Raw genomic sequence first — 47,171 nt, 5'->3', positions numbered from 1 at the left:
GTCAGTCTGTAGAGCGACCATAAGACCAGAACAGAGTAAATCTGTTAAGGCAGGTGCGGAACCCCGCAAGGGAAAGAAGCAGAAACCTAAATCGTGAGGTTTGGGAATCGCCGTCCGTTTTACGGCGGCGAGGATGTCAATTTACAGCAAATTCAGTATAGGGTCGAATATGTTCGGGTTTAAAGGCAAGGACAATTTGCTCTTTAGGAATACCGGCGGCTAATAAATCAGTGGCAATACCGTCTTCGGTTCCGTCTCGTTGTATCCAGATTTTACCATTAATAATTTGTAAATGCAGTAAACAGCCATGTACTCTTTCTCGGTTATCCCAACCTTCTAAGAGAATTAGATAGTTATCAGAGTCTTTGTCAATAATGAGGAGGCGGTTTACCTCTCCAGTAGCATAGCGCAAGTTTGCATAATAACGGAGAGATTCAATAATAATTTTTCTCATATTTTCTAACCTATCCATCTTAAAATAACCTCCTCAATTTCGTCAAAAATTAATAATTTTAATCGTTTGTTGTCTAATAAAACTTGACCAATAGGATCTTCAAAAATATCGGCAAAAGCTTGTTGATGAATTGCTAAATATAAAGTTCTTTCAGATTTTAGTTTTGTCAATAAATCATAGTATAAAATATATTGTCCTAATGCTTTTTCTAAGTCATCGATAGATGATTTGCCAACAAAACTTTTAATTTCAATGGCAATTTTTTGATTGTCTTTTTCGGCGGCAATAATTTTTTCTGCTCCTAAGTCAATATATAAATCTCTTTTTCCCCAGCGAATAATTAGGGGGTCATGGGTAATTGTCCAGCCATCTTTGTCTAAGGCAGTTCTCACGGTATCATGATAAATATCTTTTGCTGGCATTTTTATTATAACTGATGATTATTAGAGATGCAGCGATTTTGGGAATTTTGAAGAATCGGTGATTCGTCTTTTTCATCTCGTTCCCAGGTTCTACCTGAAGCATACATTAAGGCAGAACCTTGATACAAGCAAGTTAAATTGATTTTATTTATCCATTTTTGCCTTGAGAAATTCTTCTAATTTCTTCATGTCTTCTTGACTAGGAGTAAGGGTAAATCTAGTTACACCTGATTCAGTTCGCATTCTATCCATATAAATTCTTAAGGCTTCATCATCTTCTCGATGGGAGAGGACATATTTTCTTAATTCTGGGCGAGACATTTGGTAAAAATCAGGTTGATGATTCATCTTCAAACTCCACATTTCCGTTAGTTAATATGATAAAGCTAAGAGTTTCACCTGCTAGTATATAAATCTCCTTTCTTTTTTCATCATACCGAAATAGATGAATATCGGTATAGAAGTTAGACAGGGTTTGACACATTCTAATGCAAGTAAGCATCTGTTCGGGAGTGGGTATCATTATTGATGGCTTTTTCCTCCAATTTACGAGTTTATACCTGTAATAAGTATAGCATAATACTGGATTGAAACAGCTAATTTAGTGCCTTAGATTTAAGGGAATGCGAGCATCCTGCTCGCTAATTATTCAGGTAGTCTGCTCGCTAGATGTTATATACTAAGCCAGAGCATTGGCACAAGCAATAACTGTTAACTGTTCACTGAATAAACCGTCCTCGACGACGCAACTACCCGCAGCCCGTCGAAGTCGCTGAGGTAATCGCAGTCGCCGCGATACGCAGAACGACAACTCCTGGGACCGTCGCCCCAAGAGCCGCCACGTACTACATATTTCCTTTTTAACAACACATCAGGACACAATTCTTCTTCTCCCTTATCCCATGCCCGACCATCATTGGGCGCGTCTTTATAGTTATCGTGCCAAGGATCTAGACACCATTCCCAAACGTTCCCGTGCATATCATAAAGTCCAAAGGCATTCACGATTTGAAACCTGCCTACGGCCGTCGTCCTTGCACGAGCGGTTTGACCGTAATTTGCCAAAGCCGGGTCAATGTTGCACCCAAAATGATAGGGCGGATAAATCGGATTTTGAATTGATTCTTCACTGATAACTGATGACTGATAACTGATAACTGCACGACAGGCGTATTCCCACTCTGCCTCACTGGGTAAACGGTATTGATAGCCTTTTCCTTTTTCCCGTGACCAGAGTGATAGTCTCTTACAGAATTCCACTGCCTCGTACCAACTAATACATTCCACTGGTCGGCGATTATCCCCTTTATAGGTTGAGGGGTCTGGGTTAAGATCCCGTTCAATTTTAGGCAAAGAAGCTACTGCTCGCCACTGCGCCTGCGTTATCGGATATTTGCCCATCAGAAAGGGAGAAATCGTGACCCTGTGTGGCGGGCGCTCATCTGGATATGATCCGTCTTCTCGCTCCGGCGAACCCATCCAAAACTCACCACCAGAAATTTTCACCATTTCTAGGTTTATTCCACTTTCTAACTCTTCGATTACTGTGGCTGGTAGATCGTTTTCTGCGATAATTGAGAGTTCAATATTTCCTTGTTTATCAACCTTTGCTGTCCAGATAGGAACCTCCTCTCCCCACTGCTTCAGTAACCAGGAAGCTGACAGCCTTATCTGTGCTTTTTCCTTCTCATTTTCGAGTAAATTTCTCAACTTTTCTCGGCTTAAAAATGATTTGTTAGTTGCTTCTTTTTCTAATGTCTCTCGCTCTAAATTATCAATGTCTGAACTGCGGAGGTAATTATATAATTCTTGCTGGCTACTAGCTTCGAGAAAATCTTTAGCCAATTGCGTAGTCTCCACCGTGTCTTGATATTCTTGCAGAATTTTCTCTGCATCTGCTAACTTGTCACCCGACCACAAATAATACTGAGATCTGTTATTTTTTTGCCAGTCTTTGGCATCTTTATCCACCTGTTTGGCTAATTCTCTACCCTTGCGAGTTTCGGTTCGCCACAGATTCAGGTTGTCCCACTTTTCAATTAAAGCTTCATGTGCCAAATCTACCCAAGCTTCTTCTTCTCGTTCAGTTTTTCCCGTCACTAAAAGACGACCTTTTACTAATCCTTGTTTACCTTCAATCAGTTCTTTTAAAACTTTTTGTCCTTCTTGATTATCTCCAGCTAGAGACAAGATAAAGGCTTTCGGTTGACGCAATCTGGTATCTTTTTCCCCATCTCCTATTTGCAGAAGATTCAAGAAAATTCGCTTGATTAAAGCTTTTTCTGTTTCTGTTCGCTCCTGCTGCGGTGAGTCTTTTTCATAATCCTTGTATTGATAGACTTTATCAGCTTGACAATTTAACGCTCCGACTATACCACCTATCGCCTCATAAGCATCTAAAGTCAGCCGATGGTTTGCTTCATCTCGCCTCTGCCAAAGCTGGGTTAAAGCAAACTCTAATAAAGGCAAAAATCCTGGTTCTTGTTTAATATCTTCAAGGATTTTATTGAGTAAATCATTAGTAACTTCATAGCCTTGCAGTTTGGCTGGTTCCGTGATAGCTTCTAGCAAATCTAATCCCCTTAGATCTGGCAGGTATTCGGCGTTATTTTGAATCAGTTGTCGCAGCCCATCGTAACGCAAACAGGGTTCAATGAAATCCGCCCTCATGGTAGCAACAACTGCTAGGGGAGAGTCTGGAATTGTGGCAACTTGAGTAATCAATTCAATAAAGCGATCGCGCTGTTCCGCTAGAGCAAAAGTGAATAATTCCTCAAACTGATCCACCACCAGCAAGAATTTGTGTTTGCGGGGAAAAAGCTCTAATAGCGGTTTTAAGCCTTCGCTGGCTGGATTATTGATACATTCATCCAGCAATTTTTCGCAATCTGGAAAATAGGATAACAGTAGGCTTTCTAACTTTGTCAACGGCTTAAATCCAGGCTTGATCGGTTCGAGAATTTGCCATCCTAATTCTTCCAACCAGGGTATCAATCCCGCCAGAACTACCGAAGATTTACCACTTCCAGAAGCACCAATCAGAGGGACAAAATTTAGCCGATCTAGCTTAGATTTGATGTCTTCCACTACTCGCTTGCGTCCGAAGAAAAATGGGCGTTCTTTCTTAGTAAACGCCAGCAATCCTTGATAGGGACAGCGCAATTCTCCCTTCTCATCTAGTAACGGTTTCACCTCTTTAACTTGAGGTTGCGCCCCATATTTGACCAGAATTAGCGATCGCCCAACTCCCATGCGAATCGGTTCTTGACCCTCCCCGCGCAATTCCCGCGAAACAAAATCAAACAGGCGATCGGCACTAATTTCTCCCGTTTCTGGGTCCGCCTCTTTTTGGGACAATCCCTTCAGTAAAGCGGCGGTGAACAAACTGTATTCCTCATCTTCCCAAGCCACCTGTTGTGACCGACAGGCGGCGATTAGGTAGTAATCTTGCTTCTCCTTAAATGCTGAGAGGCTGCGATTTAATTCCGGATTTTCGGGCAATAACGCCCCCGCATGGCAACAGTCTAGCATTACCACCAGATTACTCAAACTAGAACGCCGTAATAAAGGATTGAGTTCTCGGTCTAAAGAAATGGCATTTTTGCCGTCGGGTTGGCTATCGGAGGTGGCGAGATAGGCTTCCCCGTCACCGATGCGATTGATCAGGCGAAACCCGTGTCCTGAAAAGTAGATCAAGACTTCTTGATTTTTGGTCTGCTCTTCCGATAAGATTTTCTTTAAGGCTTGCAAGACTTCATTCCCCGTTACCTTTCCTGAAACAACTTCGAAGCGTTTTTCTGCGGCAATCCAGCGATTGGGTAGGCGTTCTACATTCTCAAATGTCTTGGTATTCTCCAAGAATTGAGCAACAGCTTCCGCATCTTGCGCCGGTTTGCTCAAAGATGGCAGGAAATCGTAATCGTTAATGCCGATGATGAGGGCGTAGCGAGCCATAGACAGTCAGCAAGGGATAGAAATGTTTTTTATGTTAGGTTATTTTTTGGTAAACTGCAAGGAAAGCATAGGCCCTCCCTTAGATGACCTTTTCTTATCATCACAAGTACGGGAGAGCCAAGAAATAGTTAAGAAAAAAGTTAATTTTCAATTTCTGCATTATTTATGACTCGACTAACTCCAATCCAAATTGACGAAAACACTCTGATTTATATAGAGTCCACCGATGACCTAGAAATTCCTGCCGAGACGGTAAGAACCGAGGGAAGAGTTGCTAAAGGGGTAATTAATGTACCAGATAAACAGCAAATTTTACAGAATTTTCAGACAATTGAAGATACAATTCGTACTTACACTACTTACACTTTAAACGCTTTTCGCAATTTAGCCATTGCCAACATTGAGGAAGTCACTTTACAATTTGGTGTGGAAATCGGCGGTGAGGTAGGAATCCCTTATATTACTAAAGGAACCGCTAAAAGTAATTTAAATATTACGGTTAAGTGTACCTTTCCTAAGCCGCCGAACTCGTCTGATTGATGGTTCAATATTTAACGTTTTCTGGTTCTTCCGTATATTACCAAAATAAGAGAGCCAAATAATCTTGATTAAAGTCTCTGGTCTTGATTTTGGGGATAACTGGGGAATAGATCTCTGGGGAAATCCTCGGCACTTAAACAGGTTTGTAAAGCTTGGGAGGGGTTATTTTTGTCCACACCACGACTGACAGCGATAACGCACTCGGAAAAGCGACCGGGTAATAAACTTTGACGACAGGAATCTAAAACCTGTTTAGAAATCCCTAATTTATCGGGTTCCTTGGCTGTTTCTGTTTCCGTTTGTTTGAGGGAATTAGCGGCAAATAAGGGGGCAGCGCGATGGATATCGACCACACAGTGACCTAGGTCGATGGGACGACGCACTTGAAAACAAGCTTGCAGAGCCAGATTACCATCGATCGGGGTTTTGGATTTAATCATTACCACACAGCGGGATAATTCTTTAGGAATTAATGCTTCTGAACAAGCGGTGGCGGCATCTTGGGGACTGACTCCCGTGCGGACAATCTGACTGATACAGGCACTAAATTGATTATTATTGCCAAATGCGATCGCTGTTCGGTTCATTTCTACTAAGCCAAGGGAAATAGTAGCGATTGCGCTCCAACTAGCAATTTTTTTAATATGGTTTTTCATCGTTCGCTCACACCGAGGATTTTAAGGCTAACTGGCCTTGATCTTAACAGATTCAGAGAGAACAGGAAACACAGAGAAGGGGAGATGGGGGGATGGGGAATGGGGTAGGGTTGATTCATGAATCAACCCTACCTTGAATCAACCCTAGGGAGATGGGGGGATAGGGAATGGGGAAATTCAACTAATACCCCAAAACCCTAACACCCCAAAACCCCAAAACCCCAGGGCCAAAATTAGTATTCTGGTACAGTGGAATCGACTTCGCGACTCCAGGCGCTGATACCACCTTTGACGTTAATTCCTTCGATACCTGCCTCTTTGAGGATAGCGAGGGCTTTAGCGGAACGTCCCCCCATCTTACAATGGGCGATGAGACGATAACCGTTGACTAATTCCTTAATTTTGGGAATTGCCGCACCATTTTCGATATCGGGTAGGGGAATTAACACCGAGTTGGGGATATTAGCGATTTGGTACTCGTTGGGATTACGCACATCGATGAGAATGTAATCATTGGCATTGCTGTCAATTAGTGCTTTTAACTCTACTACGGTCATTTCTGTCATTTTTTGCTGTGCTGCCGCTTCTTGTGCTTTCGCTTGCGGGATACCGCAGAATTGTTCGTAATCAATTAATTTTTCAATGACGGGACGGATGGGATTCGGGCGCAATTTTAACTCACGGAATTTCATTTCCCAAGCATTGTAAAGCAGTAAACGACCACTGAGGGTATCCGGTGCGCCGAGGATAATTTTAATGGCTTCTGTGGCTTGAATTGTGCCGATTACTCCGGGTAAAACCCCTAAAACACCGCCTTCCGCACAGGAGGGAACCATACCCGGTGGTGGCGGTTCGGGATAGAGATCGCGGTAGTTGGGACCGCCTTGGTAGTTAAAAACGGTTGCCTGTCCTTCAAAGCGGAAAATTGAGCCATAAACGTTGGGTTTGTCGAGAAGAACACAAGCATCATTAGTCAGATAACGGGTGGGGAAATTATCCGTCCCGTCGATGACTACATCATAGGGGGCTAAAATGTCAAGGGCATTTTCGGAACTTATGCGGGTTTCGTACAAATCCACCTGACAGTAGGGGTTAATTTCTAGAATTCTGTCCTTAGCGGAAACAATTTTCGGTTTACCTACCCAAGAAGTGCCGTGAATAATTTGACGTTGCAGATTGGAACTATCGACGATATCGAAGTCAACAATACCGATTCTACCGATGCCAGCCGCCGCTAGATAGAGTAAAAGCGGGGAACCGAGTCCCCCGGTGCCGATGCAGAGAACACTGGCGGCTTTTAGTTTTTTTTGACCTTCTAAGCCCACTTCGGGCAGAATAATGTGTCGAGAGTAGCGTTGAACCTCCTCTTTGGAAAGTTCGATCGCCGCGAGATTAGGATTTAGCATAGATTAGGTAAATAGTGAAACCTCACTCGATTCGGGCTAGAATTTCGTCTCAGCACGGTTTAGAGACAAAAATCAGGAAGACTCGATCGCTTCCTGGATTTTTAATTCTTTCTATGCTTATGATAGTGTGAGGGTCTGGCTCCGTGTTGTTAATATTAGTTAACTTTCCCCTGCTACTTGGGTGCGGTATTCACTAGCGGAGAGGGTATCAGCCAAGGCAGTATCGGGATTTTCTACCCGCACTTTTAATAACCAACCCTCCCCGTGGGGATCATCGGCAATTAATTCGGGGGAGTCAATCATCGCTTGATTGCGATCAACTACGGTTCCCGAGACGGGAGGATAAAGATCTTCTACCGCTTTTACCGATTCGATCGTGCCGAAACTACTACCCACTTTCAGTGCCTCTCCCAATTCGGGCAATTCTAGAAACACGATATCACCCAATTGATCGACGGCAAAAGCACTAATTCCCAAGGTAGCGATTTCACCTTCGAGTCTGACGTATTCGTGGGTTTCTAGGTATCTCAAATCCTCGGGATATTCCAGTTCCATCGTCTGTCTCTAAATATTTACAGCATCAGTTAGTTTACTAGATCTCTTGGGGAAAATGTTCATCGGCTAGGGCTGTTTTATTGCCGATCGCTGCCTAGGGTTTGGTGAAAAAGTTTTTCCTGGTGGCAGGGTGTGGGGTGTGGGGTGTGGGGTGTAGGGTTTTACCGATTTTGAGGAGGTCAATTACCTAATTTTCAGGGAAAAAGTCCCTAAAATTTTCCCCCCATCACTCCAATGGTCGGCACTTTTTGAGGGAAAAAAAGTCTGAAAACCTTATCCAACCAAGTTTTTAGATTTATTCAGCCAACCCTACCTAGACAAAATTAATTACACCGATCGAACCCTGATTAAACAGCTAAAATTGGTTTAGATCGATCGGGGAACATCGGAACACTGGAACAGTAGGGGTTAGCTGCTTTTTTAGCTCACTTAACAATACCCAGTTTAAATGCCTCCTAGCTTACTTATGTTAAATCCCATCTTAGATCCTCGCGGTGGCGAACATCAAACCATAAGAGCCTTTTTTGAGCCAAAAACCATCGCTGTGGTGGGATTTAATCGCCAAAATCCCCAACTCGATCGCACTCTTTTAAATAATCTCCATCATAATCCCGGTCAGCACCGTCTTTATCTAGTTAATCCTCACCCCGAAAACCGGCTCGATCTTCCCAGCTATAGCAGTTTACCAGCTATCCAGGCGGCGATCGATCTGGTAATTATCACCGCCCCCGCTCCCGAAATTCCCGCTATTATCGCCCAATCTGTCGAAAAACAGGTTAAATGCGCCCTGATTCTCTCCACGGGTTTTCGGGAAACCGGCCAGATGGGGGAAAATTTACTCAGGGAAATTAAAGCGATCGCTGGTCAAAAATTACGCATCATCGGTCCCCATAGCTCAGGAATCAGCAATCTCAGCCAAAATCTTAACGCCACCTTTTCCCCCATCCTGCCGAAAAACGGTTCAATTGCCCTGATTAGTCAAAGTGGGGCGATCGCTGCTGCCGTGCTTGATTGGAGTTTAAGCGAAAATGTCGGTTTTAGTCACTTTATCTCCCTCGGAGTTCTTTTAGATGTGGATTGGGGCGAATTACTCTATTATTTGGGGGACGATCCCCACACCAAAAGCATTGTTATCTACCTGGAATCCCTGAATAATGCCCGCTCTTTTCTGTCCTCGGCCCGAGAAGTTGCCCTAAATAAACCAATTATCGCCATTAGTCGCCACAGTACCGACTTTGACCCCACTTCTCTTTCCCATGCTGGCAAATTGACCAGCGATCAGCTAACTCTCTCCGCTGCCTTTGCTCGTTGTGGCATCGTGGAAGTACAAAGACTGGCCGATCTCTTGAATATCACGCAAGTTTTAGCGAAAATTCCCCGATTTCCCCGGGGAAAACGCTTGACAATCATCAGCAATGGTTTTGCTCCCGCTCTTTTAGCGGCCTCGGCTTTACTGGCGGAAGATGGACAACTGGCAACCCTTACCCCCGCAACGCTCGAAAAACTAGCTCCTCTTGTTCCCGCGGATATTGTCCCCCAAAATCCCATCGATCTGCGTCGCGGCAGCGATCCCGATAGCTACGCTCGCGCCCTAGAGATCGCTTTAGCGGATGCACATACCGATGCGGTGTTGATGATTCTCTCGCCTCGCTTTAACACCGATCTGCGAGAAATTGCCCATAGAATCGCTTCAATTGCTCAAAATAGCACAAAACCCATTTTAGCAAGTTTGATGGGGGGAGAGGGCATTGCAGAGGGAGTAGCGTTATTAAATCAGCAGGGTATCCCCACCTATCGCTATCCCGATTCGGCGGCCCGGGTGTTTAATTTGCTCTGGAAATATGAAGAGAATCTGCGCGGTCTTTATCAAACGCCAATTTTAACCAATTCTCAGGAAAATGGCTCCGATCGAGTTTTAGTGAGCCAGATTATCGAGCAAGCAGGGGATAGAACAATTCTCAGTGAGCCAGAGTCTTTGGATATACTGAAAGCTTATGGAATCCCTGTTATTGTCACTAAAATTGCTGAAAGTGCCGCAGAAGCAGTTAATCTCGCTGAATCTCTCGGTTATCCCGTGGTGATGAAACTGCATTCGAGGACGATTATCCATAAAAGCGCGGTGGGTGGGGTACAATTGCCGCTTTTTTCCTCTATGGCAGTGGTGCAAGCGTATCAAGCGATCGAAGCTAATGTTAGCGCACAAGTGGGTCGGGAGCATTTTCTCGGGGTGAGTATTCAACCGATGTTAGAGATCGATCGAGGATATGAGTTAATTATCGGCTCTAATTACGATGATCAGTGCGGACCGGTGATAATTTTTGGTACTGGTGGCCGTTTAGTCGATATTTTTCAAGATTACGCCACCGCTCTACCTCCTTTAAATACTAATCTCGCTCGCCGACTTTTAGAAAAAACCAAGATTTATCGGGCTTTTCACGGGACAAATGGGCTTAAATCGCTTAATTTAGCGAATTTGGAGCAAATAATCGTTAGATTTAGTCACCTAGTCAGTGAACAACCTCGCATTAAAACTATCGATATTAATCCCTTTTTTGCCGATTCAGAGCAATTAATCGCCCTTTCCGCTTCTATCCTTCTTCATACTCGAACTACACCCCCAGAAAAGTTATCTCATCCGGCGATTCGTCCCTATCCTGAACATTATATAGGTCCTTGGACGACGAAAAGAGGCTTAAAGGTGCTAATTCGTCCGATTCGGGCAGCGGATGAGCCTTTAGTGCGACAATTTCACCATTATCTCTCGGAAGAAACTATTTATTATCGTTATTTTCACCTTGTCAATCTCGATCGCCAAACCGCTTATGATCGTCTTACGCGCATTTGTTTTATCGACTACGATCGAGTAATGAGCTTAGTGGTAGAGATTAATAACGATCAGACGGAAGAACCAGAAATTATCGCTATAGGACGCTTAAATAAACTGCATGGCGTTAATGTGGCGGAATTTGACCTATTAGTTAGGGATGACTATCAAGGTCAAGGTATTGGTACAGAATTACTACAGCGTTTAGTCACTATTGGCAAAAAGGAAGGATTAGAGGGAATTGAAGGGGAAATTTTAAGGGATAACCGCGCTATGCAGATGATAGCCGCTAAAGTGGGGTTTTCTCTTCATAAAACTGCCGATTTTGTCAAAGTGGAACTTGAATTATGAAGCCTTTTTTGATAAGCTGATCACTAATTTTCTGGCTGAATTGTTTGGGCTAATCCTTGCTCTAAAGTAAAGGGAGGTTGCCAATTCAGGGTTTTTTGAATATAGCTAGAGTCAACGGCAAGAGAACCAAGCAAGCGATCGATATTATAGGTGTTAAAAGGGAGATTTTTCCCTGTTATGGATTCTAGGCTATCACCCAGATAACCTAAGAATCTAAGTAAGGTAGTGGGGACGGGTAGCAATTGACAGGGTTGTTGAATTTGTTGAGCAATGAGTCGAATTAATTGGGGAGTAGAAACAGCTTGGTTATCGCTAATTAAAAAGATTTGATTAGCGGCATTAGGATGGTCTAAACAGGTAATAATGGCAGCAACCAAATTACCCACAAAGACAAAACTACGACGATTTTTTATTGCACCAAAAGGTAAGGGTAATCCCCGTTTAATTAGTTTCATCAAGCGGTCCATATTACCCGGATTACCAGGACCGTAAACTAGAGTAGGACGAATAATTGTCCAAGTCATGTTACTATCTTTGGCAAGGTTAATTAAAGCTTGTTCCGCTTGTAGTTTACTACGACCATAGGGACTATCAGGGTGACAGGGAGAATTTTCGTTAAGAATATTATCACTTTCGGCAGCCATAGCATGAATAGAACTGACAAAAATAAAGTGCTTAACTCCCGCTTTTAGCGACTGCTTAACTAGGTTAATAGTCCCCTTAGTGTTAACTTTTATAAATGCTGCTTCTGGATTGGATATAGTCTCATGAAGGATATGAGCGCGTCCTGCTAGATGAATAACGGTATCAATGCCTAGCAATGCTTCTTGCCAATCGCTCATATCATCAATTTCACCCACCTGAATAGCCTTAATTGACAGGGATGCAGGAAACTCAAATTTCTGGCGAATTGCAGCTGTTATTTGGTAGTTATGTTGGTGTAAAGTTGGCAGTAAGTGGCTGGCAATAAAGCCGGTAGAACCTGTAACTAAAACGTTTTTCATTATTGATTATTCAATTAAGTTTAGTAAAGTTTCCAACCATGTTTATTGAAAAAATACACGGCAGATTGAGCAAAGACTATTGCCAGTTTAGTAGAGTTGTGCGCTCCTCTTGCCCAATGATGATAAATATTCACATGGGGATAAAGTATGGTTTTATATTTTTTAGACATTCTAAGGGTCAAATCATAATCTTCAAAATACATAAACATATTTTTATCAAAGTAGCCAATATCATCTAAATATTTTCTGTTAAATAGCATAAAACAACCACTAATAATCGGTACTTCTATTATCTGGTTATAGCTGATATCTCGCATTTCATACCAGTCCAATCTCTTTTTGAAAAGAAACTGCATTTTTTTTGGTATAAAACGTCTAATAAATAAGGTTAAAACTGTGGGTTGACGCTTACAAAGGTATTGGATGTCCCCATTAGGGTAAGATATTTTTGGAGTAATCAATCCCACCTCTTGATGCTTATCGAGGTAGTGAATAAGTTCGGTGATCACATTATTATCAAAATAAACATCTGGATTGATAACTAAATGATAATCATAATTTTTAGCCCTAGTAATAGCTAGGTTATGTCCTTGACCAAAACCAACGTTATTACCATTATTGAAGTAATAATCTATATCGTATTCCTGAAAATTATCGAATATTTTTTTGAATTCATCGGTGGGAGAATTATCTACTACGGATAAATTAATTTCTATAGGTGTGCCGAACAGAGATTTAATTGCTTGAATAACTATCTCTGGGTCATTTTTGTAAAGAACAAGGGAGGCCGTAAGTTGCATAATTCTGGAGTAATAAAGTGATTTTACCGAACTTACCATGGGAGAAATTGCTGGAAGTCTTTCTATGACTAGATCATAGCAAAAGTTGCTCAAATGATCCTTTAGATGTCTCTTAGATGTCTCAATCCTTGCCCAGCAAACACTTCAGGGATTTTATTGTTTACATCTTTCCCCGCAAGTTCGGAAGAACCAATAAAGTTAAACATTAGGGATAATATATTTACTTCTTGTACCTGTGCCAAGGTTTAACAATCCCTTGAGGAAAAACCTTACGGAGCTTATTACGAATAGCTATATCAGCTTGTAGCCACAAGTCTCGAAGTTTTTGTTCGGGTCGCCCTCGAAAAGAGGTGACATGAAAATAGTCTTCACTTTCGGGTGATACGGGAGAGAAATAATAGTTGGATACACAACATCTCGAACCATTATATATAACCGGATTAACAGAATGATATGAACTTTTGTCCGTCTTCATAATTACTAGCCTGTTAAATTTGCTCCAAATTGTTCTCTGAGGAGATTTTAATCCATTGTCCCACAGTTCTAAATTGCCTCCATAACCCTCTTGCCAATCTGGTGTTACATAATACAGTAAATTGAGAACTCTGTAATTCTTTCTGTCTTTATCATGGGAATTATCTATGTGAGGATTAAGGAAGCACCCTCGATCCATCAAGCTAATTCCACCAGCATACAAATATTCATCAGGTAATAATTGAGGGATTCCAGTAATTTCACTCAACAGAGATAAAATTTTAGTATCTTGAAAAGCATAAATAATTTCTTCAAGCAGAGGATTATATAGATTCATTTGAGCCGCCACATACTTAAGCTCTCTGATACTATTTCTTTGACTCATTTCTTCTTTTTGAGGAAAGGCTTCATAAATGAATTGAACTATTTGCTCATCTAATAAATTGTCAATAACACAGCTACTTATCTGGTCAGACATTGCAAATTCTTTTGCCAAAGATTCCCGATTGTCTTCTAGCTTTTGAATAATTAGTTGGGCTAATTGTTTTCTATTCATAAACATTAGTTTGCTCCTCTGGAATAAAAAAATACTTGCTTAACAATACTCAACTCTTCAGTTGCTTAAGTATGGATTAACCAACGTTACTTTACTTCTTGAAGACTTAACATCTTGCCGTATGGTATGATCAAGAACATGCAAAATGTAAATATGATCTAGCCAAGAGGCATTTTTAAAAATCCTTTTTGTTTTCAAAAATTTATAGGGCGATATTTTTCTGGTTTCATTTTCACTATTAAACTCTTGAATTGCCAGGAGTTCTCCGCACCAATCATTATGATAGTCTTCATGTATATCATCAAAATATAAGAAGGTGATAGGAAGATAGTTGCTGGAGTCATAACTCAAGGAGATTAATGCTTCTTTGGCAGAAGAATAGTAATCAACATCAATCACGACATATCCGACTGGAGATTCGGGATTAAGCTTTTTCATAAAACTAGGTATAGTTTCACTTAATTACCCGATGATAAGTTCTGCATTTTTTGGCAAAAGTTTAACAAGTTGATCCCTATTCATCGGAAAATCGCCTTGCTGATATAGTTCAGGATGATCTTTATAATCTTGGGGAGGTGGCATTCCCAGTCCTGTATCGAAACCATAAATATTAAAATCGATGCCTGTAATCGATGAAACTTTTTCAGCTATTTTGCACATATTTATTAGCCCTGCACCCGCCGCTACACCAAACTCGATGAGCGTCACAGATTGTAAACCAAGTTTCCTAGCTTCATCCGCCGCTCTTAAAATTCCGTAGGCATTGTGCTGTCGCAATATTAAATCAAAATCAATTTTTGCTCTGTATGAACCAAACAGAGACACCAAGATTGAGAATAGATTCAAGTGAATCGGCTCTGTCACTCTTTCATACAGTATTCTTTTCCATACATAGGAGTGTTTTAACTTAGTCCAAAACATAATTTCTGTTCCTGTTTTTTTGCTCTGTATTACAACTTACTTTACCATGTCAAAACTTCAAATGTCAAATAGAGGGGACAGAGGTGATTAATAAATTATTTAGAATTACTATATCTGGGTTTCAGTGATTTTGGGCTTCTCGAAGTAAATCCCAAGCAGGGATTGGGATTTAGGTTTTTATCGATTTGCTCGATTTGTTTTTTGTCTAAGTCACACTATTCATCAACATTAGTTGTCTCCTGTAAATACAAGGCTCTTCTAGGTTCTGTGTGATCGGTTTAACTTACATAGGATCGATCTTTGTGTCCTCTGTGTCTCTGTGGTTCGTTCCACTCCCTCGCTAGGAGAAATGTATCTTAGAATACATTTTACCCACCAAACCTGGGAGAGCCAATACAATTAGTTAGGATACTATTAATTAAACAAAAAAAGCTCTAACTTCTGTTTAAAAAACAAGTGTAATTTCGGAAACAAAATTGACAAAACCGCTTTGAGAGAAGTATATTGAACATAAAAAATCATTGTTGATAAATCAATTTTCTTGTTTAGCCATAAATACCAATAATTCTTGATGCCTCCAATTCTCATTGCCAATTTATTACTACTAAGTCCGCTAGAATATTTTACGATATGAGTCGTACAAACATTTAGTCTATACATACTAGACTCGCTCTGGTTGTCAAGGTAAATTTCCATCCACAAAAAATGATCTTCTGCATACTTTATTTGAGGTGCAAATCTGTTACTCATATTTCGTTTTAACATAACAGAGGATGTGTCAAATGGATTGAAAGTTAAAACTTCTTGCTTACCAATTAAATCAAACCTTAGTTGTGTTAATTTATCTAGGTGATTATATTGAGGTAAGACTAAGTAACTACCATGTCCAGATAAACAAACTTGAGGATTAGCAATCATCCAAGAGTATTGAATAGCAATTTTTTCAGGATGCCATGATTCATCTGCATCTAAAAAAGCAATAAAATCCTGAGATGCTAAATTCCAACCAGTATTACGTGCAATAGACGGACCAGAGTTAGACTCTAAAGCAACAACCTTAATCCACTCTTTACCATACTGCTGCTGTAGTTCTTTCAACTTCTCCAATGTACCATCACCGCTGCCATCTTCAACCAGAATAACCTCGGCGGGACGGAGGGTTTGTTTGGCTACAGAATCGACTGCTCTCTCAATTGTATTTGAGCAACGATAGCAGGGAATAATTACACTAACGGATGCTTCCATGTCTCTTAGCCTCAATTAAATACCATAGTCCTAAATGTTCTAAAGCTTTATGCCCTGTAATTGTACAGAACGAACGCAAAGTTAGTAAGAAGGAGTAAAACTTAGGCAATAACTGATGGCGCAAGCGAACTCTAGTAAACTCTAGGTTAGCTAAGTAATAATCTCCAGAAACCCCTCTAGGACTGGCAACAGATAAAATCTCATCAATTGTAACAAAGGTAATACCCCTACTGTAGCAACGCCCCAAAAAATCGTAGTCACCAGCTATTTTAAAAGAAGTATCAAACATTCCCTGTCTCTCATATACTGATAAAGGAACAAACACAGAACTATGGGGAATCATTCTGTAAGGAAGCATCTCAAATCTTCCAGATGCAATTATCCACTTCGATGGCTCGCTAAGGATAGCTTTGCAATTACCCGTGAGAATACTTGATGGATGATTTAAATGAACCTTAATAATGGAAGAAATAGCACCATCAATATAACCATCTCCAGAATTAATCAGTCCGACAATTTGTCCTCTACTCAAGACTATACCTTTGTTCATCGCATCGTAAATGCCTCCATCAGGCTCACTCACCCAATAATCAATCTGGTTTTCATACTTACGAATAATATCAACTGTCCCATCCGTAGAACCACCATCTATAACAATATACTCAACATTATCATAAGCCTGATTAATCACACTCTGAATTGTCTGCTCTAAATACTTCTCGCTATTAAAAACTACAGTTATAATAGTAACTAGAGGAACCAGTAAATTGCCAGACAAATCACTCTCTTCATCATAAGACTTTTTGAAATATCCCTTAGTTCTCAATCCACCTTCTCCTCTTCGTTCTGGATTAGGAGGTAGAAATAGGACGGACTGGACTTTTGACGAGGGATCGTTAGTTATGACTGGTTTCTCCTGCGTCACCAGGCGAGTAGTAGAAAAATTGGGGTCTAGCGTAATTGCGTCTTTGTCTTGATTGACTGGGGGAAGCGTCATAATTGTGATTTAGCAGCAGCTTTCGGGGATTGTGGTTCTTCTCGACTTTGTGTGATAATTTTTACTTATGGAATCGTGAAGTGCTTATTGGGCAAGACTTTTAGGACTATTTTGCCGAAAAAACTCTCAGTATAGACCTCGTTTCCACACAGAAACCAGAAGAGCCGGATTGTAACTCACTCCAACACCTCTGTCAAGGATGGTAGAAAGAGGTGATCGACAAACTCATCAATAAACTCGTCAATTGAATTGGCAGCCAGCGCCACAGCCATTGCTTCTTAGTAATTGTTCTACAAACAGAATATCATTGGCTTGCAGGGATTCAAAAACGGACAAATCTACGGATTCTACTTTCTGGGTAAGCAAACTAAATTCTAGAAAATCTTTACTAACATTAGCAAAGTCTTTTAAAAAATCTTGAGGATAAGGCTCGATCGAGATCAGTTGTGATTTTTGGGAATTTTCTCTAAAATTCATTTTTAAAGCTGCGGCGATAATTTTAGTGCTACCACCCGAGCCAATTTCAATTACCCGATCAGGTTTTTTTTCTCTGACCATAGCATAGAGGACTTCTGCATCGCCACTAATGAGACCAGAACCATCTTCGGAATAACCAAACGCTGAAAAAATTTCTTTATTGTTAAATTCTAAAGCATATTTTTCTAGTAAATACTTAACCAGTTCAGTTTGCTTGTCTAGATGCCATTCAATTGAGCTAAGAGGCCTTTCTTTGCCCGCGTATGTCATAATTTCCTGACGGTTGGGTATGGGCTGATAAAAATGGTCAGTAATTAGGGTGTAGCCAATATTTCTTAAGAGGGGATTGAATATTTGTCTGGCTAGAGCAAATTTAATATTTTTTCTACCCTGTTCGGTTTGCATACGGTTAAGTAATTTTTTCAACATTGTCAACCTTTACACTACTAATATTTACTGTCATGTTTTGTCGTCAAAGCCAACTGGGAACTGGTATCCTTGATCAAACTATTACTAGCTGGTTGTTTCCTATTAAATCTTGACAAAATACTGCTGCGGCAGCCTGTCACCCATAATGGGCAATTTAATTAACCGACCAGTTCAAGACCGGATTCAATGGGCATAATTTGCTAGATTATACCTGATGATAAACTTTTTGTAAAGAAAATTTTTAATCAGCTAATACCGGAAAGCGAACAAGAGTTTTCTAAGGTTATTGGTCGTCCATGCTTGATATTCCTATCCTATTAGCTTTCTGGAGAGTTATTGTACTTTAGCCAGTCAATATCTAGATTTATTCTGGCAAATCTCCAAAACGCTCTCGATAGCGTTGAAGCAATGCTTCTAAATCCTCAGCCCGCATTCTTTCCTGTTGGGCCCGCATTCTTTCTTGTTCAGCCCGCATTCTTTCCTGTTGGGCCCGCATTCTTTCCTGTTCAGTTAGCTCTGACTCCGTGGGCAGTAAATCGCCGGCAAAAGTCGCCCAACGCAGCCAAACTGCCTCAACTCCCTTATACTCCCCTTGCCAACGTACCAAAGCCAACCCTAGCCTTTGACTGAAAAATCTTTCTCCCGTCTCTAGAGATAATGGCTCGTAGTTGCCGTCTCTGAGAATAAAACCCGCCCAGTCTTCAGGATTGAAGGGATCGTACCAGAAATATTCTGGCACTCGCAAACGGTCTTGATAGATGGCTTTCTTTTCAGTTTTATCCTGTGGGGCAGTACTTTCGGAAAGGAGTTCGATAACCACGTCGGGAGCTTTCCCTTCTTGCCAAACCACCCAACTTTTTCTTTCCCTTTTAGGAACCCCCAGGACAGCAAAGAAATCGGGACCGCGAAAGTCCTCGCTTTTTAACTGTGCGGCACTGAAATAAACGAACATATTGCCGCCTACATAGCCATCTTCCCTAGCAGCTAACCAGGGTAACAAGGCATCTATGAGTATATCCATCTGGAGTTTATGTCGTTGGGTTTCCATGGGAACGCCGTCATCGCAGGGCAATTCATCTTGGGTAGGCAGTGAAAGTCGAGAAGGGGAAATAGTTGAAGTCATCGGAGTCACGCTGGTGATGAGACTTAAGGAGCTTTTTCCCCAATGCTAGGGGAAAATATCTAGGGGCTAGAATTGAGACGGGGCAAAATGTTATGGTAATTATAGCCTTCTTCTAGGAAATTAGAGTTTTTTAAGCACATATTATAGGCTTGAGCTGCCTTCAATTTTTGGTACAGCAAAGGACTCTTTTCTCTACAAGACTGTTGTAGTTGCTGAAACTCGGCTTCACCCTTTTTCAGATAGGCATCCACAAGCTCTCGATTGGCCAGATAGAAAGCGATCGCGCCATAAACCTGTTCGAGGGAAAGGAGTGGAAAATTTTGGGCAATGCTTTCGGGCGATTCTCCGTTCAAGAAAGAATAGACAACTGAATCAAGGGAGATACGAGTTCCTTCAATCCAATATTCTTCGTCTCGTTGCTCGATGTACTGCTTTGTTGGGATAGAGGCTAATTTCATAGGAGTAATGTTGCTGTTTAGCTAAAAGGATAAGAAATCGCATTACCGAGTAGGAATACCATTGCTAGGACTGGGGTATAGATTTTTGGAGATGTCTATTTAGGGTTTGCTGAAAAAGTTTTTCTTGGGGGCAGGGTGTGGGGTGTGGGGTGTGGGGTGTAGGGTTTTACCGATTTTGAAGGGGTCAATTACCTAATTTTCAGGGAAAAAGTCCCGGAATTTTCCCCCCGATCACTCCCATATCTGGTACTTTTTGATTTACAAAAACTCTAAAAGTCTTAACCAACAAGGGTTTTACCATTATTCAGCCAGCCCTATATATTGTTGCTGCAACTATCTTAAATAGAGCGGCGGCTTTAGTTATCCTATTTTTCCCTTGCATCATACTTATTTGAAATGACTATATTATCTGAACTAGGAAGCATAATCTGTCTTTTACTTAGCTGTTGCCAAATATCTACTAGGAAGACTAGCAAGAACAGATGAACAGCACCTATAAACTGATGTCTTTCAAAGATAAAGAAGAACTTGGGTAATAAGGGAACATTCGGCGGTTGTTGAAAATCTAAATACTGTTGTGCTTGTACCACATAAGCATTAGAGACTTGGGAATAAAGAAAACAAGCGTAGGCAAAAGCAGCAAATAAAGAGGCCAGTAGGGCGCGTCTGGATACTAGGAAATCCTGATAGTAGAGCCAGATAATACTCATCAGGATAAAAGGATAACCTATATAGAGATAGCGCTGATGAGTACCACTGAGAAGAATATTAAAACCTAGGTAACTTAGTCCATGGAAAAGGCACAGAAGTGTCATTAAATAGGTAGGATTATATTTAGGGCTAATCGCCTCGGTTTTGGTGGCGAGAATTTGCCAAATCTTGATTAAACCTGTACAGATAAGAAAACCCATGAAACCAGCATAGAGCAAAAGCCCTGCTTGGTAAGGACTGATACCTTTTTTCCAGCTACCTAGTTGCAAATCCATAAAAGGTACTCGGGAGGAAGCGCGGGGTTCTAAACCGAGAAATATCCAGATATTAAAGCCATTTCCTGAGATTTTGTCGGCGTGAGCACTAGCAGATTTTAAGGCAAAGAGGAAACTAGACTGAATCAGTCTGAGGGGAACTGCAAATAAGCTATCTAGGTAGAGGAAAAATCCGATGCTTAAAAGTAGAGTTGCTCCCAGCCAGATTAAGCCTTTAGTCTGGTATCTTTGCTGGAATTTGTAACCTGTGGTCAGGATAACTAGGGCAAAAAAGGGTAGGGAAAAAATAAAGGATTGTTTAGTGAGAATGAATAGGACTAAACTAAACATCCCGAGGAGAAGCCAGAGGATATTTTTGAGGAGGGTGTTTTTCTCACTCCAAGATTGGAAGAAAGCAATCGTAGCCAGGAGGCAAAAGAATAAGCCTACGTTGTCAATCTGTCCCCAGAGAGAACCTGCCGCCCAGAGAAATAGCACTAGGGTGATGCTGAAACCGATGATTACGGGGCGTTTGAATTTTAAGATTCTTGCTAGGTAGGTAAGAAGGAGAAAATTGAGAGCGTCAACAAACGCTAGGTAAAAACGGAAGTAGTAGATAGCTTCGGTTTTTTCGCTAATTCCCAATAGGGATTTTATCGCCGCAATTACTCCGCTGCTTGCCAGTACACCTATACTAGGATAGTAAGGGACTTTGGGAGGACAATCCATGTATGTTTTACCTGCTGCGAGACAATCCCCCCATCTACTAAAGAGGAAAGTATCGGTAACGTGGTAAATGGGGAGAAAATAGACTAAAATAAAGGGGATGGCTATTCCTAGGGTATAGGCAAGGGGGATGAGGAAATTATTTTTTTCCCCGCGGTTGGTTGAGTCTAGAAAGTTTTTCATTATTCTCGAAGTGGTTGAGCTTTTCTGGTTCGGTATATTTTCAGATAATTTTGGCGGTTTCCAGGAGATATTTCTCTAGTTGGGCTTTTTCTTGCAGGGGTATCCCTAGCATGGCTTTTTTCCTTGTATTTCTTTCTATTTTCTCACAACTTCGTCAATGAGTAATTATACTCATGCCTAAGGGGGATGCGGCCTGTAGTTTTCCATAATAGTTTAGAGACAGTAAAAAATGGTGGAAAATACTGGTTACAGCCCGGCACTGACGATGTTTTTCAGCAGTCTGGAGTAAGGTTTGATTGATACGGGAGCAAGTGTCAACGTTTTGCCCTAGGATTTGGGTCTAGAACTAGGCTTTATCTGGGAGAATGAAAATCTTTCGGTTATCTTGGCCGAGAACTTAGCCCATTGTCAAGCTCGTGCGCTCGTTGTTAAAGGCCAAGTTACCCCAATTACTCAAAATTTTATGAAGCATTTGAGCAAACACCTGACTTGATCGATGACAATGGCTCTATCCCGTTCTAGCTGTCAATAATTATGCAAAGTCTTTTTCGACGTTCCCTAGCTGAGACCAATTCTGGGGAAGAAGATATCCGTAGTCGTATTCTACAGGCCGCTTTACGTTTATTTGCCGCTAAGGGTTATGAAGGAACCACGACCAAAGACCTAGCAGGAAGCGCAAATGTGGCAGAAGGAACTTTATTTCGTTATTTTCCCAACAAAAAGGCGATTTTAATCGAAGTGGCCACTAGGGGATGGGTGGATATTCTCACGGACTTGCTGACGGAATTGAGCGAAATGGGCAGTTATAAAGCGGTAGCGCAGGTGATGCGACGTAGGGTGTTGAGAATGCGAGAAAATAGCGATTTATTGCGAGTTTGTTTTATAGAGGCGCAATTTCACCCCGAATTAAAAGAGCGAATTCAATCGGAAGTAATTGCTAAAATGACCGATGTGGCCGAGGCTTTTTTTCAAACAGCGATCGATCGTGGTGTCTATCGTCCCATGAATCCGAAAATTGTCGCCCAGGTTTTTCTAGGAATGTTCGCAATTGCCGGTTTTTCCAGTGAAACTATTTTAGATAGTAATGCTTCCCCCTTAGCTTTACAAGAAATGGCCGAAGGTATTGCCGAAATTTTTCTAAATGGAGTGTTAGTTAAGTAGGGTTTGCTGAAAAAGTTTTTCGTGGGGGTAGGAGTCAGGAGTCAGGAGCCGGTCGTCAGGAGTTTCAGGCTTTGTTGCCCTCTTTCTTTGTACCAGTTTATGTACTGCACAAATAATAATGCAAGGTTTTTGAAGGTCTCAATCCTATATTCTTGCACTAACATCGGATTTTAACAGGTCAAAAGCCTTATTTTAAAAGGGTTTTACCATTATTCAGCAAGCCTTAAGTAGTCGTGCAAAATTAATTTCCTAGTCGAGACTCCGAGACTCCGAGACAGCTAATCTAAGGATAGGCGGTTAAAATGCGTTTTAGCTTACTTATGATAAAATGCCTTCAAAGACAGGTAAGGGAAAACTTGCAATTATTCACTCAATAAAATAACTGATAGCCGAGATGAAACCCTGTTACTGCATTAATCCCGATTGTTCTCAACCGGAGCATCCGAGTAATAATAACTCGAATACTCGTTACTGTCAAAGTTGCGGCTCTGAGTTGTTGTTAAATGGTCAATATAGAGTAAGTCGGTTATTGAGTGATACGACTGGTTTTGGGGTTGTTTATGAAGCTTTTGAAGGTTTTACACCCAAAATCCTTAAGGTATTACAAGAAAAATGGAATAATGAACCGAAGGCAGTGGAATTATTTAAACGGGAATATGACGTTTTATTAGAGTTGAGTCGTCAAAATGTCACCGGTGTTCCTCGCGCAGATGCCTATTTTCAATATTCCACAAGGGAGGGGAAAATATTACACTGTTTAGTTATGGAAAAAGTGGAGGGGATTAATTTAGAACAGTGGCTAAAGCAGTATGATAAATTAAGTCAAAAACGAGCCTTAAAATGGCTGAGAGAAATCACTTTAATTCTCGATAAAATTCATCAACAGAATTGGCTGCATCGAGATATTAAACCCCCTAATATCATGCTGCGGAATAGTGGCGAGTTGGTGTTAATTGATTTTGGCACAGCAAGGGAAGAAACCCAAACCTATCATCAAAAGGTCAAAGGTCAACAGGTGACAGGTATTACCTCGGTCGGATATACACCGAATGAACAACAACATAGCCAAGCGGTGATTCAATCAGATTTTTATGCTTTAGGACGAACTTTTGTACATTTATTAACTGGAAAACATCCCTTAGAAATTTATGATGCGGTTAATGATGTTTTAGCTTGGCGAGAAGAAACGGAAAATATTCACCCGTTATTGTTGGATTTTATTGACGAGTTGATGGGGAGATTACCCAGGAATAGACCGGCTAATACTAGGGTTATTTTACAACGTTTGGATGAGATTGAACGGCAATTAAAGTTACCTCCTATAACTCCTACTATAACATCTCCACCACCAAATCCGCAGCCTGTTGTAACTCAAAAACAACCGCCAGTTATTCCTAAGATTAATCCTTCTCCGCCGGTTTCACCCGTAGCTGTACCCAAAAAAACACCAGCACAACCGGTTAAAAATAATAATCTGAGAAACAGAATGATAGCTCTTGGTGGAGTTTTGTTATTAGGGATAGGAATAACGCAAGTTTACGGTTATTTAAAATATAAAAGATTTCCTGTAACTCCTCAATTTTTGATTTCTGGTTTAGTAGATAATCCATCTCTTTATAAAACCCTTACTGGTCATTCTGACTGGGTTAAGTCAGTAGCATATACTCCCGATGGACGCTATTTAGCTAGTGGGAGTGCTGACAAAACTATCAAAATTTGGGAGGTAGCAACGGGAAAACAATTGCGTACTCTTACTGGTCATTCTAGTGGGGTTTTGTCAGTAGTATATAGTCCCGATGGCCGCTATTTAGCTAGTGGGAGTGCTGACAAAACTATCAAAATTTGGGAGGTAGCAAAGGGAAAAGAATTGCGTACCCTTACTGGTCATTCTGACAGGGTTAGGTCAGTAGTATATAGTCCCGATGGCCGCTATTTAGCTAGTGGGAGTTGGGACAAAACTATCAAAGTTTGGGAGGTAGTAACGGGAACAGAATTGCGTACTCTTGCTGGTTATTCTGGCTGGGTTTGGTCAGTAGTATATAGTCCCGATGGCCGCTATTTAGCCAGTGGGAGTTGGGACAATACTATCAAAATTTGGGAGGTAGCAACGGGAAAACAATTGCGTACTCTTACTGGTCATTCTGGTAGTATTTGGTCAGTGGCATATAGTCCCGATGGCCGCTATTTAGCTAGTGGGGGTGATGACGATACTATCAAAATTTGGGAGGTAGCAACGGGAAAACAATTGCGTACCCTTACTGGCCATTCTGACTGGGTTAAGTCAGTAGCATATAGTCCTGATGGACGCTATTTAGCTAGTGGGAGTGGTGACAAAACTATCAAAATTTGGCGGGTGGGACAGTAAACTTGTGTTTGGGGTGACGGCAATAATTTTTGTCTATCAAAAATGAGCGATACTTGCGGGAAACTGCACCGATGTCTTTAAAAATATTGGGTTTTGGCTCAAATTATTGAATCGAGCAGTTTTCTCCTAAATAGGGTATGCGGCAAAAAGTACGGGCGAAGCATTCGGATAGAAAATCTACAGTTTCACCGATAGGTTATTGTCCGAATGCTTCGCCCCTACAGGACGCGGGCCGATAAAGACGCAAGATTTTGAACGACGATTCTCTCACAATCTTGCACCTGTGGGAGCGAGAAAAGCCACAAAATCTCTACCTTGCTTACATCTCACATTTATTCAGCAAACCCTATATAATGTGTATATTAACAATCTACTATACACAACTAGGGATAGGATGATGACTAACATTATCATTGATGACCAACTCATGGCTGATGCTCTTAAAGCTACTGGTTTAAAGACTAAACAAGAAGCTGTTGAATTGGGTCTTAAGACTTTGATTCGGCTCAAACAACAGGAGAAAATTAAAGCCTTTAAAGGTAAGCTTAAATGGGAAGGAAACCTTGAGGAAATGAGGCACAATCAATGATTCTTGTGGATTCCAGTGTTTGGATTGATTATTTCAATGGTTATAATACTACGGAAACAACAGAACTTGATTTATTGCTGGGAGTTGAGCCGATAGCTATTGGTGATATTATTCTCACCGAAGTTCTCCAAGGTTTTAGGAGTGATAAGGATTATCAAATAGCCTATCGCTTACTAACTTCATTGACTATTTATGATTTACTAGGTTTGAGAATGGCATTGAAAAGCGCGGACAATTATCGCCAGTTACGCAAGAAGGGGATAACTATTAGAAAAACTGCTGATGTTATTATTGCCTCCTTTTGTATTGAAAATAATCTTCCGCTCCTTTTTTCAGATAAAGATTTTATTCCTTTCGTGAAGCACTTAAAGCTAATTTCAGCTTGTCCTACTACTAATGATGAACGATGATTGAGTTGCGACTCATTTCTATTAAGGAATGTTGAGTAAATCGACTAAAAACTTCATGGTGCAATTTGGTAGATGCTTTTTACCTGAGTTAATCGAGTGGCAAACAATAACGCCGCTAGAATATCCTCTGGCTGATGCTCTTAAAGCTACTGGACTCTCTTATTCTTTGTGTGATAAATTTAACTTCTATAGTAGTGATCGATCTCTGTGTCCTTTGTGTCTCTGTGGTTCGTTCCCCTCACTATTTAGGGCTTGCTGAATAAATGTGAAATGTAGGCATGGTAAGGGTTTTGTGGCTTTTCTTGCTCCCACAGGTGTAATATTTTGAGAGAATCTTCGTTCAAAACCTTGGGTCTTCATCGGCCCGCGTCCTGTAGGGGCGAAGCATTCGGATAGAAAATCTACGGTTTCACCGATAGGTTATTGCCCGAATGCTTCGCCCGTACTTTTTGCCGCAAACCCTATTTATTGCCGGCAGTCTTCATTAACTATCTAGACCAAAAAAACCAGTCTTCCCTAATTTTTCGGGAAAACTGGCCAAGCTAATCTTGAGATTTTAACCGACGTTAGCGGTTTGTTTTTGGCTAAAAAATGCCGCTAAAACCTGTTCGGCAATCTGGGGACTGGTTAAACCCAAATCAGCGAAGGATTCCTCTGGTGTTGCGTGGTCCACTAATTTATCGGGAACCCCGAAACGCTTGACCGGAACTAGAATATTAGCATCCTGTAAAGCTTCCAAAACCGCAGAACCAAAACCACCCATCAAACAACCTTCTTCTAAAGTCACCACTTTACCAAGACGTTGGGCAAGGGGAAAGATAAGTTCTGTATCAAGGGGCTTGACAAAACGAGCATTAACCACTGTGGCTTCGATGCCGTGTTCGCTGAGGATTTCGGCCACCTGTAGGGAAGTGTTGACCATCGTGCCGTATCCCAACAGGAGAATATCATCGCCACTGCGGAGAATTTCGCCCTTACCGATGGGTAAAGCTTCCCAACCCTCTTCCATCAGGGGAACCCCTAAACCGTTGCCCCGGGGGTAACGCATGGCAATGGGGCCGCTGGTATGATTAATCCCCGTCACCACCATTCTTTGCAGTTCTGCCTCATCTTTGGGGGCCATAATGGTCATATTGGGGATACAACGCAGATAGGCGATATCGTACATCCCTTGGTGGGTCGGTCCATCGGCCCCGACAATACCGGCCCGGTCCATGCAGAAGAAAACCGGTAGATTTTGAATGCAGATATCATGAATAATCTGATCAAAAGCCCGCTGCAGGAAAGTAGAGTAAATAGTGACAACCGGGCGCATTCCTTCGCAAGCAAGACCACCAGCGAGAGTAACAGCGTGTTGTTCGGCAATTCCCACATCGATGTACTGTTTCGGCAGTTTTGCTTGAAATTTGTCTAATCCCGTCCCAGTAGCCATGGCGGCGGTGATACCGATAATGCGCGGGTCATTTTCCGCTAATTTAGTGAGAGTATGCCCGAAAACTTTAGAATAAGCGGGGGGTTTCGGTTTACTGGAGGGAATCGGTTTACCCGTGGCTAAATTAAAGGGATTTTGGGCATGATAACCCACTTGATCTTTTTCGGCCCATTCGTAGCCTTTGCCTTTAACGGTGGCAACGTGGACGAAAACCGGTCCGTGGACCTTATGGGCCTGTTTAAAAGTGGCGATTAATTCGGGAATATTATGACCATCAATCGGGCCAAAATATTTAAAGCCCAATTCCTCAATGACAGCGCCGACTTTGGGAACTGCTAACCGTTTCATTCCTTCTTTGACTCGTTCCATTTCCGGAGTGAGGGAGTCACCGAAGAAGGGTAGATGTTTCAATTGTTCTTCGAGATTATCGGCGATAAACTGGACGGGTTCGCTCAAACGAACTTTATTGAGATAGCGGGAAATTGCCCCGACGTTGGGGGAAATGGACATCTCGTTATCGTTGAGGATAACCATGATGTTGGTGTTCGGTAAATGTCCAGCATGGTTAATCGCCTCTAGGGCCATACCCCCGGTTAAAGCGCCATCCCCGATGATCGATACCACCTTGAAATCTTCCCCCTTGGCATCCCGGGCTAAAGCCATTCCTAACCCCGCAGAAATGCTCGTAGAGGCGTGTCCAGCCCCAAAATGGTCAAATTTGCTCTCGCAACGTTTTAGATAGCCCGCAACGCCGTTTTTTTGGCGCAGGGTGTGAAAATCGTTATAGCGACCGGTGAGGAGTTTGTGCGGATAAGCTTGGTGTCCCACGTCCCAAAGGACTTTATCTCGATCGAGATCGAGGGTCTGGTAAAGGGCGATCGTTAGTTCTACGACTCCTAACCCCGGTCCCAAATGTCCACCGGTAGCGGCGATCGTCTGGAGGTGTTTTTCGCGAATCTGACGGGCAATATCTTCTAATTGACGGAGTGATAAACCATGTAACTGGTTGGGATGAGTAATTTCACTTAGGTGCATATCGGCTTCTTTTTCAAAGTAGTTTATCCCTATACCAACTGTATAGGATTTTCAGCCTGAGATGAGGGAAAATCTAGGCTAGGGTCTGCTGAAAAAGTTTCTCGTGGGGGCAGGGTGTGGGGTGTGGGGTGTGGGGTGTAGGGTTTTACCGATTTTCAGGACGTTCGGCGAAGACTTCGGCGTGAGCTTTTGTCGAACGCTCAGTCGAACGCTCAGTCGAGTGGATGGTAAGGCTTCGACGGTGAGATCAGCCGAACCGCTTGTCGAACCGCCAAGGTCAATTACCTAATTTTCAGGGAAAAAGTCCCAGAATTTTCCCCCCGATCACTCCCATATCCGGTACTTTTTGATTTCCAAAAGGTCTAAAAGTTTTACCCAACAAGGTTTTCAGATTTATTCAGCCAACCCTAGGCTAATCTGGCCGCCGTGCGTAAAATTTGGCCGGCTAACATGGCAGCCCCAAAACCATTATCGATATTAACCACACCGATACCGACCGCGCAGGAATTGAGCATAGTTAACAAAGGAGCAATACCACCGAAACTGGTTCCGTAACCGATACTCGTGGGAACGGCGATCACCGGGCGATCAACTAATCCCGCTACCACACTTGGTAAGGCTCCTTCCATTCCCGCAACAACAATTAACACATCGGCAGCATCCAGTAGATGGCGATGATTCAAGAGGCGATGAATTCCCGCTACTCCCACATCCCAGAGACGCTGCACGGAAAAACCGCATAATTGAGCAGTAACCGCCGCCTCCTCCGCTACGGGAATATCGGCAGTTCCCGCCGTTAGGATGGAAATTATCCCTTTTGGGGGATTTTCTGGAGCGGCTGCGGCAATGGCACAGATGCGGGCTAAGGGATAATAAACTAAGTCCGTTACCTGTTCCTGTAGCTGGGCTGCTATCTCTGCTTCAATGCGGGTGGCCATAACCACGGGACTATTTTGACGCAAAACATTGATAATTTGGGCGATTTGAGCGGTGGTTTTACCCGGCCCCCAGATAACCTCCGGAAATCCCGTTCTTAATTGACGATGATGGTCAATTTTAGCGAAGTCTTCCACCGGTTCAAAGGCCAGATGTTTAAGTTTATCTAAGGCTGTCTCCGGGTTAATTTCTCCTCTGGCAACGGCGGTCAGCAGCGATCGCAAATCGGCAGCATGGAACATGGTCAGTTATCAATGGGAAGTGGGGTGTGGGGTGTGGGGTGTGGGGAAGTGGGGAAGTGGGAGAGTGGGGAAGTGGGGAAGTGGGGAAGTGGGGTGTGGGGGGATGGGAAGGATAAATAAAAATAATCTCCTGTCTCCTGTCTGGGAGTCTCCTGTCTGGGAGTCTCCTGTCTGGGAGTCTCCTGTCTGGGAGTCTCCTGTCCCACTGCTATTAGGAGGCCATGGTAGCTGCGGGACGACGGCGGCGATAAGTACGATTGTTCGCTGGTTCCGTTGCCGCCGCTTGCAGGAGGAAAATCACTAGAGGTTGACTCTGTAACTCCCGTTTGATTAAACGTTGCAAAGTCGTCTCGATTTCGGCCCGCAAACCGGCCCAATCCGGGGACCCCGTGGCGGTTTTAAATTCACCGATGCGATCGCTTAAACAGCGTTCGATCGCCCGAATAATTAACTGATTCAGCAGCGGGATTTCCACTTTTGTCACCACACCGCGCAAATTAATCTCTGGAGGTGCGCTTAATTGTCCCTCCCCGTTAACGAAGGATGCGATCGTAATCACACCATCTTCGGCTAACTGTTGTCTTTCCTGCATAATGTGTTCGTGGACCACACCTGCTTGATCGACTAACTCGATTCCCGAAGGCACTGGCGCGCCAAGTCCAATGCGATCGCCAGTTAACTCGATCGTGTCACCATTTTTGACAATCACCATATTTTCGGCAGCAATACCCATACTTTGGGCCATCTGAGCGTGTTTGACCAGCATTCGGTGTTCTCCATGCACTGGCACAAAAAACTTCGGCCGGGTCAAAGATAGCATCAATTTATGGTCTTCTTGGGAACCATGGCCGGAAACGTGAATTCCCTTATCGCGTCCGTAAACTACGTTAGCACCCTGCATCATCAGGCGATCAATTGTATTGACCACAGCGATCGTATTACCCGGAATCGGATTAGCGGAAAAGACAATCGTATCTCCCTGACGCACGCGAATATGAGGATGTTCACCCTTAGAAATCCGCGTCATGGCCGCTAAAGGTTCCCCCTGGGAGCCTGTGGTTAAAATGACGATTTTTTCATCGGCTAAATTGCGGGTCGCTTTCAAGGGTTCAAATAGATCATCGGGACATTTTATATACCCCAAATTGCGCGCATGAGCGATGACATTTAACATCGATCGACCCACTACCACCACTTTCCGGTTAAATTTCTGGGCCAATTTCAACACCAGATTAATCCGATGCACCGAGGAAGCAAAGGTAGTGATCATAATCCGTCCCGTTGCTTGGTTAAAAACCCGCTCTAAACCGGGATAAACGGAAGCTTCCGAAGGAGTATAACCGGGTACTTCCGCGTTAGTGGAATCACTCAATAAACATAGCACCCCTTTCTCGCCATGTTCGGCAATTTTTTGTAGATCAAAGAATTCGCCATCCACGGGAGTATGGTCAATTTTAAAATCTCCTGTGTGAATAACTACCCCTAAAGGAGTGTGAATTGCTACACAAAAACTATCGGCGATCGAGTGGGTATTGCGGATATATTCCACCATGAAAGATTTACCTAAACGCACCATTTGCCGGGGAACTACGGTTTCTAATTTGGTACGATTTGCTAATCCTGCTTCTTCCAATTTATCCCGCAATAAAGCCATCGCTAGACGCGGACCGTAGATAATTGGTACATCAAATTGTTTGAGATGGTAGGGAATGCCACCGATATGATCTTCGTGACCGTGGGTGACGATCATACCCTTAATTTTATGGCGATTTTCTCTTAGATAAGTCATATCGGGAAGCACTACATTGACCCCGTGCATATCATCGGAAGGAAAAGCTAAACCGGCATCCAGGAGAATAATCTCATCATCGTACTCAAAAACACAGGTGTTTTTGCCGATTTCGTGTAATCCTCCTAGGGGAATGATCTTTAGTTTTGCTTCGGTTTTATCTTGATTCATTAGGTGTCCTTTGATGGTAAGTTATGGTGATTTTTCAGGTGGTTTTTTTGGACGGGAAATCTCAAAAAATGAATAGTTAGAATAAGTCGAACTAGGGAAATAACACCTAGCTAAACTCACTTAGTATCAATACTTTCTAGCAGTTCTAAACTATATTTCTTTTCTTCTAGTTAAGCTATTAATATTATAACCTACTTTCTCGAAAAATCCCAGTTTAGTGGGCAAGAATTTCTAGTATTTTTCTAGATTAAAGCCAATTCTTGCATAATTTTTGCTAATCCTTCTTCTAGTTCGGGACTTAGGGAACATAAAGGAGATCGCAATCCCCCCACCTCCCAACCGACTAGATTTAAGGCCGCTTTAATTGGAATTGGATTAGTGGCACAGAATAAACCTTTAAACAGGGGAAATAATTTCAAGTTAATCTCGATCGCTTTGGCCGCATCTCCGGTTAATAAAGCTTGAATCATCCCTTGGATTTCTTCTCCCACCAGATGACTAGCAACACTGACCACCCCCACCGCACCACAGGTCATTAGGGGTAAGGTGAGAAAATCATCGCCGGAATAAATAGCGAAATTTTCAGGAGTATGACAGTAAATCTTACAGGTTTGTTCTAAATTACCACTAGCTTCTTTTACCGCCACAATATTATCAACTGCTGCCAGTTTAATAATCGTTTCCGGGGTCATATTTTGACCCGTACGACCGGGGATATTATAAAGCATCACCGGCAGATCGGGACAAGCTTTGGCAATGGTCAGAAAATGCTCGTATAAACCCTCTTGGGGTGGTTTATTGTAGTAGGGAACCACTTGTAAAGAACCATCTAAACCCAGTTTAGCAGCCTGTTGGGTAGCTTCGATCGCTTCGGAAGTGGAATTAGAACCCGTCCCCGCGATCACTTTTCCCCGACCATTAACCGCTTTTTTGACAATACTAAATAGTTCGTATTCTTCCTGCCAACTTAGGGTGGGTGATTCTCCCGTCGTCCCACAGACCACTATACCATCGCTACCGTGGGTAACTAGATAATCGGCCAATTTTTCCACCAGGGCATAATTAACTTGACCCTCGACGGTGAAGGGAGTCACCATCGCCGTAATTACTCGTCCAAAATATGTTGTTTCACTCATTTATCAGTTATCAGTTATCAGTTATCAGTTATCAGCTTCTGAAGGCAAGAGGCAACAGGCAAGAGGCAAAAGAAAGAATCTGGCAATTTTCCTACCCAAAAAGAAGGTTATCAACTAAGTACATCGAAGCCTTTAGCTTCACAAATTAGGTTTTAGATTCGGCCTTTGTTACCAGTTTTTGAGCGATCAGCAATCAGCTTTCAGACTTTATTTATCCGATTAATTAGCTATTTTTCAATTATTATCGCCTTGATTTAGCTGATGGCTGATCGCTTAATTATCAAACTGTTGCTAATCTTGAACCGACGAGATTTTTCTTGACTAAAAGTTCGGCAATTTGTACAGCATTTAAAGCCGCACCCTTGCGAATTTGATCGCCGCATAGCCACAATTCTAGACCGTTAGGATGGGAGATATCTTGACGAATGCGTCCCACTAATACTTCATCGCGACCAGTAGCATCAATTGGCATGGGAAAATAATTAGCGTCCCAATCTTCCACTAATTTTACCCCCGGAGCGGACTGAAGAATCTCTCTAGCCTTCACCACAGAAAAAGGCTGACTAAATTCTAGGTTAACCGATTCCGAATGGGCCCGCAGCACGGGAACCCTTACACAGGTGGCGCTAACCCGCAGCCCCGGACAAGCAAAAATCTTGCGGGTTTCGTTGACCATTTTCATTTCTTCCTCGCAGTACCCTTGACCATTAATCGGGGTATTGTGGGGAAAAAGATTAAAAGCGAGGGGATAGGGGAAGGAATTAGTGGGAGGTTGCCGATTATCAAGAATTGCTTGCGCTTGCTGTTTTACCTCCTCCATGGCTCGCGCTCCAGCACCACTAGCGGACTGATAAGTAGAAACTACTACTCGCTCGATCGCCTGTACTTGGTGGAGAGGCCAGATCGCCACTCCTAAAAGAATTGTCGTACAGTTGGGATTAGCGATAATGCCCCGGTGATTGTCCACACTGTCGGGATTGATTTCTGGGACAACTAAAGGCACTTCGGGATTCATGCGAAAAGCACTGGAGTTATCGATCATCGTCGCACCCGACTCGACAATAGTTTTCGCCCAAGCTTTCGAGGTGGACCCCCCCGCAGAAGCAAGAACGATATCCACGTCCTGAAAAGAGCGCTCGTTTACCGCTTCGATTAGGAGACTTTCGCCCCGAAAATCGAGGGTTTTTCCAGCAGAACGCTCGGAAGCCAGTAATTTTAGACTAGCGAGAGGAAATTGACGACTAGCTAATAACTCTAGTAATTCCGTTCCCACGGCCCCGGTGGCTCCTAAAATAGCGACCCGTACTTTTTGACTCAAATTGTGTGACCTCCTGACGAGTTGGGTGATGATAATGATCCGAAGAAATCGTTACAGTAAAAAATCTTTTTTGTCCACCGAGTTATTCTAAAACTTGGATTGATCGGCTTTTGATCAGCAAAATTTTCTGATTGGGCTTAACTGCCCCAAGGACGGAATAAATTAAATATACCCCATTGACCGCTAAAATAAAAAGATTGTGAGAGCTTGGGGAGCAACTGCAGCTATTCCCCTAGAATATCACGAGCGGGACGGATCCACCGCAGGCGTAAACACCGCTCACCCTATTATAAACGTTCCTTGTCGTAAGAGCTAGAAAAATCAATGAAAGTTATTCAGGAAAAGCTTCCTGCCAGTCAGATAGGTTTAGAAATTGAAATTCCCGCCGAAACCACGAAAAACACCCACGAGCAAGTGGTCAAGAATTTAGCGAAGTCGGTTAATATACCCGGTTTTCGCCCCGGCAAGGTTCCCCGTCAGATCCTTCTGCAAAGATTGGGAACTAAGGCGGTAAAAGCGGCGGTAATTGAGGAATTAATTGAAAATTGCCTCGAATCTGCCCTGAAACAGGAGGGTATCGAGTCCCTGGGCAATCCGCAGCTATTGTCTAAGTTTGAGGATTTGATCGCTGCCTATGAACCGGGTAAAGCTTTGACTTTTTCAGTTTCCCTGGATGTGGCCCCGACAATTATTCTCGGAGATTACGAAAATCTGAGCGTTACTGCCGAAGAAACCGTTTATGATCCCGAATCCGTGGAAAATTGGTTTAAAGAGCGTCAAGAACAGTTAGCAACATTGGTTCCCGTGGAAGATCGCGGGGCGCAGCTGGGAGATGTGGCGATCGTTGATTATCGGGGCAAATCCGCCGAAACTGGCGAGGATATCCCGGATATTGACGGCGAAGATCTGCGGGTGGATATGGAAGCAGGACGCTTTATCGAGGGTATGGTGGAAGGAATTATCGGCATGAAACCGGAAGAAGTCAAAGAGATGACTTTGACTTTCCCGGAAGATTATCCCAAAGAAGATGTGGCAGCAAAAGCGGTAATCTTTACAATTACGATGAAAGAGTTAAAAGCGAAGGAATTACCGGAGCTTGACGACGATTTTGCCCAAGAAGTCAGCGATCAGGAAACAATCGCCGAATTAAGAGCAAGTTTAGAGAAACGTTTCCAAGAACAAGCGGAGAAGGAAACCAAAGAAAGCATTGATGACGCTTTAACCAAGGAATTAGTCAAGGGTGCGACTTTAGATTTACCGGAGACGCTGATCGAAAAGGAAGTGACGCATATTTTGACCCAAAGCTTCATGCAGTTCCAACAAATGGGTCTAGATGTCAACCAGTTGTTTACAAAAGATAATATTCCCAAAATGCGGGAAAACGCTCGTCCCGATGCGATCGAAAGTCTGAAACAGACTCTCGTGGTGCAGGAATTGGCTAAAGTCGCGGGCATTGAAGTCAGTCCCGAAGCGGTAGCGGAAAAAATCGCTAATATCATGGCCCAATTGTCCGATCGCGACATAGATATGCAGCGTCTGGAACAGGTGATCACCGAAGAAATGCTGGCAGAAAACACCCTGGAATGGCTGAAAGAAAAAGCTACTATCACCCTTGTCCCCAAAGGTTCCCTAGAGGAAGAAACAAGCGAGGAGGAGGAAACAGAAGAAACCTTCGCATTCACCGAAGTGGAAGTGTTGGCAGCTGAGGAAGAATAACCGTAAGGAGTTAGCGGTCGTGTTGGGTGTTGGGGTGTTAGGGTGTTAGGGTTTTGGGGTATTAGTTTAATTCCCCCATTCCCCCATTCCCCCATTCCCTGATAACTCAGCAATTCTAAATTTGCGCTGTAGCAAGGGTTTCAGGTTTTAGTTCACGTAATACGGGGTAAAATTCAACGGGATTAACAAGTTCATTTTACGAGTCTTCAGGCTTTTAGGCATGATAGTACACTCAGAATTGCCCCAAAAACCCCCTTTTAAATGTTCTTTAAATCCCTAAAAGGCTTGCTGTGTCTAAAACTGATAACTGATAACTGATAACTGATAACTGATAACTGATAACCGATTCCTGCCAACCGGGGGAAACTTAGGGCATAATAGATGGACAGAAGTGCTAAAGATGCTTAACATTTGCCAATAAAAGCTCCACAGCCAAGCAAAAACCCTAAGATTGTGATAGCGGAACCGAAAAAATTATGCTCGAATCGAGATCACCTGACTACCCAATTACCAGTAATTGTCGCCCTGCTATCTACGCCAACACGGGGAGAAACTCCCTAGCTAACGTTTTACCCGTGGTAATCGAACAGTCTGGCATGGGTGAACGGGCTTTTGATATCTATTCTCGACTCTTGCGCGAGAGAATTGTCTTTTTGGGAACTCCCGTCGATGATCAGGTCGCTGATTCGATCGTTGCCCAACTCCTCTACTTGGAGGCAGAAGATCCCGAAAAAGATATCCAACTCTATATCAACTCCCCCGGTGGTTCCGTTTATGCCGGACTAGCTATCTACGACACCATGCAACAAATTCGCCCCGACGTGGCGACAATTTGTTTCGGTTTAGCCGCTAGTATGGGAGCATTCCTGCTTTGTGGTGGCGCGGCAGGTAAACGGATGTCCCTACCCAGTAGCCGGATCATGATTCACCAACCCCTCGGCGGTGCCCAAGGTCAAGCTAGTGATATCGCCATCCAAGCCAAAGAGATCCTCTATATTAAACAGAGACTCAATACCATGCTGGCTCACCACACCGGTCAACCCTATGATCGCATCGCCAACGACACCGAACGGGACTTTTTCATGTCGGCCGTCGAAGCCAAAGAATATGGGTTAATCGATCTGGTGATTTCCCGTCCCGAACTGCCCGATCCTACCGTTCCCGTTACTTCCCTGTAAATAATAAACTATGTCTAAATACGACTCCCACCTCAAGTGTTCATTTTGCGGCAAATCCCAGGAACAAGTGCGAAAATTAATCGCCGGGCCGGGGGTCTATATTTGTGACGAGTGTGTGGAACTGTGTAACGAAATTCTCGATGAGGAATTGATGGAACCGCCCAGTCCGGTCGCCCCAGTGGAGGAACGCCCCAACAAACGGCGATCGGGCCAAAACAAAACCACTTGGGAACAAATTCCCAAACCAAGAGAGATTAAAAAATACCTCGATGACTACGTTATTGGTCAAAATGAGGCGAAAAAAGTGCTTTCTGTGGCCGTTTATAACCATTACAAACGCCTCAAAGATATCCAAACCCAAAAAGCCAGTGGCGGCAATCCGGAAGATAGCATCGAACTGCAAAAATCTAATATTCTGTTAATTGGTCCCACAGGATCGGGAAAAACCCTTCTGGCTCAAACTCTGGCCAAAATCCTCGATGTACCTTTTGCTGTCGCCGATGCCACCACGTTAACCGAGGCCGGTTATGTGGGGGAAGATGTGGAAAATATTCTCTTGCGTCTGTTGCAAGTGGCAGATTTAGACGTGGAAGAAGCGCAGCGGGGCATTATCTACATCGATGAAATCGATAAAATTGCCCGCAAGAGCGAAAATACCTCGATTACCCGGGATGTGTCCGGAGAAGGGGTACAGCAAGCTTTACTGAAAATGTTAGAGGGAACGATCGCCAATGTTCCCCCCCAAGGCGGCCGCAAACACCCCTATCAGGATTGTATTCAGATCGACACCAGCAATATCCTGTTTATCTGCGGTGGGGCGTTTGTCGGTTTAGATAAGGTGATCGATCAGCGTCTCGGTAAAAAATCCATGGGCTTTATTCAACCGGGAGATGGCCAAGCTAGTAAGGATAAGGTAGCGGCAGGGTTATTAAAACAAATGACTCCCGATGATTTAGTCAAATTTGGCATGATTCCAGAGTTTGTCGGTCGGATTCCCGTCCTAGCGGCACTGTCCCCCCTGGATGAGGAAGCTTTAATCGCTATCCTGACGCAACCCCGCAACGCTTTGGTGAAACAGTATCAAAAACTGTTGAAGATGGACAATGTACAGTTAGAGTTTAAATCTGATGCCGTCCTAGCGATCGCCCAAGAGGCCTATCGTCGCAAAACTGGGGCCCGGGCCCTGCGGGGTATTGTCGAGGAATTAATGCTCGATGTCATGTACGAATTGCCCTCGCGCAAGGACGTGAAACGATGTTTAATCACCCGCGAAATGGTGGAAAAACGTTCCACGGCAGATCTATTGGTTCATCCTTCCTCTCTACCCAGTCAAGAATCCGCTTAAGGGTAAAAATCGAGGTTAACCATGCTGAACACCGTTCCTGCGATCGTCAAAGAAGGCCGGATCGAACTCCTCGAATCCGTGCCGATTCCAGAGGGTACTAGGGTTTTAGTCACCCTCATCCCGGAGGAGACAAACTCGGATTTCTGGCAAAAAGTCAGCGAAACTGCACTGGCTAAGATTTGGGATAATCTGGAAGACGACATCTATGAACGATTACTCGAAGCTTGAAATCGTTCTCGTTCGTTATCCTTAAGACAATCGGACGACTATCGGACACAGATGCGCGACGTTGGCAAAACTCTTTACGAGGATGGCTAGGTATCTAAGTAGGTGGGTGGAATTAAATATAAGATGAACGTAGGTTGGGTTGAAGCATGAAACCCAACGCCCGCATGGGTTACGCTACCGCTAACCCATCCTACAAATAATTGTACCTCCCTACTTAACTATCATGAAAACTCAAATAATCGATAAAACAGTCACTGTTCGCGGTGTTCCCCATTATTACGAGTGGATTCGACAGTCGGAATCTCCCCAGAAAAAGCCAGTGATGGTGTTTATTCATGGTTGGGGAGGATCGGGACGCTATTGGCGATCGACGGCTGCGGCAATTTGCGATCGCTTTGATTGTTTATTGTACGATATGCGGGGTTTTGGTCGGTCTAAATTGCCGGAAAAATCCCCCGATCTTTCCTACGATTTAGAAGAATATGCCCTTGATCTAGCCTTGTTTTTAGATAGTTTGGAAATTGAAAAAGTCTATCTCAATAGTCACTCTATGGGGGCATCGGTGGCGACTTTTTTTATTACTATGTACCCCGAAAGAGTGGTCAAAGCAGTTTTAACCTGTAATGGCATTTTTGAGTATAATAAAGCGGCTTTTGCTGCCTTCCATAAATTCGGTAAGTATGTGGTACAGTTTCGTTATGATTGGTTTTTAAAAGTCCCTTTTGCCGATCGATTATTTATGGCGAGATTTTTGCATCGATCGATCCCAAAATCAGAAAGAATTGCTTTTTTAGAAGATTTTTTAGCGGCAGATTACGAGGCCGCCCTAGGCACAATTTATACATCTGTGAGTAAAAAAGCAGTGGAAATTATGCCGGATAAATTTGCAGAGATTAAGATACCAACTCTTTTAGTATCAGGGGAAAAAGACATTATTATCCCCGCCAAAATGGGCAAAATGGCGGCGGATTTGAATAATAATATCCAGTATGTGGAGATGGCTAATACTGCTCACTTTCCCATGTTAGAAGATGCCCCTACTTATCTAAAAAAATTGCAAGATTTTTTAGAAATTAATTAGGGTTGGCTGAATAAAGCTAAAAACCTTGTTGGGTAAGACTTTTAGACTTTTTGTCAATCAAAAAGTACCATATCTGGGAGTGATCGGAGGGAAAATTCAGGGACTTTTTCCCTAAAAATTAGGTAATTGACCAGATGAAAATCTGTAAAAACTTACACCCCACACCCCACACCCCACACCCCACACCCAGTCCCCACCAAAAAAATTTTTAAGCATAACCTAAATAGGGGTTGCTTAATAAAACAAAAAACCATCTTGGGAAAGACTTATAGACTTTTTGACAATCAAAAAGTACCAGATAACGGAGTGGTCGGGGGGAAAATTCCGGGACTTTTTCCCTGAAAATTAGGTAATTTACCCGATGAAAATGGGTAAAACCCCACACCCCACACCCCACACCCTACACCCTGCCCCTAGGAAAAACTTTTTCAGCAGACCCTCGTTAGAAGTATAGCTAGTCTCTTAATACTCCATTGCTCAGTTATTATCAATTACAAGTCAGCATCAAATAAGGTTATGCCGTCATAATCCCAATCGATCGCCCAGTAGTCAATCAAGGCAGCAAAGTTATCCTTAATCGCCTTCCTTAGTTCGGCTTTTTAGTGAGCTTGTCAAAACCTGTACTTGATGCTTATCAATATTGTCATTAAACAGAGTATCGGTACATTCAGAACGTAAAGCTTTCCATAATGTTGCTTCTTCATAGTGTTCAATCTCTTTTGGAATATAATCTAGGAGAGTTTTAGAGCAAACTACTATTAAACGCTTTTTAACTCTTGAAAATGCAACGTTTGAGCGATTTAAACTAAGAATGAACTCCACATTCTTGCCAATTGCTGATGAATTACTTGCCGTGGCAGAAACAATCACATTGTCACGCTCACCACCCTGCACTTTCTCGACTGTATCAATTACATCTACAGCATTTATATAATTTGCTAATTTGGTTTTTAGTAGCGATCTTTGAGCGCGATGGGGTGTAAGAATTGCAGTAGAACCATTAGGAATATCTCCTCCCGCATCAAGAATTTTTTTGATTATTTTCACTTCAATTTGATTGCTAAGTTTTGATTCACGTTCATCATGAACAACAAGATAAAGACCTCCATTTCCCTGTAAAAGTTTTTCCCAATTTCCCGTAATTTCATCTTGTTTTATATTTTCATCTCTTGGTTTTCCTTGTAATTCAATGTTATCTTTGCGATAAAGACGTGCAATAAGTTCACGAATTTCATGGGGTAAACGATGAGTATAATCTAAAGCGGAACGTAATATTGCTTCATCAGATATTTCAATATCTGAGTTTTCTTTAAGATTTTGAATAGCTTGATAAGCACTGACATAGGGTTGATAAAGTAAAACAGGAGGACGATCTTCATTTTCCCAATCATGAGTAATAATAGGAGCGAGTTGTCTGTGATCTCCTGCCAACATAATTTCACCATCATCTTTAACTAATGTAGCTAAAGCCAGAAAGTGAGGAAATACCATCATACTTGCTTCATCGACTATTAAAGTAGTTGTTTGAAAACCTTGAGGATAGTCTATTAAAAATCTTGGTTTTGTATTTAACTCATTAATCATTTTTAAAATTGCATTAGTTGTCCCTCCAATAACTAAAACTCTATTTGAACGCATTGTATTAACTTGAGTAACACAAGGATGAGAAGAGAAAGTCGTTATATCTGTATTTTGAAAAATATCTTGATCTCTAGAATCTACTCGACTAAGTTGAATTGATGGCACATTTAGGTTCAAATTAGTGGCGTGTTTTTGCAAAGTTGGCAACAATTTATCTAAACGTAAGAGTAAATTATCTACAGCCGTATGAGTATGAGCCGTAATCAGAACAATATCGCCAGCAGTGCGACGCGCCAAGATTCTTAGAAAAGTAGCGATCGCAGTTGTTTCTGTTTTCCCAGTTCCCGGTGGTCCTTGTAAAAGTTGAATTCTTGTATTCAATCCCTTAATAATTACTTCAAGTTGCTTTTCATCCAGTTTTTGATTGTTTGATAACGGTAAAGTATCAAGTAGATTACGGTATTGTTCTAAATCATTCTCCGAAATAGGAGTTTGTGGGGGGATTTGAGGATTTTGCGGATTTAACCACTGACAAACATGATTTCCTCGACTTTTTTGTAGTTTATCATCAACTTTTCCAGCAACAAAATCCGATGGACTTTCATCTAAAGTCGCGTTTTGAAAAACTTGTGTTACGCCGTTATAAGATTTACTGTAAAGTTGATAGAGTTGTGACTTACCAGGAATAACAGAAAGCTCTATCTGCTCAGTATCCCAGTCAATTTTTTCTACAACACAGGTACTTCCACCAGCAAAAAGTTGTCTGATTGTTTGACCTTGATGTGGATTTTCGGAACTAGGACTAAGCCTAACAAAAGAATCTACATCAATGGTGCAGTTAGCTTGTAAAACTTCAGCCGTAATATTATATCCATCAAGATTAATTTCTGCTGTTAGTCTATTATTACCCTGTAACCTTACATTTTTTACAGGTATTGTTCTCCCTAAAGAAACACGGTAGATAGGTGGTATTAAATGATTAGCAATCCAATCTGTTACCTTAACGTGCTGATCCAAACGAAGAAAATCAATAGCTGCCTGGGCAGCATCATCCACACCTAAACTAAAATCGGGTAAATCAGCAATAGTCAAAGATTCTTTAATTATTTCTGCATTCTTAAATCTAATTCCTTCTTCAATCCATCTGATAGCATGAGTACGAGCGCGAAAATACTCTTTTAAATAATTCGGTTTTTGTGCTTGATTGTAGCGTTCAATAGAATTTTTTATTTTTGGTTTAAGGTTGCGATTATTAGGGTCGGGAAGTTTTTTCCAACAAGCTCGCCAATAAGCTGCACTTAGAGAATTAAAGTATCTTAGTCTAACTTCAAACTGATGTTTACGGGTATTTTGAGAATTTGATACTGCCCATTGATTATTCTCATCAATTTCTAAGTTTGTCTTAAAATCAAAAACATCTTGAGAAAAAACTTGATCTAAACTAACAACTTTACCACTAATTTTTCGTTGCCAATGATAACGCCTTCCAAACCACTTTAGAGAACTTACAACGGCTAAATCTCTACCTGTCCATCCTAAAGCATAATGGCGATCTACTTCATCGGAAAGACAAGAGTAAATAAGTTGTTCTAAACTTTCCCGACAACCCAACAATTCTCGTAAATGACTTAATAATTGAGAACTAACACGAGAACAACCCTCAACTAATTGAGTCATTTCTTGACGTGACCAAACATAAAAATGAATGGGGGCTTGTTCTGTTTCCGCAACCGAGTCGATTGCACCCACTAATTCTAATAAAAATCCTTGTATTAACTCTTTTTCAGAACCATTATCTTCTTTATAATCTCCTGTCCATGCTGAAGTTTTAAATTTAATTAAATCTTCTCCTTCAAGTTCTTTTTCTTTAAAAATACGTTTATGATTTTTATCAATTCCTTCTTCTTCTTCTAAATATTCTTTAATATTGGGAACTGGTTGCCATTTATCATCTGCATTTTGCTCAAATTTTGGGTCTAATTTTCCCTCACTTTTAGTAACATGAGCAGCCAGCGCACCTATTCTATTTTCTACATAATCATATTCAACAGAAAGATAGACACGAATGAGTCTTTCTCCATTAATTGTATGTTCAGGAAGTTGACTGTTACCTGAATATTTTGGCAGTTGTTGCACTTCATAGGTTCTTGGATCTAAGTCTCCACCAGGAAGAGTCCGCCTACGAGTGTTTGCCTTTAATTTAAGCAGTTCTAGATTCTCTGTAAAACTTATATCTTTTTGAAGTTGAATAGCTTGATTTCCTGCTAAGTCAATCTCGGCTAAATCATCAAGATTTTGAATACCTACTTTATTCAATGATTTAACAACTGATGAATCTATTCCCAATAATTCTAAACGGCGTTCTCTTGCACTTTCAGCTAAACAATGAACACTCAATGTGCAGTCACTACATTTTTGGTCTAATTGATAATCTAAATTAGTTAAATCAGTTTCAACAATACGCTTTAGTACACCATCAGAAGCTACTAAACGATTAATATCAGCTTCTATTGTATCTAGGTTTAAAGCTTCAGATTTAATAATATCTTGACTTTTATTAGTATTTTCATCAATGCGAACTACAACACATTCAATATTTTTAGGCTTTAAATTTATTCCATTGATAGTGATTGGATTATCGTTTATCAGTTGACATACAAGCATTCTATATAAAGCAACTTGTACTCGATGATAAGTTCTATCTTTTCGAGACGCTTTACACTCAACTAATCGCAGTTTAGGTTGTTCATTTTCCCAAAAAACAATTACAAAATCAATTTGCCCACTAATCTCAAATTCTCCCAGTTTTCCATTGATACCAATTTCTCGTCCATAAGCTTTTTGTCCGACTGACAAATTTGTTAACTTTTCAACAAAGTCATTCCAATTAGTTGATTTGTCTTTCTTAGAATTCTGCTCTATTTGGGTTAAATCTACTAATCCTTGTTTTTTAAGTGATTTCTCCCATTCATCCTCTCTTTTTCGACCTTCTGCTTCTAAAACCGGGTCTAAAGAGGTTGAAAAAATCAACTCATAAAAAGGAATATCTTTTTTGGCAAGTTCATAATTTTTGTACTTTAACTTAAAACGGCGATCGCATGATTGATAACGAATATATTCAGCAATGTCAGTAGCTCTAACAAATGGCATTGTCATTTGAGCTTCTTGGTTCTCCGTATTTTCGTCGGGCATATTCGTAGATTTCTCGAATGTTTGTATTATAATTCACTAAAATTTGTCATTTTACAACACTTTAGAGGAGATATTTTCTCTATTTCCCCGTCCTCCTTCTTTTTTACCTGATAAATATCCCACCGCAATTGCAGATTCAGCCAGAAATCGGGTGAGTTGCCGAAGAACTTTGCCAGACGGAGTGCCGTGCTGGGGGTAATGCCTCGTCGGGCATTGACTAGCTCGTTGACTCGCTGGTAAGGAACGTGAAGTCTTAAAGCCAGCTCTCGCTGTGTCAGGTTCATCGGTTCCAGAAAATCATAAAGGAGAACTTCTCCTGGATGGCTGGGGGCGCGATGGGTTGGTACTCGGATCATCTTTCACCTCAATGGTAGTCCACTATCTCTACTTGAGAAGGTCCGCTTTCTGTCCAAACGAAACAGATGCGGTACTGGTCGTTGATTCGGATGCTGTACTGCCCCTTCCTATCTCCTCGGAGTGCCTCCAACTTATTCCCTGGTGGAATTCGGAGATCGTCAAGGGAGACCACAGAGTCAAGCTGGTCGAGCTTGCGTCGCGCCACTGCCCACGCCGTTTTTGGACAGGTGCGCCGAGCTGCTCTCGTATCCACACCGTTGAAGATATCCTCTGTCCCATTGACTCCAAATGAAACGATCATAGCTTCATGGTATCACGGCTATCATGCTATGCAAAGCAGAAGAGGAATAACTTAGCTAAATCTGGCTTGTGGCTAACGTCACCTCAATGCTGAGATATGCCACTGTGATCGCCATCGCTGTAGGGTGCGTTCCCCAAAATCGATCGCTGGATCAGTAGGAGCCACATTAGGGAACCCACCATGCACATTAATTGAATCTGTGAGTCTAAGTGCGAGCGCACCTAAAAATGAGCAGCAATTCCAAATTTAAGGTTTCATGACATAAAAATCCTTATGACAATTTGTAACCCCTAAATCAGGTTTTTATGTCAAACTATTTTGAAAGCCTTGCTAGAAACCAGCTTTAGGGATAAGTATAATTACTCACTTGCATCAATGAGATGCTCCCGATAATTTTAACTGCTGGGGGACGACTTTTCTGCACGGTCATCACCAGAAAAAATTCCTCGCTACCCGTGGCTAAAATGCGCTCACCTGTATTAGTTTTCTCGACTCTTAAAGTCACGGGAGTGATAAAATTTCCCTGCATATTTGCCCCATTTTGAGTGATAATAAAACTACCTAGCAAAAGGAGATATTTTCATATTAAACAAGCGAGGGGAAATATCAGGTATTCCAGGAAGAATAATTTCCAAATAAATTGGTAGAATCGGCTGATTTCGCTTTTATCTTCTAAATTTACTCCGCGACTACGCCAGCAAAGAAGAACAAGTAGGAGCAGATGGGCGACAATGGCCAGAGGAGAATTAATTCCCGTTATTCCCAAGAGACCGACGGCAATCATACCAGCATAACATAGAGAAATTGTCAATAGGGAAATTGTTAAGATTTTTTGAGGGCCGAGCAGCAGGGTAAAAGTGGTAATTTGGTAAATGCGATCGCCTTCTAGGTCAGGAACATCCTTGAAAATAGCGATCGCAACGGTGAAAACGAGAACAAAAGCTGTTAAAACCCAGACTGAGGGATAGATAGACTGATTTTGATTGATAACTGTGTTGTAGTGGCGAAAAAGACCTAAATTGACGATGACACCCCGGACGGTAAAAATACAGAAGGCTGCCCAGAGGGGAAAGCGTTTTAACCGCACTGGTGGCAAGGAATAGGCAGTGCCGATGAGTAAACTAATCCCCACGGTGATTAACAGCCAAAAACCACCGATAAAAGCCAGTATAATTGCTAAAATACCAGTAAACCCCACGATCAACTGTCCTGTTAACCGAGAAAATTCGCCCTTGGCGAGGGGAAGCTGGGGTTTATTGATTTTATCGATGTCGATGTCTTCCAACTGATTTAAACCGACGATATAGATATTACCCGCGAGACAAGCGACCCAAGTGAGCAATAAAACCGACCAATGGCTAAAAAAATCGCTAATATTGCCCAAAGCAATTAAATACAGACTTAAAACACTCAAAGAAGTGCCGATAATCGTATGGGGACGGGAAAATTTCCAGAGACTCCCTAACCGGTCAAGAAAGTTAGGCTGGGGATGGTTAACTGGAAGAAAAGGAGCTTGATTCATCAGACCTCTTGCTAAAAATCAAAAATTGTCGTGGTTGGTGAGGGGTCGGTCGTCAGTAGTCGGTAGTCAGGAGAATTGGGAATGAATAATAATCAATTAAATGGTCTATTTACCGATTTTATGCCACTTAATCCTTATTTTTGACGTTTTTAAACCCTCAAAAATCAATTATGCCAGAGGTCTATCAAAAAAAATCAACTAGGACAAGTAATCTGTTAAAATGATAATCCAGACTCAAACCCTGTGGAGAGGTGGCAGAGTGGTTGAATGCGGCAGACTCGAAATCTGCTTTAGGGTAACACCTAACGTGGGTTCAAATCCCACCCTCTCCGTTGAACTGATAATTTAGTGCTGTCCTTCTCAGCCATAATTTTTGGTCAACTGTCTTAAGAGATAGAGCGTTGTCCTGGGTGGTTGGCGACTACTTAGGGTCTGCTGAAAAAGTTTTTCCTAGGGGCAGGGTGTAGGGTGTGGGGTGTGGGGTGTGGGGTTTTACCCATTTTCATCGGGTAAATTACCTAATTTTCAGGGAAAAAGTCCCGGAATTTTCCCCCCGACCACTCCCA

Annotated in this window: 41 protein-coding genes, 1 tRNA gene and 1 pseudogene; 13 read left to right on the top strand and 30 right to left on the bottom strand. The window is 42.2% G+C overall.

The window, feature by feature from the left end:
- Positions 1 to 136: 136 nt before the first annotated feature.
- The 5 genes from O9295_RS01570 to O9295_RS01555 all read right to left on the bottom strand — a co-directional run bounded on the left by O9295_RS01570 (position 137) and on the right by O9295_RS01555 (position 4,830).
- Positions 137 to 472: a XisI protein gene (locus O9295_RS01570; RefSeq protein ID WP_288031153.1), complete on the bottom strand. Its 336-nt coding sequence runs from the start codon at positions 470 to 472 to the stop codon at positions 137 to 139.
- Entirely contained in the window at positions 460 to 876 is a 417-nt protein-coding gene (locus O9295_RS01565; protein ID WP_002758888.1) for an element excision factor XisH family protein, read from the bottom strand. The genes O9295_RS01570 and O9295_RS01565 overlap by 13 nt, the downstream gene beginning before the upstream one ends.
- A 144-nt stretch (positions 877 to 1,020) precedes the next feature.
- A complete protein-coding gene (locus tag O9295_RS01560; RefSeq protein ID WP_002758886.1) occupies positions 1,021 to 1,224 on the bottom strand; it encodes a DUF6887 family protein in 204 nt (67 codons plus the stop codon).
- On the bottom strand, positions 1,208 to 1,399 hold the full coding sequence (locus O9295_RS27655) for a DUF6888 family protein (RefSeq protein WP_465246295.1): 192 nt from the start codon (positions 1,397 to 1,399) through the stop codon (positions 1,208 to 1,210). Before O9295_RS27655 ends, O9295_RS01560 begins: the two co-directional genes overlap by 17 nt.
- Positions 1,400 to 1,587: 188 nt before the next feature.
- Positions 1,588 to 4,830: an nSTAND1 domain-containing NTPase gene (locus O9295_RS01555; protein WP_288031151.1), complete on the bottom strand. Its 3,243-nt coding sequence runs from the start codon at positions 4,828 to 4,830 to the stop codon at positions 1,588 to 1,590.
- Positions 4,831 to 4,995: 165 nt separating this feature from the next.
- On the opposite strand from O9295_RS01555, the gene O9295_RS01550 reads away from it, so the two are divergent.
- On the top strand, positions 4,996 to 5,370 hold the full coding sequence (locus O9295_RS01550; RefSeq protein ID WP_002758883.1) for a CU044_2847 family protein: 375 nt from the start codon (positions 4,996 to 4,998) through the stop codon (positions 5,368 to 5,370).
- A 68-nt stretch (positions 5,371 to 5,438) separates the two neighbouring features.
- On the opposite strand, the gene O9295_RS01545 is transcribed toward O9295_RS01550, so the two are convergent.
- The 3 genes from O9295_RS01545 to gcvH all read right to left on the bottom strand — a co-directional run bounded on the left by O9295_RS01545 (position 5,439) and on the right by gcvH (position 7,987).
- Positions 5,439 to 6,026: a hypothetical protein gene (locus O9295_RS01545; protein ID WP_002736844.1), complete on the bottom strand. Its 588-nt coding sequence runs from the start codon at positions 6,024 to 6,026 to the stop codon at positions 5,439 to 5,441.
- A gap of 233 nt (positions 6,027 to 6,259) precedes the next feature.
- Entirely contained in the window at positions 6,260 to 7,432 is a 1,173-nt protein-coding gene (gene moeB / locus O9295_RS01540) for a molybdopterin-synthase adenylyltransferase MoeB (protein ID WP_288031146.1), read from the bottom strand.
- A gap of 159 nt (positions 7,433 to 7,591) precedes the next feature.
- Positions 7,592 to 7,987: a glycine cleavage system protein GcvH gene (gene gcvH / locus O9295_RS01535; protein ID WP_002798072.1), complete on the bottom strand. Its 396-nt coding sequence runs from the start codon at positions 7,985 to 7,987 to the stop codon at positions 7,592 to 7,594.
- Positions 7,988 to 8,453: 466 nt separating this feature from the next.
- On the opposite strand from gcvH, the gene O9295_RS01525 reads away from it, so the two are divergent.
- Complete coding sequence (locus O9295_RS01525) at positions 8,454 to 11,162, top strand: bifunctional acetate--CoA ligase family protein/GNAT family N-acetyltransferase (protein WP_288031143.1); 2,709 nt, start codon at positions 8,454 to 8,456, stop codon at positions 11,160 to 11,162.
- 23 nt (positions 11,163 to 11,185) lie between these two features.
- Here O9295_RS01525 and O9295_RS01520 read toward each other — a convergent pair whose 3' ends face one another.
- The 11 genes from O9295_RS01520 to O9295_RS01470 all read right to left on the bottom strand — a co-directional run bounded on the left by O9295_RS01520 (position 11,186) and on the right by O9295_RS01470 (position 21,520).
- Positions 11,186 to 12,166, bottom strand: coding sequence for an NAD-dependent epimerase/dehydratase family protein (locus tag O9295_RS01520; RefSeq protein ID WP_288031141.1), 981 nt, complete (start codon positions 12,164 to 12,166; stop codon positions 11,186 to 11,188).
- Positions 12,167 to 12,186: 20 nt separating this feature from the next.
- The gene (locus O9295_RS01515; RefSeq protein ID WP_288031139.1) at positions 12,187 to 12,966 is read right to left on the bottom strand and encodes a glycosyltransferase; all 780 of its coding nucleotides are present in this window, start codon (positions 12,964 to 12,966) and stop codon (positions 12,187 to 12,189) included.
- Between the two features lie 220 nt (positions 12,967 to 13,186).
- Positions 13,187 to 13,996 (bottom strand): 2OG-Fe(II) oxygenase, encoded by an 810-nt coding sequence (locus O9295_RS01510; protein ID WP_288031137.1) that lies wholly within the window; start codon positions 13,994 to 13,996, stop codon positions 13,187 to 13,189.
- Between the two features lie 57 nt (positions 13,997 to 14,053).
- On the bottom strand, positions 14,054 to 14,434 hold the full coding sequence (locus tag O9295_RS01505) for a hypothetical protein (RefSeq protein WP_288031135.1): 381 nt from the start codon (positions 14,432 to 14,434) through the stop codon (positions 14,054 to 14,056).
- A gap of 24 nt (positions 14,435 to 14,458) precedes the next feature.
- A complete protein-coding gene (locus O9295_RS01500; RefSeq protein ID WP_288031132.1) occupies positions 14,459 to 14,917 on the bottom strand; it encodes a hypothetical protein in 459 nt (152 codons plus the stop codon).
- 414 nt (positions 14,918 to 15,331) lie between these two features.
- Positions 15,332 to 16,162, bottom strand: a complete 831-nt coding sequence (locus tag O9295_RS01495; RefSeq protein ID WP_288031129.1) for a glycosyltransferase family 2 protein — start codon at positions 16,160 to 16,162, stop codon at positions 15,332 to 15,334.
- Positions 16,146 to 17,159: a glycosyltransferase family 2 protein gene (locus O9295_RS01490; RefSeq protein WP_288031127.1), complete on the bottom strand. Its 1,014-nt coding sequence runs from the start codon at positions 17,157 to 17,159 to the stop codon at positions 16,146 to 16,148. Before O9295_RS01490 ends, O9295_RS01495 begins: the two co-directional genes overlap by 17 nt.
- 240 nt (positions 17,160 to 17,399) lie before the next feature.
- Positions 17,400 to 18,065, bottom strand: coding sequence for an O-methyltransferase (locus O9295_RS01485; RefSeq protein WP_288031125.1), 666 nt, complete (start codon positions 18,063 to 18,065; stop codon positions 17,400 to 17,402).
- A 364-nt stretch (positions 18,066 to 18,429) separates the two neighbouring features.
- Positions 18,430 to 19,188 (bottom strand): Uma2 family endonuclease, encoded by a 759-nt coding sequence (locus tag O9295_RS01480; RefSeq protein WP_288031123.1) that lies wholly within the window; start codon positions 19,186 to 19,188, stop codon positions 18,430 to 18,432.
- 59 nt (positions 19,189 to 19,247) lie between these two features.
- Complete coding sequence (locus O9295_RS01475; protein ID WP_288031121.1) at positions 19,248 to 19,646, bottom strand: DUF433 domain-containing protein; 399 nt, start codon at positions 19,644 to 19,646, stop codon at positions 19,248 to 19,250.
- A 365-nt stretch (positions 19,647 to 20,011) separates the two neighbouring features.
- On the bottom strand, positions 20,012 to 21,520 hold the full coding sequence (locus O9295_RS01470) for a hypothetical protein (protein WP_288031119.1): 1,509 nt from the start codon (positions 21,518 to 21,520) through the stop codon (positions 20,012 to 20,014).
- Positions 21,521 to 22,054: 534 nt separating this feature from the next.
- On the opposite strand from O9295_RS01470, the gene O9295_RS01465 reads away from it, so the two are divergent.
- The 5 genes from O9295_RS01465 (at position 22,055) to O9295_RS27650 (ending at position 26,304) form a co-directional block, all read left to right on the top strand.
- Complete coding sequence (locus tag O9295_RS01465) at positions 22,055 to 22,681, top strand: TetR/AcrR family transcriptional regulator (RefSeq protein ID WP_147069121.1); 627 nt, start codon at positions 22,055 to 22,057, stop codon at positions 22,679 to 22,681.
- A gap of 394 nt (positions 22,682 to 23,075) precedes the next feature.
- On the top strand, positions 23,076 to 25,046 hold the full coding sequence (locus tag O9295_RS01460) for a protein kinase domain-containing protein (RefSeq protein ID WP_288031118.1): 1,971 nt from the start codon (positions 23,076 to 23,078) through the stop codon (positions 25,044 to 25,046).
- A gap of 394 nt (positions 25,047 to 25,440) precedes the next feature.
- Positions 25,441 to 25,635 carry a type II toxin-antitoxin system VapB family antitoxin gene (locus tag O9295_RS01455; RefSeq protein ID WP_079206163.1) on the top strand — a complete coding sequence of 65 codons (195 nt, stop codon included), beginning with the start codon at positions 25,441 to 25,443 and terminating at the stop codon, positions 25,633 to 25,635.
- Complete coding sequence (gene vapC / locus O9295_RS01450) at positions 25,632 to 26,045, top strand: type II toxin-antitoxin system VapC family toxin (RefSeq protein ID WP_079206164.1); 414 nt, start codon at positions 25,632 to 25,634, stop codon at positions 26,043 to 26,045. Before O9295_RS01455 ends, vapC begins: the two co-directional genes overlap by 4 nt.
- A gap of 106 nt (positions 26,046 to 26,151) precedes the next feature.
- Positions 26,152 to 26,304: a type II toxin-antitoxin system VapB family antitoxin gene (locus O9295_RS27650; protein ID WP_502846485.1), complete on the top strand. Its 153-nt coding sequence runs from the start codon at positions 26,152 to 26,154 to the stop codon at positions 26,302 to 26,304.
- 297 nt (positions 26,305 to 26,601) lie between these two features.
- On the opposite strand, the gene dxs is transcribed toward O9295_RS27650, so the two are convergent.
- From dxs to O9295_RS01425, 5 genes are all read right to left on the bottom strand, one after another.
- A complete protein-coding gene (gene dxs / locus O9295_RS01445; RefSeq protein ID WP_052276252.1) occupies positions 26,602 to 28,512 on the bottom strand; it encodes a 1-deoxy-D-xylulose-5-phosphate synthase in 1,911 nt (636 codons plus the stop codon).
- A 407-nt stretch (positions 28,513 to 28,919) separates the two neighbouring features.
- On the bottom strand, positions 28,920 to 29,690 hold the full coding sequence (gene larB, locus O9295_RS01440; protein ID WP_002758604.1) for a nickel pincer cofactor biosynthesis protein LarB: 771 nt from the start codon (positions 29,688 to 29,690) through the stop codon (positions 28,920 to 28,922).
- A 211-nt stretch (positions 29,691 to 29,901) separates the two neighbouring features.
- Entirely contained in the window at positions 29,902 to 31,650 is a 1,749-nt protein-coding gene (locus O9295_RS01435; protein ID WP_288031116.1) for a ribonuclease J, read from the bottom strand.
- Positions 31,651 to 31,892: 242 nt separating this feature from the next.
- Positions 31,893 to 32,786: a 4-hydroxy-tetrahydrodipicolinate synthase gene (gene dapA / locus O9295_RS01430; RefSeq protein WP_002803691.1), complete on the bottom strand. Its 894-nt coding sequence runs from the start codon at positions 32,784 to 32,786 to the stop codon at positions 31,893 to 31,895.
- A gap of 280 nt (positions 32,787 to 33,066) precedes the next feature.
- Positions 33,067 to 34,104 carry an aspartate-semialdehyde dehydrogenase gene (locus O9295_RS01425; RefSeq protein WP_061432648.1) on the bottom strand — a complete coding sequence of 346 codons (1,038 nt, stop codon included), beginning with the start codon at positions 34,102 to 34,104 and terminating at the stop codon, positions 33,067 to 33,069.
- A 324-nt stretch (positions 34,105 to 34,428) separates the two neighbouring features.
- On the opposite strand from O9295_RS01425, the gene tig reads away from it, so the two are divergent.
- From tig to O9295_RS01400, 5 genes are all read left to right on the top strand, one after another.
- A complete protein-coding gene (tig, locus tag O9295_RS01420; RefSeq protein WP_147071698.1) occupies positions 34,429 to 35,820 on the top strand; it encodes a trigger factor in 1,392 nt (463 codons plus the stop codon).
- 476 nt (positions 35,821 to 36,296) lie between these two features.
- The gene (gene clpP, locus O9295_RS01415; RefSeq protein WP_002736918.1) at positions 36,297 to 36,998 is read left to right on the top strand and encodes an ATP-dependent Clp endopeptidase proteolytic subunit ClpP; all 702 of its coding nucleotides are present in this window, start codon (positions 36,297 to 36,299) and stop codon (positions 36,996 to 36,998) included.
- A 10-nt stretch (positions 36,999 to 37,008) separates the two neighbouring features.
- Positions 37,009 to 38,343, top strand: coding sequence for an ATP-dependent protease ATP-binding subunit ClpX (gene clpX / locus O9295_RS01410; protein ID WP_045360942.1), 1,335 nt, complete (start codon positions 37,009 to 37,011; stop codon positions 38,341 to 38,343).
- 21 nt (positions 38,344 to 38,364) lie between these two features.
- The gene (locus O9295_RS01405) at positions 38,365 to 38,571 is read left to right on the top strand and encodes a hypothetical protein (protein WP_002737934.1); all 207 of its coding nucleotides are present in this window, start codon (positions 38,365 to 38,367) and stop codon (positions 38,569 to 38,571) included.
- 223 nt (positions 38,572 to 38,794) lie between these two features.
- Positions 38,795 to 39,652 carry an alpha/beta fold hydrolase gene (locus O9295_RS01400; RefSeq protein ID WP_288031112.1) on the top strand — a complete coding sequence of 286 codons (858 nt, stop codon included), beginning with the start codon at positions 38,795 to 38,797 and terminating at the stop codon, positions 39,650 to 39,652.
- 16 nt (positions 39,653 to 39,668) lie between these two features.
- Here O9295_RS01400 and O9295_RS27645 read toward each other — a convergent pair.
- The 6 genes and pseudogenes from O9295_RS27645 to O9295_RS01375 all read right to left on the bottom strand — a co-directional run bounded on the left by O9295_RS27645 (position 39,669) and on the right by O9295_RS01375 (position 46,605).
- A pseudogene (locus O9295_RS27645) lies at positions 39,669 to 39,868 on the bottom strand (hypothetical protein).
- A gap of 357 nt (positions 39,869 to 40,225) precedes the next feature.
- Positions 40,226 to 44,425 carry an AAA domain-containing protein gene (locus tag O9295_RS01395; RefSeq protein ID WP_288031110.1) on the bottom strand — a complete coding sequence of 1,400 codons (4,200 nt, stop codon included), beginning with the start codon at positions 44,423 to 44,425 and terminating at the stop codon, positions 40,226 to 40,228.
- 26 nt (positions 44,426 to 44,451) lie between these two features.
- Positions 44,452 to 44,781, bottom strand: a complete 330-nt coding sequence (locus O9295_RS01390; RefSeq protein WP_002735448.1) for a HigA family addiction module antitoxin — start codon at positions 44,779 to 44,781, stop codon at positions 44,452 to 44,454.
- 8 nt (positions 44,782 to 44,789) lie between these two features.
- Positions 44,790 to 45,083 carry a type II toxin-antitoxin system RelE/ParE family toxin gene (locus tag O9295_RS01385; protein WP_024970831.1) on the bottom strand — a complete coding sequence of 98 codons (294 nt, stop codon included), beginning with the start codon at positions 45,081 to 45,083 and terminating at the stop codon, positions 44,790 to 44,792.
- Between the two features lie 343 nt (positions 45,084 to 45,426).
- Positions 45,427 to 45,612, bottom strand: a complete 186-nt coding sequence (locus O9295_RS01380) for a hypothetical protein (RefSeq protein WP_288031108.1) — start codon at positions 45,610 to 45,612, stop codon at positions 45,427 to 45,429.
- Positions 45,613 to 45,663: 51 nt separating this feature from the next.
- The gene (locus tag O9295_RS01375) at positions 45,664 to 46,605 is read right to left on the bottom strand and encodes a homogentisate phytyltransferase (protein ID WP_288031106.1); all 942 of its coding nucleotides are present in this window, start codon (positions 46,603 to 46,605) and stop codon (positions 45,664 to 45,666) included.
- 245 nt (positions 46,606 to 46,850) lie between these two features.
- On the opposite strand from O9295_RS01375, the gene O9295_RS01370 reads away from it, so the two are divergent.
- Positions 46,851 to 46,937, top strand: a tRNA-Ser gene (locus O9295_RS01370).
- Positions 46,938 to 47,171: the final 234 nt, after the last annotated feature.

This window comes from Microcystis sp. LE18-22.4A (genome assembly GCF_027531105.1).
GTDB lineage: Bacteria > Cyanobacteriota > Cyanobacteriia > Cyanobacteriales > Microcystaceae > Microcystis > Microcystis aeruginosa.
The sequence above is the reverse complement of the archived record's forward strand: the minus strand, read 5'-3'. Positions and strand labels throughout refer to the sequence as shown.

What these genes read in the sequence shown, in the direction of transcription:
- moeB (WP_288031146.1), bottom strand. Translation starts at nt 7,432, where the DNA reads ATGCTAAATCCTAATCTCGCGGCGATCGAACTTTCCAAAGAGGAGGTT.
- O9295_RS01495 (WP_288031129.1), bottom strand. Translation starts at nt 16,162, where the DNA reads ATGGAAGCATCCGTTAGTGTAATTATTCCCTGCTATCGTTGCTCAAAT.
- O9295_RS01405 (WP_002737934.1), top strand. Translation starts at nt 38,365, where the DNA reads ATGCTGAACACCGTTCCTGCGATCGTCAAAGAAGGCCGGATCGAACTC.
- O9295_RS01465 (WP_147069121.1), top strand. Translation starts at nt 22,055, where the DNA reads ATGCAAAGTCTTTTTCGACGTTCCCTAGCTGAGACCAATTCTGGGGAA.
- O9295_RS01455 (WP_079206163.1), top strand. Translation starts at nt 25,441, where the DNA reads ATGATGACTAACATTATCATTGATGACCAACTCATGGCTGATGCTCTT.
- O9295_RS01435 (WP_288031116.1), bottom strand. Translation starts at nt 31,650, where the DNA reads ATGAATCAAGATAAAACCGAAGCAAAACTAAAGATCATTCCCCTAGGA.
- dapA (WP_002803691.1), bottom strand. Translation starts at nt 32,786, where the DNA reads ATGAGTGAAACAACATATTTTGGACGAGTAATTACGGCGATGGTGACT.
- larB (WP_002758604.1), bottom strand. Translation starts at nt 29,690, where the DNA reads ATGTTCCATGCTGCCGATTTGCGATCGCTGCTGACCGCCGTTGCCAGA.
- gcvH (WP_002798072.1), bottom strand. Translation starts at nt 7,987, where the DNA reads ATGGAACTGGAATATCCCGAGGATTTGAGATACCTAGAAACCCACGAA.
- O9295_RS01485 (WP_288031125.1), bottom strand. Translation starts at nt 18,065, where the DNA reads ATGTTGAAAAAATTACTTAACCGTATGCAAACCGAACAGGGTAGAAAA.
- O9295_RS01545 (WP_002736844.1), bottom strand. Translation starts at nt 6,026, where the DNA reads ATGAAAAACCATATTAAAAAAATTGCTAGTTGGAGCGCAATCGCTACT.
- O9295_RS01480 (WP_288031123.1), bottom strand. Translation starts at nt 19,188, where the DNA reads ATGACTTCAACTATTTCCCCTTCTCGACTTTCACTGCCTACCCAAGAT.
- O9295_RS01550 (WP_002758883.1), top strand. Translation starts at nt 4,996, where the DNA reads ATGACTCGACTAACTCCAATCCAAATTGACGAAAACACTCTGATTTAT.
- dxs (WP_052276252.1), bottom strand. Translation starts at nt 28,512, where the DNA reads ATGCACCTAAGTGAAATTACTCATCCCAACCAGTTACATGGTTTATCA.
- O9295_RS01510 (WP_288031137.1), bottom strand. Translation starts at nt 13,996, where the DNA reads ATGAATAGAAAACAATTAGCCCAACTAATTATTCAAAAGCTAGAAGAC.
- O9295_RS01470 (WP_288031119.1), bottom strand. Translation starts at nt 21,520, where the DNA reads ATGAAAAACTTTCTAGACTCAACCAACCGCGGGGAAAAAAATAATTTC.
- O9295_RS01520 (WP_288031141.1), bottom strand. Translation starts at nt 12,166, where the DNA reads ATGAAAAACGTTTTAGTTACAGGTTCTACCGGCTTTATTGCCAGCCAC.
- O9295_RS01385 (WP_024970831.1), bottom strand. Translation starts at nt 45,083, where the DNA reads ATGATCGTTTCATTTGGAGTCAATGGGACAGAGGATATCTTCAACGGT.
- O9295_RS01525 (WP_288031143.1), top strand. Translation starts at nt 8,454, where the DNA reads ATGTTAAATCCCATCTTAGATCCTCGCGGTGGCGAACATCAAACCATA.
- clpX (WP_045360942.1), top strand. Translation starts at nt 37,009, where the DNA reads ATGTCTAAATACGACTCCCACCTCAAGTGTTCATTTTGCGGCAAATCC.
- O9295_RS01375 (WP_288031106.1), bottom strand. Translation starts at nt 46,605, where the DNA reads ATGAATCAAGCTCCTTTTCTTCCAGTTAACCATCCCCAGCCTAACTTT.
- O9295_RS01505 (WP_288031135.1), bottom strand. Translation starts at nt 14,434, where the DNA reads ATGAAAAAGCTTAATCCCGAATCTCCAGTCGGATATGTCGTGATTGAT.
- O9295_RS01555 (WP_288031151.1), bottom strand. Translation starts at nt 4,830, where the DNA reads ATGGCTCGCTACGCCCTCATCATCGGCATTAACGATTACGATTTCCTG.
- O9295_RS01380 (WP_288031108.1), bottom strand. Translation starts at nt 45,612, where the DNA reads ATGCAGGGAAATTTTATCACTCCCGTGACTTTAAGAGTCGAGAAAACT.
- O9295_RS01565 (WP_002758888.1), bottom strand. Translation starts at nt 876, where the DNA reads ATGCCAGCAAAAGATATTTATCATGATACCGTGAGAACTGCCTTAGAC.
- tig (WP_147071698.1), top strand. Translation starts at nt 34,429, where the DNA reads ATGAAAGTTATTCAGGAAAAGCTTCCTGCCAGTCAGATAGGTTTAGAA.
- vapC (WP_079206164.1), top strand. Translation starts at nt 25,632, where the DNA reads ATGATTCTTGTGGATTCCAGTGTTTGGATTGATTATTTCAATGGTTAT.
- O9295_RS01500 (WP_288031132.1), bottom strand. Translation starts at nt 14,917, where the DNA reads ATGTTTTGGACTAAGTTAAAACACTCCTATGTATGGAAAAGAATACTG.
- O9295_RS01395 (WP_288031110.1), bottom strand. Translation starts at nt 44,425, where the DNA reads ATGCCCGACGAAAATACGGAGAACCAAGAAGCTCAAATGACAATGCCA.
- O9295_RS01490 (WP_288031127.1), bottom strand. Translation starts at nt 17,159, where the DNA reads ATGACGCTTCCCCCAGTCAATCAAGACAAAGACGCAATTACGCTAGAC.
- clpP (WP_002736918.1), top strand. Translation starts at nt 36,297, where the DNA reads ATGCTCGAATCGAGATCACCTGACTACCCAATTACCAGTAATTGTCGC.
- O9295_RS01515 (WP_288031139.1), bottom strand. Translation starts at nt 12,966, where the DNA reads ATGCAACTTACGGCCTCCCTTGTTCTTTACAAAAATGACCCAGAGATA.
- O9295_RS01475 (WP_288031121.1), bottom strand. Translation starts at nt 19,646, where the DNA reads ATGAAATTAGCCTCTATCCCAACAAAGCAGTACATCGAGCAACGAGAC.
- O9295_RS01560 (WP_002758886.1), bottom strand. Translation starts at nt 1,224, where the DNA reads ATGAATCATCAACCTGATTTTTACCAAATGTCTCGCCCAGAATTAAGA.
- O9295_RS01400 (WP_288031112.1), top strand. Translation starts at nt 38,795, where the DNA reads ATGAAAACTCAAATAATCGATAAAACAGTCACTGTTCGCGGTGTTCCC.
- O9295_RS01570 (WP_288031153.1), bottom strand. Translation starts at nt 472, where the DNA reads ATGGATAGGTTAGAAAATATGAGAAAAATTATTATTGAATCTCTCCGT.
- O9295_RS27655 (WP_465246295.1), bottom strand. Translation starts at nt 1,399, where the DNA reads ATGATACCCACTCCCGAACAGATGCTTACTTGCATTAGAATGTGTCAA.
- O9295_RS01460 (WP_288031118.1), top strand. Translation starts at nt 23,076, where the DNA reads ATGAAACCCTGTTACTGCATTAATCCCGATTGTTCTCAACCGGAGCAT.
- O9295_RS01390 (WP_002735448.1), bottom strand. Translation starts at nt 44,781, where the DNA reads ATGATCCGAGTACCAACCCATCGCGCCCCCAGCCATCCAGGAGAAGTT.